At 66.8% G+C, this 46,956-nt stretch carries 48 protein-coding genes and 1 tRNA gene (1 of these 49 cut by a window edge); 27 read left to right on the top strand and 22 right to left on the bottom strand.

From position 1 onward, the window contains the following. Positions 1-441: 441 nt before the first annotated feature. Positions 442-1,296, bottom strand: coding sequence for a DNA-binding transcriptional regulator YeiE (gene yieE / locus C556_RS0111165; protein ID WP_018748341.1), 855 nt, complete (start codon positions 1,294-1,296; stop codon positions 442-444). 163 nt (positions 1,297-1,459) lie between these two features. On the opposite strand from yieE, the gene C556_RS0111160 reads away from it, so the two are divergent. Beyond that, positions 1,460-2,575 (top strand): YeiH family protein, encoded by a 1,116-nt coding sequence (locus C556_RS0111160; protein ID WP_018748340.1) that lies wholly within the window; start codon positions 1,460-1,462, stop codon positions 2,573-2,575. 256 nt (positions 2,576-2,831) lie between these two features. Further along, positions 2,832-4,409, top strand: coding sequence for a hypothetical protein (locus tag C556_RS0111155; RefSeq protein WP_018748339.1), 1,578 nt, complete (start codon positions 2,832-2,834; stop codon positions 4,407-4,409). Here C556_RS0111155 and C556_RS20145 read toward each other — a convergent pair. After that, positions 4,397-5,818 carry a sensor histidine kinase gene (locus C556_RS20145; RefSeq protein WP_018748338.1) on the bottom strand — a complete coding sequence of 474 codons (1,422 nt, stop codon included), beginning with the start codon at positions 5,816-5,818 and terminating at the stop codon, positions 4,397-4,399. The two genes, C556_RS0111155 and C556_RS20145, sit on opposite strands and share 13 nt — an antisense overlap. Beyond that, entirely contained in the window at positions 5,815-6,480 is a 666-nt protein-coding gene (locus C556_RS0111145; protein ID WP_018748337.1) for a response regulator, read from the bottom strand. The genes C556_RS20145 and C556_RS0111145 overlap by 4 nt, the downstream gene beginning before the upstream one ends. A gap of 298 nt (positions 6,481-6,778) precedes the next feature. On the opposite strand from C556_RS0111145, the gene C556_RS0111140 reads away from it, so the two are divergent. From C556_RS0111140 to C556_RS0111130, 3 genes are all read left to right on the top strand, one after another. Then, on the top strand, positions 6,779-7,876 hold the full coding sequence (locus tag C556_RS0111140) for an ABC transporter substrate-binding protein (RefSeq protein ID WP_018748336.1): 1,098 nt from the start codon (positions 6,779-6,781) through the stop codon (positions 7,874-7,876). Positions 7,877-7,956: 80 nt separating this feature from the next. Next, complete coding sequence (locus C556_RS0111135) at positions 7,957-9,693, top strand: ABC transporter permease (protein ID WP_018748335.1); 1,737 nt, start codon at positions 7,957-7,959, stop codon at positions 9,691-9,693. After that, complete coding sequence (locus tag C556_RS0111130; RefSeq protein ID WP_018748334.1) at positions 9,686-10,762, top strand: ABC transporter ATP-binding protein; 1,077 nt, start codon at positions 9,686-9,688, stop codon at positions 10,760-10,762. The genes C556_RS0111135 and C556_RS0111130 overlap by 8 nt, the downstream gene beginning before the upstream one ends. A gap of 71 nt (positions 10,763-10,833) precedes the next feature. Here C556_RS0111130 and C556_RS0111125 read toward each other — a convergent pair whose 3' ends face one another. Beyond that, a complete protein-coding gene (locus C556_RS0111125; RefSeq protein ID WP_018748333.1) occupies positions 10,834-11,868 on the bottom strand; it encodes an FUSC family protein in 1,035 nt (344 codons plus the stop codon). Between the two features lie 196 nt (positions 11,869-12,064). Here C556_RS0111125 and C556_RS0111115 point away from each other — a divergent pair, with 196 nt between their 5' ends. Together C556_RS0111115 and C556_RS0111110 are read left to right on the top strand one after the other, a co-directional pair. Next, positions 12,065-13,438, top strand: coding sequence for a hypothetical protein (locus tag C556_RS0111115; protein ID WP_157236093.1), 1,374 nt, complete (start codon positions 12,065-12,067; stop codon positions 13,436-13,438). Between the two features lie 270 nt (positions 13,439-13,708). Continuing rightward, a complete protein-coding gene (locus C556_RS0111110) occupies positions 13,709-16,000 on the top strand; it encodes a nitric-oxide reductase large subunit (RefSeq protein ID WP_018748330.1) in 2,292 nt (763 codons plus the stop codon). 134 nt (positions 16,001-16,134) lie between these two features. On the opposite strand, the gene C556_RS22960 is transcribed toward C556_RS0111110, so the two are convergent. After that, positions 16,135-16,530, bottom strand: coding sequence for a hypothetical protein (locus C556_RS22960; protein ID WP_157236091.1), 396 nt, complete (start codon positions 16,528-16,530; stop codon positions 16,135-16,137). Here C556_RS22960 and C556_RS0111100 point away from each other — a divergent pair. Further along, positions 16,498-18,252 carry a GGDEF domain-containing protein gene (locus tag C556_RS0111100; protein ID WP_157236089.1) on the top strand — a complete coding sequence of 585 codons (1,755 nt, stop codon included), beginning with the start codon at positions 16,498-16,500 and terminating at the stop codon, positions 18,250-18,252. The two genes, C556_RS22960 and C556_RS0111100, sit on opposite strands and share 33 nt — an antisense overlap. A gap of 21 nt (positions 18,253-18,273) precedes the next feature. On the opposite strand, the gene C556_RS21690 is transcribed toward C556_RS0111100, so the two are convergent. Further along, positions 18,274-18,693: a BLUF domain-containing protein gene (locus C556_RS21690; protein ID WP_018748327.1), complete on the bottom strand. Its 420-nt coding sequence runs from the start codon at positions 18,691-18,693 to the stop codon at positions 18,274-18,276. Between the two features lie 257 nt (positions 18,694-18,950). On the opposite strand from C556_RS21690, the gene C556_RS0111090 reads away from it, so the two are divergent. Continuing rightward, positions 18,951-19,226: a hypothetical protein gene (locus C556_RS0111090; RefSeq protein WP_018748326.1), complete on the top strand. Its 276-nt coding sequence runs from the start codon at positions 18,951-18,953 to the stop codon at positions 19,224-19,226. Further along, positions 19,223-20,062, top strand: a complete 840-nt coding sequence (locus tag C556_RS20135) for a spermine/spermidine synthase domain-containing protein (RefSeq protein ID WP_018748325.1) — start codon at positions 19,223-19,225, stop codon at positions 20,060-20,062. The genes C556_RS0111090 and C556_RS20135 overlap by 4 nt, the downstream gene beginning before the upstream one ends. Before the next feature lie 3 nt (positions 20,063-20,065). Here the strand turns inward: C556_RS20135 and C556_RS0111080 are convergent, their stop codons facing one another. Beyond that, complete coding sequence (locus C556_RS0111080; protein WP_245559236.1) at positions 20,066-20,329, bottom strand: ribbon-helix-helix protein; 264 nt, start codon at positions 20,327-20,329, stop codon at positions 20,066-20,068. A gap of 44 nt (positions 20,330-20,373) precedes the next feature. Between C556_RS0111080 and C556_RS0111075 the strand changes: the two genes are divergently transcribed. Beyond that, positions 20,374-20,715 carry a zinc ribbon domain-containing protein YjdM gene (locus C556_RS0111075; RefSeq protein WP_018748323.1) on the top strand — a complete coding sequence of 114 codons (342 nt, stop codon included), beginning with the start codon at positions 20,374-20,376 and terminating at the stop codon, positions 20,713-20,715. A 139-nt stretch (positions 20,716-20,854) separates the two neighbouring features. Here the strand turns inward: C556_RS0111075 and C556_RS0111070 are convergent. Then, positions 20,855-20,945: transfer RNA gene (locus C556_RS0111070), tRNA-Ser, on the bottom strand. 366 nt (positions 20,946-21,311) lie between these two features. Between C556_RS0111070 and rbsK the strand changes: the two genes are divergently transcribed. The 6 genes from rbsK to C556_RS0111040 all read left to right on the top strand — a co-directional run bounded on the left by rbsK (position 21,312) and on the right by C556_RS0111040 (position 27,245). Then, positions 21,312-22,202, top strand: a complete 891-nt coding sequence (rbsK, locus tag C556_RS0111065; protein WP_018748322.1) for a ribokinase — start codon at positions 21,312-21,314, stop codon at positions 22,200-22,202. Further along, complete coding sequence (gene rbsD / locus C556_RS0111060) at positions 22,199-22,597, top strand: D-ribose pyranase (RefSeq protein ID WP_018748321.1); 399 nt, start codon at positions 22,199-22,201, stop codon at positions 22,595-22,597. Before rbsK ends, rbsD begins: the two co-directional genes overlap by 4 nt. 96 nt (positions 22,598-22,693) lie before the next feature. Then, entirely contained in the window at positions 22,694-24,175 is a 1,482-nt protein-coding gene (locus C556_RS0111055; protein ID WP_018748320.1) for a sugar ABC transporter ATP-binding protein, read from the top strand. A gap of 17 nt (positions 24,176-24,192) precedes the next feature. Next, positions 24,193-25,131, top strand: a complete 939-nt coding sequence (locus tag C556_RS0111050) for an ABC transporter permease (protein WP_018748319.1) — start codon at positions 24,193-24,195, stop codon at positions 25,129-25,131. Positions 25,132-25,201: 70 nt separating this feature from the next. After that, positions 25,202-26,140 carry a ribose ABC transporter substrate-binding protein RbsB gene (gene rbsB, locus C556_RS0111045; RefSeq protein ID WP_018748318.1) on the top strand — a complete coding sequence of 313 codons (939 nt, stop codon included), beginning with the start codon at positions 25,202-25,204 and terminating at the stop codon, positions 26,138-26,140. A gap of 88 nt (positions 26,141-26,228) precedes the next feature. Beyond that, a complete protein-coding gene (locus C556_RS0111040; RefSeq protein ID WP_018748317.1) occupies positions 26,229-27,245 on the top strand; it encodes a substrate-binding domain-containing protein in 1,017 nt (338 codons plus the stop codon). Between the two features lie 9 nt (positions 27,246-27,254). Here C556_RS0111040 and C556_RS0111035 read toward each other — a convergent pair whose 3' ends face one another. Beyond that, complete coding sequence (locus C556_RS0111035) at positions 27,255-27,680, bottom strand: DUF3293 domain-containing protein (RefSeq protein WP_018748316.1); 426 nt, start codon at positions 27,678-27,680, stop codon at positions 27,255-27,257. Positions 27,681-27,718: 38 nt separating this feature from the next. Next, complete coding sequence (locus C556_RS0111030; RefSeq protein WP_018748315.1) at positions 27,719-28,501, bottom strand: inositol monophosphatase family protein; 783 nt, start codon at positions 28,499-28,501, stop codon at positions 27,719-27,721. A 259-nt stretch (positions 28,502-28,760) separates the two neighbouring features. Between C556_RS0111030 and C556_RS0111025 the strand changes: the two genes are divergently transcribed. Further along, on the top strand, positions 28,761-29,534 hold the full coding sequence (locus tag C556_RS0111025; protein ID WP_018748314.1) for an RNA methyltransferase: 774 nt from the start codon (positions 28,761-28,763) through the stop codon (positions 29,532-29,534). Here the strand turns inward: C556_RS0111025 and clsB are convergent. Together clsB and C556_RS0111015 are read right to left on the bottom strand one after the other, a co-directional pair. Next, positions 29,522-30,748: a cardiolipin synthase ClsB gene (gene clsB, locus C556_RS0111020; RefSeq protein ID WP_018748313.1), complete on the bottom strand. Its 1,227-nt coding sequence runs from the start codon at positions 30,746-30,748 to the stop codon at positions 29,522-29,524. The two genes, C556_RS0111025 and clsB, sit on opposite strands and share 13 nt — an antisense overlap. Beyond that, entirely contained in the window at positions 30,748-31,506 is a 759-nt protein-coding gene (locus C556_RS0111015; protein ID WP_026263007.1) for an endonuclease/exonuclease/phosphatase family protein, read from the bottom strand. The genes clsB and C556_RS0111015 overlap by 1 nt, the downstream gene beginning before the upstream one ends. Positions 31,507-31,798: 292 nt before the next feature. On the opposite strand from C556_RS0111015, the gene C556_RS0111010 reads away from it, so the two are divergent. Next, on the top strand, positions 31,799-32,278 hold the full coding sequence (locus C556_RS0111010; protein ID WP_018748311.1) for a DUF421 domain-containing protein: 480 nt from the start codon (positions 31,799-31,801) through the stop codon (positions 32,276-32,278). 186 nt (positions 32,279-32,464) lie between these two features. Here the strand turns inward: C556_RS0111010 and C556_RS0111005 are convergent, their stop codons facing one another. The 3 genes from C556_RS0111005 to C556_RS22955 all read right to left on the bottom strand — a co-directional run bounded on the left by C556_RS0111005 (position 32,465) and on the right by C556_RS22955 (position 35,704). Further along, positions 32,465-34,858, bottom strand: coding sequence for a catalase (locus C556_RS0111005; protein WP_018748310.1), 2,394 nt, complete (start codon positions 34,856-34,858; stop codon positions 32,465-32,467). A gap of 270 nt (positions 34,859-35,128) precedes the next feature. Next, entirely contained in the window at positions 35,129-35,320 is a 192-nt protein-coding gene (locus C556_RS0111000; RefSeq protein ID WP_018748309.1) for a KGG domain-containing protein, read from the bottom strand. A gap of 234 nt (positions 35,321-35,554) precedes the next feature. Continuing rightward, the gene (locus C556_RS22955; RefSeq protein ID WP_018748308.1) at positions 35,555-35,704 is read right to left on the bottom strand and encodes a hypothetical protein; all 150 of its coding nucleotides are present in this window, start codon (positions 35,702-35,704) and stop codon (positions 35,555-35,557) included. A gap of 185 nt (positions 35,705-35,889) precedes the next feature. On the opposite strand from C556_RS22955, the gene C556_RS20130 reads away from it, so the two are divergent. Then, positions 35,890-36,219: an STAS domain-containing protein gene (locus C556_RS20130; protein WP_083930549.1), complete on the top strand. Its 330-nt coding sequence runs from the start codon at positions 35,890-35,892 to the stop codon at positions 36,217-36,219. Positions 36,220-36,223: 4 nt separating this feature from the next. Here C556_RS20130 and C556_RS0110980 read toward each other — a convergent pair whose 3' ends face one another. Then, entirely contained in the window at positions 36,224-36,622 is a 399-nt protein-coding gene (locus C556_RS0110980) for a hypothetical protein (protein WP_018748306.1), read from the bottom strand. A 212-nt stretch (positions 36,623-36,834) separates the two neighbouring features. On the opposite strand from C556_RS0110980, the gene C556_RS0110975 reads away from it, so the two are divergent. Continuing rightward, the gene (locus C556_RS0110975; protein ID WP_018748305.1) at positions 36,835-37,149 is read left to right on the top strand and encodes a hypothetical protein; all 315 of its coding nucleotides are present in this window, start codon (positions 36,835-36,837) and stop codon (positions 37,147-37,149) included. Between the two features lie 41 nt (positions 37,150-37,190). Here C556_RS0110975 and C556_RS0110970 read toward each other — a convergent pair whose 3' ends face one another. The 3 genes from C556_RS0110970 to nudB all read right to left on the bottom strand — a co-directional run bounded on the left by C556_RS0110970 (position 37,191) and on the right by nudB (position 39,732). Further along, entirely contained in the window at positions 37,191-38,585 is a 1,395-nt protein-coding gene (locus C556_RS0110970) for an aldehyde dehydrogenase family protein (protein ID WP_018748304.1), read from the bottom strand. Positions 38,586-38,598: 13 nt separating this feature from the next. Continuing rightward, positions 38,599-38,844, bottom strand: a complete 246-nt coding sequence (locus tag C556_RS0110965) for a hypothetical protein (protein WP_018748303.1) — start codon at positions 38,842-38,844, stop codon at positions 38,599-38,601. Positions 38,845-39,288: 444 nt separating this feature from the next. Next, entirely contained in the window at positions 39,289-39,732 is a 444-nt protein-coding gene (nudB, locus tag C556_RS0110960) for a dihydroneopterin triphosphate diphosphatase (protein ID WP_026263006.1), read from the bottom strand. A 46-nt stretch (positions 39,733-39,778) separates the two neighbouring features. Here nudB and C556_RS0110955 point away from each other — a divergent pair, with 46 nt between their 5' ends. The 3 genes from C556_RS0110955 (at position 39,779) to C556_RS0110945 (ending at position 42,376) form a co-directional block, all read left to right on the top strand. After that, positions 39,779-41,002 (top strand): aminotransferase class V-fold PLP-dependent enzyme, encoded by a 1,224-nt coding sequence (locus C556_RS0110955; RefSeq protein WP_018748301.1) that lies wholly within the window; start codon positions 39,779-39,781, stop codon positions 41,000-41,002. Beyond that, on the top strand, positions 40,999-41,415 hold the full coding sequence (locus tag C556_RS0110950; protein WP_018748300.1) for a SufE family protein: 417 nt from the start codon (positions 40,999-41,001) through the stop codon (positions 41,413-41,415). The genes C556_RS0110955 and C556_RS0110950 overlap by 4 nt, the downstream gene beginning before the upstream one ends. Before the next feature lie 217 nt (positions 41,416-41,632). Next, a complete protein-coding gene (locus tag C556_RS0110945; protein WP_018748299.1) occupies positions 41,633-42,376 on the top strand; it encodes a basic amino acid ABC transporter substrate-binding protein in 744 nt (247 codons plus the stop codon). Positions 42,377-42,437: 61 nt separating this feature from the next. Here C556_RS0110945 and dnaB read toward each other — a convergent pair whose 3' ends face one another. Then, the gene (gene dnaB / locus C556_RS0110940; protein WP_018748298.1) at positions 42,438-43,907 is read right to left on the bottom strand and encodes a replicative DNA helicase; all 1,470 of its coding nucleotides are present in this window, start codon (positions 43,905-43,907) and stop codon (positions 42,438-42,440) included. 86 nt (positions 43,908-43,993) lie between these two features. Between dnaB and C556_RS0110935 the strand changes: the two genes are divergently transcribed. Beyond that, positions 43,994-44,422, top strand: coding sequence for a type II toxin-antitoxin system RatA family toxin (locus tag C556_RS0110935; protein ID WP_018748297.1), 429 nt, complete (start codon positions 43,994-43,996; stop codon positions 44,420-44,422). After that, complete coding sequence (locus C556_RS0110930; RefSeq protein WP_018748296.1) at positions 44,415-44,717, top strand: RnfH family protein; 303 nt, start codon at positions 44,415-44,417, stop codon at positions 44,715-44,717. The genes C556_RS0110935 and C556_RS0110930 overlap by 8 nt, the downstream gene beginning before the upstream one ends. Positions 44,718-44,725: 8 nt before the next feature. Here C556_RS0110930 and C556_RS0110925 read toward each other — a convergent pair whose 3' ends face one another. Then, entirely contained in the window at positions 44,726-45,079 is a 354-nt protein-coding gene (locus tag C556_RS0110925; protein ID WP_018748295.1) for a cupin domain-containing protein, read from the bottom strand. Between the two features lies 1 nt (position 45,080). After that, positions 45,081-46,766, bottom strand: coding sequence for an ABC1 kinase family protein (locus C556_RS0110920; RefSeq protein ID WP_018748294.1), 1,686 nt, complete (start codon positions 46,764-46,766; stop codon positions 45,081-45,083). Between the two features lie 167 nt (positions 46,767-46,933). Here C556_RS0110920 and C556_RS21685 point away from each other — a divergent pair, with 167 nt between their 5' ends. Further along, a protein-coding gene (locus C556_RS21685) for a C40 family peptidase (protein WP_085951157.1) crosses the window boundary here: on the top strand, positions 46,934-46,956 show its start. Its footprint extends 805 nt past the window's final position; only the first 23 of its 828 coding nucleotides appear in the window; it begins with the start codon at positions 46,934-46,936; its stop codon lies beyond the right edge, outside the window.

The raw sequence follows: 46,956 nt of genomic DNA, 5'->3' as shown, positions 1-46,956 counted from the left end.
ATCAGGGCTATTTCGAGCACGCTGTACCCGGTGGATTGACCCCTCTCGTGCGGGCCGTTGAGGCAGACATGACCTCGTAGATAATGCTTGGGCCTTCCACCGGGATCCCCATGCTGTGTTAGGTAAGGTCAGGGCCGGTTCGATGCCGGATCCTGTGTCAATTATGGTGAGCAGGGTTTCCCTTCAATGGGTGGAAGCATCGGATCGGCATGTGCCGGAAAAGCCGTTATATGGGCAATCGAGTTGCCTGAGGCGAAGTGTTGCCTGGCGAGGAAAAGCCACTTGCAGTTAGTACGTTGTCGAGGACGATCGATGCCGGTAACCCTCGCGAAGTGCCTGTACTACCCGGATGCCGGGCAGTGATGTGTCGTTGCTGTTCCTTGCGGTGGAACGGGCTCCACATTGTCATCGGACAAAATATTGGGTGCGGGTCAACCCACCTCAGCAATACGTCAAAAACCGCTCCAACGCCTTGGAAACCCGCTTGCTGCGGTGCTGGATCAGGTAAAGCGGGCGATGCAGCGGCGGATAGGCGATCTGCACCAGGGAGTCGTCGCGCAATTGCTCCTCGACCACCCGGCGCGACAGGCAGCTGATGCCCAGGCCGTAGCGCACCGCGTGCTTGATCGCCTCGGAATTCCCCAATTCCATCACCAAATTGAATTGCGGCAATTGCGACAGCAAGGCGTGCTCCAGCACTTCGCGGGTGCCCGAGCCGCTTTCGCGCAGAATCCACGGCGCCTGGGACAAGGTTTCCAGAGTGGCGGGCTGGCTGGCGGCCGGATGATCCGGGGCGCAGAAGATCACCAGTTCGTCGTCGCGCCAGGGCCGGGTCAATACCTCGGGCATGTAGCACGGCCCTTCGATGAAACCGAGATCCACCTTGAACTCGGCCACCAGCTGGATCACCTCGCGGCTGTTGCCGACATGCAGTTCCAGCGGCACGTCGGGAAAGTCGCGGCGGTAGCGCGCGATGGCGCGCGGCAGGATGTAGTTGCCGATGGTGCTGCTGGCCGCCAGGCGGAAGGCGCCGCCTTCGCTGGCGAACAACTGCTCGATCTCACTGGCGTCCTCCAGCAGCGCCTGCGCCTTGGGGTACAGCAGGCGCGCGTTTTCGTTCACCACCAACCGCTTGCCCAGGCGGTCGAACAGCTTGACGTCGAGCTGGTGCTCCAGCTCCGACAGCGCCGCGCTCACCGCGGATTGGGACAATGCCAAAGTTACCGAAGCCTGGGTGGTCGAACCGCTCTTCAACACTTCGACGAAGACGGCCAACTGGCGCAGCGTGATGTGCATGGTTTTCTCCGCGAAGGCGCGTCGTTGCTGGATCGCCGCCCGTTCATGGCCAGCCGATCCTATCACTTATTCTTGTTAGGCATAAACATATAATCAATTTTACTAATGAAGGGGTGGGGCGTAGCCTCAAGGCATCCGATTCACTGCTTTGGGCGTTACGCACATGGACTCCACCACCGTCATAGGATCGAAGGACCCCACCTTCCAACTCGGCTCGAAACTGCAGTCGTTCAACCACTACCTGCCCGGCCTGCTGCTGGTGGGTGCCATCACCGCGCTGTCGGTGTGGGCTGGCAACATTCCCTGGGTGGCCGACCTGGGGTTGGGCGCGCTGACGCTGGCCATCGCGGTCGGCATCGTGGCCGGCAACACGCTGTATCGGCCCGTCGCTCCGCAATGCGCGGCCGGCGTGCACTTCTCCAAGCAGACGCTGCTGCGGCTCGGCATCATCCTTTATGGCTTCCGCCTCACTTTTCAGCAGATCGCCGACGTCGGCACCGCCGGCATCGTGATCGATCTGCTGACGCTCAGTTCCACCTTCCTGATGGCCTTCTGGGTCGGCCGCAAGGTGTTCCGCCTGGACGACCAGACGGTGATGCTGATCGGTGCCGGCAGCAGCATCTGCGGCGCGGCGGCGGTGATGGCCACCGAACCGGTGGTCAAGGGCGACGCCAGCAAGGTCGCCGTGGCGGTCTCCACCGTGGTGATCTTCGGCACCATCGCCATCTTTCTCTACCCGTGGCTGTACCAGCTCAATCTGACGCACCAATGGCTGGCGACCACGCCGCAACGTTATGGCGTGTACATCGGCTCGACGGTGCAGGAAGTGGCGCAGGTGGTGGCGGCCGGGCGGGCGATCAGCGATGACGCCGGCAACGCGGCGGTGATCGCCAAGATGATCCGGGTGATGATGCTGGCACCGTTCCTGCTGCTGCTCGCCAACTATCTGGCGCGGCGCGGCAACAAGGCCGGGCGGAGCAACCAGGCCACCGCGAAGCAGGACAAGGCACCGATCACCATCCCCTGGTTCGCCATCATCTTCATCGCAGTCGCGGCCTTCAATTCGCTGCACCTGCTGCCGCAAGCCGTGGTCGGTCAGCTGATCACGCTCGACACGGTGCTGCTGTCGATGGCGATGGCGGCGCTGGGCCTGACCACCCACATCAGCGCCATCCGCCAGGCGGGGGTCAAGCCGATCCTGCTCGCCACCGTGCTGTTCGGCTGGATGCTGCTCGGCGGCGCGGCGATCAACCATCTGGTGAACGGCCTGCTGCTCTGAAGCCGGTCACCGACCAAGCCCGGCAAACACGACGCGGCCCTTCATCGGGCCGCGTCGTTCGTTTTCAGCATTGTTCCACCGCGTAGTTCACCGCCACCCCGACCATCCGCGGACCCCCTCATTTCTTTTGCAGCCAGACAGCAAACCGCCTTTTATCCAGTCATGTTTGTTCAGCATTGAACAAGGTTTATATCGGATACGCGGGTTGATCGACGCACCAGTGTCGACGCCCGCATTTCTTACCCGGAGAACCGACATGACCACTGGATGTCTTCGCCTGATCCGTTCGCTCGCGCTGGCGCTGCCCGCCATGCTGAGCAGCGTTGCCGCGCTGGCCGGCAACCCGCCGCCCAACCCCTACCTGGCCGCCGAGAAGTACGCGGTCACCCATTTCGATTCGGCGCAGACCGACGCCTTCCCCTACGCCGTGCCGCAAGGCACCAGCTACGTCAGCGCCCTGGCCGGGCCGCAGGTGCCGGCCGGCCCGATCAACCTGATGACGCTGGCCACCACCTCGCCGAACTACATGTGGGGCGTGGCCAGCACCGGCGTCAGCTACATCAACGTCGCCAACGACCAGTTCACCCCGGTGGCGCGACTGCTGCTGCCGGGCCTGAGCCAGACGGTGGTCAACAGCCTGCTCGGCCTGCTGACCGCGCCCATCACCACCCTCACCCAGGCACAGCAGATCGTGACCCAGCTCGGCCTGGGCGGTGGCGGCATCTCCAGCGCCTATAGCGTGGTGGACAACCAGAACGTGCTGTACGTGAACTACGGCACCAAGATCCACGCCTTCGCGCTCAACGTGCCGGCGCTGCCGGTGCTGGGCATCCATATCGAACGCACGCTCGACACCAGCACCTTCCTGCCCAGCGGCGAATCGGTCACCGGCCTGGTGATGACCTACGACGGCAAGCTGGTGGTACTCGGCACGCGCTCGGTGTCGATCGTCGATCGCTCGTTCACCGGCCCGGTGCATACCGCCAATTTCAACAGCGACGAGTACATCAGCAACTCCGCCGCCGTCGATTCGAACAACGGCATCTACGTGGTTTCGGACAAATTCATGCGCAAGGTGGTGTGGACCGGCAGCGCAGTTTCGACCAACCCGGCCGACGGCGCCTGGATCTCGCCCTACGACACCGGCGACACCTTCCCCACCCTCTTCGGCTCGGGCTCGGGCGCGACCCCCACGCTGATGGGTTTCGGCGACGACCCGGACAAGCTGGTGGTGATCACCGATGGCAAGCAACGGATGAAACTGGTGGCCTTCTGGCGCGACCAGATCCCGGCCGGCTTCACCAGCCGTGTCGCCGGGCAGATCCAGGTCAATTGCAACTTGCCGTCGGCCTACCAGATCCAGACCGACCAATCGGTGGCGGTGGATGGCTACGGTGCCTTCGTGGTCAACAACGTCTCGGCACTGGACGGCAGCACCGGCTCGGGCAACGCCTTCGTCGATGCGCTGGTGCGCGGCCCGTTGTTGCCGCCGCCGGCCGGGGTGGAACGCTTCCAGTGGGATACCACCACGCATAGCTGGAGTTCCGTCTGGGCGCGCTCGGATATCTCGTCCAACACCATGGTCCCCGGCATCAGCTCGGCCTCGGGCATCGTCTTCGCCAACGGCTACTACACCGACGGGCGCGGCTGGACCGTGGTCGGCATGGACTGGAACACCGGGCAGACGCTGCACCAGACGGTATTCGGCAACAACATCCTGGGCAACGGCTTCTACGCGCTGACCCAGTTCCTGCCCGATGGCGACCTGCTGTTCAACAGCGTGATCGGCCCGGTACGGGTGCAGGAGCCCGGCGGCGTGGTCTATCCGTTCTGATCCGTTGGCGGCCCGGCGGCCTCGCCCCGGGCCGCCTGCGCCGGCAGACGCAGCAGCACGGTCAGCCCACCGCCCGGCGTCGCCTGCAGGCCGGCTGCGCCAGCGTGGCGGTGGGCAATCTCGCGCACGATCGCCAACCCCAGGCCGCTGCCCTCGCCCTTGGCGCTGTCGCCCCGGTAGAAGCGCTTGAACAGCTTTTCCGATTCGCTCACCGCCACGCCGTGGCCGTGGTCGATCACCGCCAAAGTCACGTCCGTCTCGTCCTGCGACAGCACCAGCAGCACGTCGTCGCTGCCGCTGTACAGCAGCGCGTTGTCGATCAGGTTGCTCACCAGTTCCTGGAGCAGCTCGCGCCGTCCGAGCACCATCGCCCGCCGCGGCCCTTCGTAGCCCAGCGTCACCCCGGCCGCCAGCGCCGGCGCCGCCCATTCCAACGCCACCTCGCGCACCAGCGCGGCCAGGTCCAGCGGCTCCAGCGCCACCTCGTAACCGCTGTCCGTCTCCAGCCGCGCCAGCGACAGCAACTGCTGCACGCCACGGCTGGCGTGCCCCAGCGTTTCCTCCATCCCCAGCAGGCCGCGCCGGATATCGGAAGGGTCGCGCTCGCGCAGCGCGGTCTGGGTCTGCGCGCGCAGGATGGCCAGCGGCGTCTTCAACTGGTGCGCGGCATCGACGAAGAAACGTCGCCGCGCCGACAGCATGCGGCTCATCCGCGCCACGTACTGGTTGAGCGCATCGGTCAGCGGGCGCAGTTCGCTGGGCAGGCGTGTCACCGCCACCGGCGACAGATCGCCTTCGGCGCGCGCGGCCACCTGCTCCGACAACTGGCGCAGCGGCGCCAGGCCGCGATAGGTGGCGATCAGCACGATCAGCACCGCCAGCGCCACCAGCAATGCTTCCTGCTGCAAGGCGCCGATCAATATTTCCTTGGCCAGCTCGCGTCGCAGCTCGGGCGTTTCGCCCACCTGCACCCACACCACCCGCGTCACGCCGGTCGCCACGTCGTGCACCGGCTGGCGCAACGCGATCAGGCGCAGCGAGACGTCCTGGTAATCCGCCTCGTAGTACACCGGGCGATAGAAGCGCAGGTCGCGGCGCGGCGCCGGCGGCAGATCCTGGTAGCCGGTCAGGTAGCGGCCGTTGTCCTCGCTCACCTTGTAGTAGATGCGCCCCTCGGCGTTGGATTCGAAGATCTCCAGCGCCAGGTACGGAATATCGACCACCACCTCGCCGCCGTGGATGCGCAACCCCTCGGCGATGGCCTTGGCCGAGCTGAACAGGGTGCGGTCGAACGCCACGTTGGCCGCGCCCATCGCCCGGCGGTAGGTCATGAAGGCATCCAGCGCCAGCAGGCACATCAGCGGCGGGATCAGCCACAGCACCAGGTGCAGGCGCAGGCTGTGCTTCATGCGGCTTGCAGCAGGTAGCCCAGGCCGCGCAGGGTGACGATGGCCACGCCGCGCCCGTCCAGCTTCCTGCGCAGGCGGTGGATGTAGATCTCCACCGCGTCGGCGCTGGCCTGGTCGTCCAACCCGGCGATCTTCTCCCACAGCGCTTCCTTGCCCACCGCCTTGCCGCCGCGCAGCATCAGCACTTCCAGCACTTCGTGCTCGCGCGGGGTCAGGCCCAGCGCCGCGCCGTCGATGCTGAACACGCGGCTGACGCTGTCGTAGCGGAGCGGACCGCACGTCAGCACCGGGTTCTCCAGGCCATGGCTGCGACGGATCAGCGCGCGGGCGCGCGCCTCCAGTTCGGACAGATCGAACGGCTTGGGCAGGTAGTCGTCGGCGCCCAGATCCAGCCCGCGTACCCGATCCTCCACCGAGCCGTGGGCGGTGAGGATCAGCACCGGCATGCGCTGCCTGCGCGCCCGCAGCCGCTTGAGCACCTCCCAGCCGTCGAGCTTGGGCAGACCCAGGTCGAGGATGGTCAACGCGTAGTCCTGGGTGCGCAGCACGTTGTCGGCCTCGCTGCCGTTGCGCATGGTGTCCACGGCGAAGCCGGCCTGGGTCAGCGCGCGGGTCAGCGACTGGGCCAGCGGCAGGTTGTCCTCGACGAGCAAGATACGCATGGCTGGGCCCCGGTCGGTGCACAAAGAGGCATGCAGTGTATCCAAAGCCCGATCCAGGCCGAATCAGGGCTTTCCTTGTCTGCAAAACTGAAAGCGGTTGGAAAGTGCTACGGCGCTAGCATGCATTTGCCATGCATGCCGTCGACGCAAAACGGGCCCGCTTTCCGGCCCCGCAGCCAGTCAGGCGGCGCATCTTCCCGCAGAGGAGGAAAGTCGACCGGGATCGCACCCCGGCCGGCGCACAAGGGCTACGGTGGTTTTTTCCGTAGTCGCCATTCTGGAGTTACAGGAGTCCTCGATGAAAATCGCCCAGTACCTGGCCGCGCTCGCGACCCTGACCGCGGCGCTTTCGCCGCTCGCCGCCGCGAACCAGCCCGACTATTACCCCGCCAGCTACGCCAGCCTGGTGACCGCCGCCAGGAAGGAAGGCAAGGTCATTGTCTACGCCGCCACCGACACCGCCGCCGCCCGGCCGCTGGTGAAGGATTTCGAAGCGCTCTACCCCGGCATCAAGGTGGAGTACCACGACATGAGCACCACCGAGCTGTACAACCGCTTCATCAGCGAAAGCGCCGCCGGCAGCCTCAGCGCCGACGTGCTGTGGAGCTCGGCGATGGATCTGCAGATCAAGCTGGTCAACGACGGCTACACCGCCGCCTACGCCTCGCCGGAGCTGCCCAGGCTGCCGGCGTGGTCGTACTACCAGAACCAGGCCTACGGCACCACCTACGAGCCGGTGGTGTTCGTCTACAACAAGCGCCTGCTCTCGCCCAAGGAAGTACCGCAGACCCACGCCGATCTCGCCCGGTTGATCAAGGCCGATCCGGCGCGCTTCAAGGGCAGGATCACCACCTACGACATCGAGAAATCGGGCGTGGGCTTTACCTACCTGACCCAGGACGTGCGGGTGGGCGGCGCCGCCACCTGGGACATCGTGCGCACCATGGGCGCCAGCGGGCTGCGGCTGCAATCGTCCACCGGCACCATGCTGGAACGCATCTCCTCGGGCGAGAACCTGATCGGCTACAACATGATCGGCTCCTACGCCTACGCCAAGGCGCGCAAGGACCCGGCCATCGGCTACGTCTACCCCAAGGACTACACCCTGGTGATGAGCCGGCTGCAAGCCATCGCCAAGACCGCCAGCCACCCCAACGCGGCGCGGTTGTGGGTCGACTACCTGCTGTCCAGGCGCGGCCAGAGCCTGCTGGCGCAGCGCTCCGACATCTACTCGCTGCGCAGCGACGTCACCGGCGAACTCACCATCGCCGAGCTGACCCGCCAACTGGGCAACAGCCTCAAGCCGATCCAGGTCGGCCCCGGCCTGCTGGTCTACCTGGACCAGGCCAAGCGGCTGCAATTCCTCAAGCAATGGCGGCAGGCCATCGGCCGCTGACCGCGCGGCCCGCCGGGCCGTTCGCCTCCCGATCCTGATCGCTGCGCGCGCCACGGCGCCGCGCAAGCCGGAGATTTGCCATGACCACCCTCAATCCCACGGCGCCACAGCTGGCGCTGCCCGCCGCCATGCCCGCTCGCGGCGGCCGGCGACCGGACCTGCTGCGCTGGCTGGTGCTGGGCCTGACCGCGCTCGCCGTGCTCACCCCGCTGGCGCTGATCGTCTACCAGAGCGTGCTGGACGCGCCGTTCTTCATGCCCGACAAGGCGCTGTCGCTGGACGCCTACCGCTTCGTGTTCGACGACCTCGACTTCTGGTCGGCGCTGCGCAACTCGCTGGTGATCGCCAGCGGCATGCTGCTGATCTCGGTGCCGCTGGGCGCGGTGCTGGCGTTCGCCACCGCCCGCACCGACCTGCCCGGCCGGCGCTGGCTGGAACCGTGGCTGCTGACCCCGGTGTTCGTGTCGCCGATGGTGCTCGGCTTCGGCTACGTGGTCGCCGCCGGCCCGGTGGGCTTTTACTCCAACTGGTGGCAGGGCTGGTTCGGCGGCGTGCCGTGGAACCCGTATTCGCTGCCGGGCATCGCGGTGATCGCCGGGCTGACCCATGTGCCGCACGTGTACCTGTACTGTTCGTCCGCGCTGCGCAACCTGGGCTCGGATGTCGAGGAGGCGGCGCGGGTGGCCGGCGCCGGGCCGTTGCGCGTGGCCCGCGACGTCAGCCTGCCGATGGTGATGCCGTCGCTGCTGTTCGCCGCGGTGCTGGTGTTCTTCCTGGGCTTCGAGGTGTTCGGCCTGCCGCTGGTACTGGGCGACCCCGAGGGCCACCTGGTGCTGACCACCTACCTGTACAAGCTGACCAACAAGCTGGGCATCCCGTCGTACCACCTGATGGCGGTGGTGGCGGTGCTGATCATCCTGGTGACGGTGCCGCTGGTGCTGCTGCAACGGCGCCTGCTGCGCAACGCCAAGCGCTTCGTCGCGGTGAAGGGCAAGGCCAGCCGCCACCAGGTGTTGCCGCTGGGGCCGTGGCGCTGGGCGGCGTTCGGGCTGGTGATGCTGTGGCTGTTCGTCACCGTGTTCGTGCCGCTGTCCGGCATCGTGCTGCGCGCCTTCGTCAGCCAGTGGGGCGAAGGCGTGACGTGGTGGCAGGCGCTGACGCTGGACAACTTCAGCGGCCTGTTCGAGCAGGACAACCTGGTGCGCGCCATGGTCAACAGCTTTGCCGTCGGCGTCCTGGGCGGCGCGGCGGCGGTGTTCTGCTACACCGCGCTCGGCCTGGCCGGGCACCGGCGCCACGACTGGGGCGTCAAGCTGTCGGACTACCTGGTGCTGGTGCCGCGCGCGGTGCCGGGCCTGCTCGCCGGGCTGGCCTTCCTCTGGGTGTTCCTGTTCGTGCCCGGCCTGAAGGAATTCAAGAATTCGATGTTCTGCATCTGGCTGGCGTACACGGTGGTGTGGCTGGCCTACGGCATGCGGCTGATCCAGGGGGCGCTGTTGCAGGTGGGGCCGGAGCTGGAGGAGGCCGCGCGCAGCGTCGGCGCCAGCCGCGCCCGCACCAGCCGCGACGTGACGCTGCCGTTGATCCGCCACGGCCTGCTGGCCAGCTGGCTGCTGGTGTTCATGATCTTCGAGCGCGAGTACTCGACCGGGGTGTACCTGCTGTCGCCCGGCACCGAGGTGGTCGGCTCGCTGCTGGTGTCGCTGTGGGCCACCGGCGCCGTGGAGCAGGTGGCGGCGCTGTCGGTCGTCAATGTGTTGATGGTCGGCGCCGGGCTGGCGCTGGCGTTGCGTTTTGGAGTGAAACTGCATGACTAAGCTGATCGTGGAAGACCTGCACCTGGCCTATGACGGCGTGAAGGTGCTCGAAGGCGTGTCGTTCCAGTTGCGTGCCGGCGAAGTGGTGTCGCTGCTGGGCGCATCGGGCAGCGGCAAGACCACCCTGCTGCGCGCGGTGGCCGGGCTGGAGCAGCCCGACCGTGGCCGCATCCTGCTCGACGGCCACACGCTGTACGACGCCGCCGCCGGCGTGAACCGGCCGGTGGAATCGCGTTCGCTGGGGCTGGTGTTCCAGTCCTACGCGCTGTGGCCGCACCGCACCGTGGCCGAGAACGTCGGCTACGGCCTCAAGCTGCGCAGCGTGCCGCGCGCCGAACGCGAGCAACGGGTGGAGAAGGCGCTGGCGCAGCTGGGCCTGGCCCATCTGGCCAGGCGCTATCCGTACCAGCTTTCCGGCGGCCAGCAGCAGCGCGTCGCCATCGCCCGCGCGCTGGTCTACAACCCGCCGGTGATCCTGCTGGACGAACCGCTTTCCAACCTGGACGCCAAGCTGCGCGAGGAAGCGCGCGCCTGGCTGCGCGAGTTGATCATCCAGCTCAACCTGTCCGCGCTGTGCGTCACCCACGACCAGACCGAGGCGATGGCGATGTCGGACCGCATCCTGCTGCTGCGCAACGGCCGCATCGAGCAGGAAGGCACGCCGGCCGAGCTGTACGGCGCGCCGCGCACGCTGTACGCCGCCGAGTTCATGGGCAGCAACAACCGGCTGAGCGCCGAGGTGCTGAGCGTCGATGGCGAGCAGGTGCTGCTGGGCGGCAAGGATTGGCGCCTGCTCGGGCGCGCGCTCGACTGGCTGCGGGTGGGCGATCCGGCGCAGGCGGTGGTGCGGCTGGAACGGCTGCGGGTGACCGACGCCCCCGGGCCCAACCGCATCCAGGCGCAGCTGAGCACCGCGATGTACCTGGGCGATCGCTGGGAATACCTGTTCCACCAGCGCGACCTGCGTTTTCGCGCCTTCGGCCAGACACCGCTGACGGCCGGCCACGATTACTGGATCGAGTTCCCCCAGCAGGACTGCTGGGTGTTCCCGGAACCCGTCGCTGCCTGACCCTCCCGTGACGGGTTTTGAGCGGATCGGCTTCCCGCGGCCGATCCGCTTTTTTTTGACCCTGCGCCCCTTCACGCGGGCAACGCGCCCAGCGCCCGGATCGCCGCCACCCGCTCGCCCAACACCCGCTGATGGGTCATCAGCGCGCCTTGCAGCACCATGTGATAGGGATTGGCGCTGTCGGCCGGGGTATACGGCGCCTGGAGGTAATCGTGATCCGGCGGCTCGGCGCGACGGTGTTCGAAGTACGCGGCCAGTTGCTGGTGCACTTCGTCGATCCGCGCCAGGTGGACGAACACGTGCTCGCGGAAGGTGGGCTCCAGCGTCTCGAACAGCGCGCGGCAGTCGGCCAGCGTGCCCAGCAGGTGCGCGCCACTGCCGATCAACGCCACCCGGTGCTCGAACAGCGCCATCTCGGCGGCATAGCGCCGCAGGTGACGCCGGCCACGGGGACCGTAGTCGGCCTTGAAATTGGCCAGCTGATCGCGCAGCGCCAGCTGGGCGCGGGTCAGCGAATCGAGGCATTCGGCGGTCAGGCTGTCCAACGAGCGGGTGGCGGCCACGCTTTCGAACAGCGCGCCCAGTTGCCGGCTGGCGCGCCGCGCCAGCAGGTGGAACTTGTAACCCTGATCCGGCGGCAGCACGAACAGCTCGACCAGGAAGCCGATCAGCATGCCGAAGAACACCGCGAACATGCGCCCTTCCGCCGCCGCCAGATCGCGGCCGAAACCGGCCACCAGACAGATGGCGATGCCCATGCTGGTCAACCGGAAGGCATTGGGAAAGTGCTTCACCAGCACGAACATCGCCAGCGACACCAGCACGATGATGGCCAGCGGCTCGGGCACCAGCGGATACAGCACCAACCCGATCGGGATCGGCACCAGATTGGCCATCGAGCGTTGCAGGAAGTACTTCTTCGAGCTTTCCACCGACGGCCCCAGCCCCAGCGTCAGCCAGGCCGACGACGCCATGGTCTCGGCGATGCCGGGTGACGCGTTCCACAGCGCCGGCAGGCTATAGCCCACCAGCAGCGCGATCAGCAATTTGACGAAACGCCCTTCCTGCGAAATGGACAGCGCGGAAAGCCGGGTGCCTGGGTTCATGCGTCGCCTCCGATAACCGACATTGCGCACGGTGCCATAACGCAGCTGGCGCCGCACCTCTTCCGGTCATGTTCCATCGAACCAGGCAAGTCCGGCATCCGGATGCCAGGCCGGGCCGCGCCCGAGGAAACAACGCGGCCGTCATTCCCTATGTATTTGCCTATGATATTGGCATTCAAGTCGAGGCCGGTCCGCCATGAGCGACACCCCCAGTAGAAAGCGCCAGGACCGGAGCGACACGCCGGACCCCACGCTCGTCAAAAAGCACATGCCGCAATCGCATACGGCGCCATCGGGACCGGGCTTCTCGGCGATCCCGCTGCCCAGCGGCCCACAATCGGCGTTCCTGCCGTCGTCGCCGACCCACTTCACGCCACTGAGCGTGCCCAGCACGCCGTTCGGCCCGGGCGCCAGCACCGCCTTTCCCAGCCTTCCGAGCAGCGCGTCGCAGGCCACTTCCCCGGCGCTGTCCCTCCAGACCCCGACCACGCCGGTCGTCACACCGCCGACCCAGAGCACCACGCCGACGCTCCCCGCCAGCAGCTCGCCGCCCACGGTGAAGTTCCGGATGGACGACAGCGGCAAGGTGCACTACCACGCCAAGGATGACACCCAGGCCCGCACCGACCACGCCGCGCGCTACATGGAGATGAACGCCTCCGATTTCGCGCTGTTCAAGAACGCCGGCAAGCGCAACCCCAGCGATAAGGTGATGGACCCGGTCAGCGGCGACAAATACGTGTTCGATTCGCAGCAGAACAAGTTCTTCGGCTACGACAAGACCAAGGCCGGCAAGCGCGGCGCGGCGGTGGACGCGACGCTGAACCAGGAACTGCTGGGCAAGCAGCAGGACAAGCAATTGGTGGATCGCCGCCGCGAAGACCGGACCAAGTCGGGACAGGACACCCTCAAGCCGTTCGACGTCGGGCACTACAATCAGGCGCCGGACGGCAGCAAGTTCGACGTGCTCAGCGGCAAGAAGGAAGAAGCCGGCTTCGTCTCCAACCGCGACCACATCCCGTCCGGCGCGTCGCTCCAGTTGCGCGACGGCCAGCCCGCCTACAACCAGGGACTGACCATCGCCATCCCCAACGAGGTGATGCACCGCCCGTCCAGCGCCACCTACGGCGGGCGCCAGACCACCAAGGACACGCGGGACAGCGATGCGCCCACTGCCCGCAAGCGCCTGGACAGCGACCATTCCGGGCTGGCGTTCTACCGCGACACCACCACCATGCTGGCGCGCACCGCCGATACCGACTTCACCCAGCGATCGGGCGCCAAGCACGACTACCTCGACCTGACCAAGCCGGAGAACCGGGTGCGCCAGGTCGGCGCCTACCGCACGCTGTACCGGGGCAATACCCGGATGCACGCGGCCGACCGGGATCGCGGGGTGAACCCTGGCGAAACCGGCCACACCGTCAGCTATGCCGCGACCTCGGACGGGCGGCTCGGCAGCTTCAGCTACAGTCAGGCGCCATCCGGCAGCAGCGGCGCGCCCACCCAGGGCAGCCTGATGGCGGGGCACTTCCAGGAACAGTTGCGCAATACCAAGCTGGCCAAGTAGCTACACGGCCCGCCGCGCCGGCCACTCACTCACGGTCAAATCGACCGTAAAAGGGTCGAAACAACCCTGCCATGATTGGGTAATAATCACCCTTTATCGCCCAGAGCCCGCATCAACGCTCGATCCGACGGGTGGCACACCCCTTGCTGAAACGCCATTTCACAAGAGGAGACCCCATGAGCCCGCCCCGATCCCCCATCGCCCGCCCTCCCCGACGCCACGCCACGCCGCCGGCCTGCCCGACCGCCCCCACCGCCACGAGGTAATCCCATGGGCCCCTATCGCAAACACTGGTTCATCCTGATCGCCGTCGTGGCGATCATGTTCGGCCTGCTCGGCTATTTCGGCCGCGAGGTCTACCGCCACGCCCCGCCGATCCCGCAACAGGTGCAGATCCAGGGCGGCGGCGTGCTGTTCACCGCCGACGACATCCTCAACGGCCAGACCGCCTGGCAATCGGTCGGCGGCATGCAGCTGGGCTCGATCTGGGGCCACGGCGCCTACCAGGCGCCCGACTGGACGGCGGACTGGCTGCACCGCGAACTCGGCGCCTGGCTGGATCTGGCGGCGCAACAGGCGCACGGCAAGCCCTACGCCGCGCTCGACGTATCGCAACAGGCGGCGTTGCGCGCCGCGTTGCAGCAGGAATACCGCGGCAACGGCGTTGATTCCGCCACCAAGGTGCTGACCATCTCGCCGCGCCGCGCCGCGGCCATTGCCCGGACCGCCCGCTACTACGACCAGTTGTTCTCGGACGCGCCGTCGCTCCAGCGCAGCCGCGAGAGCTTCGCCATGAAGGAGAACACCCTGCCCAGCGCGGAACGCCGCGTGGCGCTGACGCGCTTCTTCTTCTGGACCGCCTGGGCCGCCGCCACCGACCGGCCGGGGCAACAGGTCAGCTACACCAACAACTGGCCGCACGAACCGCTGATCGGCAACCAGCCCAGCGCCGAGAACGTGGTGTGGTCCATCGTCAGCGTGGTGGTCCTGCTGGCCGGCATTGGCTTCCTGGTCTGGGGCTGGGCCTTCCTGCGGCGACACGACGACGCGGAGGAAGCCGCGCCGCGTACCGATCCGCTGGCCGCCGTGCCGCTCACCCCGTCGCAGCGCGCGCTCGGCAAGTACCTGTTGCTGGTGGTGGCGCTGTTCGTGTTCCAGGTGCTGCTGGGCGGCTTCACCGCGCACTACACGGTGGAAGGCCAGCAGTTCTATGGGATCGACGTGTCGCAGTGGTTCCCGTACTCGCTCACCCGCACCTGGCATATCCAGAGCGCGCTGTTCTGGATCGCCACCGGTTTTCTCGCCGCCGGGCTGTTCCTGGTGCCGCTGATCAATGGCGGGCGCGATCCCAAGTACCAGAAGCTGGGCGTCGATGTGCTGTTCTGGGCGCTGGTGCTGGTGGTGGTCGGCTCGTTCATCGGCAACTACCTCGCCATCCGCCAGGTGATGCCGGCCAACCTCAACTTCTGGCTGGGCCACCAGGGCTATGAATACGTCGACCTGGGCCGGCTGTGGCAGATCGCCAAGTTCATCGGCCTGCTGCTGTGGCTGGGCCTGATGCTCCGCGGCATCGTGCCGGCCCTGCGCCAGCCGGGCGGCGACAAGAACCTGCTGGCGCTGCTGACCGCGTCGGTGGTGGCGATCGGCCTGTTCTACGGCGCCGGCTTCTTCTACGGCGAGCGCACCAGCCTGTCGATCATGGAGTACTGGCGCTGGTGGATCGTCCACCTGTGGGTAGAGGGCTTCTTCGAGGTGTTCGCCACCACGGCGCTGGCCTTCATCTTCGCCACCATGGGCCTGGTGTCGCGGCCGATGGCCACCGCCGCCAGCCTGGCGTCGGCGTCGCTGTTCATGCTGGGTGGCATTCCCGGCACCTTCCACCACCTGTATTTCGCCGGCACCACCACGCCGGTGATGGCGGTGGGCGCCAGTTTCAGCGCGCTGGAAGTGGTGCCGCTGATCGTGCTCGGTCACGAGGCATGGGAGAACTGGCGCCTCAAGCACCGCGCGCCGTGGATGGCGCAACTGCGCTGGCCGCTGATGTGCTTCGTCGCGGTGGCGTTCTGGAACATGCTGGGCGCCGGCGTCTTCGGCTTCATGATCAATCCGCCGATCTCGCTCTACTACGTGCAGGGGCTGAACACCACGCCGGTGCACGCCCACGCCGCGCTGTTCGGGGTGTATGGCTTCCTGGCGCTGGGCTTTACCCTGCTGGTGCTGCGCTACGTGCGTCCCGGCTTCGCGCTCGACAACCGCTGGATGGCGGCCGCGTTCTGGTCGCTCAATGCCGGCCTGGTGCTGATGATCGCCACCAGCCTGTTGCCGATCGGCATCATCCAGTTCCTGGCCAGCGTGCGCGAAGGGCTGTGGTATGCCCGCAGCGAGGCATTCATGCAGCAACCGTTGCTGCAGACGCTGCGCTGGGTACGCACCGGCGGCGACCTGGTCTTCATCGGCGGCGCGGTGCTGTTCGCGCTCCAGGTGGTGCGGGCGCTGTGGAGCACGCCGTCGCCGGCGCTGCCCGCCAGCGAACCGCTGGTCGCCGCGCGCCAGCCCGCGTAAACCATGTGGCGCCGTCGCGGCGGCGCCAGCGCTCCCCCGGCCGCCAGGCGGGGGGTCGACCATTCCTATCCGGACAAGCCGGGCCACCATCAGCTCCGCGCCGAAATCCATGCTGGCGTCGCTGACCGGGCGCCTTATCGCCGCCCATGACGATTTAGTGCCCCGCCCGCCTTCGGGCTGATGACGTCGCGCTCCTCGACGTTTTTTCCTGGAAGCGTAACGAGCGCTCTGCCGGCGGCGCCGACGCATCGGAACAATCCGACTGCCATTTTGCCAATTGCGGCCTCCTCGCCCGCCGCCGCAAGACAAGCCAACCCCGTCGCAGGGCCCGACTTTGCTGGTGTTACCACGTTTCGGGCCTGGACCACGCCATGCCATCGACATGAAGGGCGGCGGCCATCGACGCCTTTCGGTCCTCGGCCCGTTTGCCGGGCATCAATTTTTTCCGTCCGCGGCCGCTCCAGTATCGACGGATCGTCGTCATGTGGATTGTCGCCGTGAAAAAGCTCACGCTCGACCAGAAGTTCCATTTCGGCTCGCTGGCCATTGTCCTGATCGCCGTGGCCCTGGCCGGCCAACTGATGTACCACAGCTATCAGGAGCTACAGACCAACCGGCGCAGCCTGGAGAATCTGACGCTCTACCACGCTGTCCTGAACACCGCCAACCTGCTCGCCGCCGAACGCGGCGATACCTTCCGCCTGCTCAGCGACCTGCGCGTCCACGACTACCCACAACGCCGTTCGCTGGCCGAGGCGCGCCAACGCAGCGACGCCGAGCTGGAGCGGGTATCGCTGCTGATCACGCGGCATCACCAGGATTTCATCGTGGCAGGCAGGGCCGTGGCACGCCTGCAACGGAATCTGGTGCAGGCGCGGGCAGTGGCCGACCAACTGGCAGCCGAACCCCTCGCCACGCGGGATGACGCGGAGATCCGCCACGTGATCGCCAGCATGTATCGCGTGGCCGAGGACCTGCGCCCGGCCATCACCGAGACCGGCGTGCATGCCAGCGAAACGGACCGGCGCATCTCCGATGCGGTGTTGATGTCGCAGACGATGGGCAACATGCGCGAATACGCCGGGAGGCTGGCCGCCCAGCTGATGGTGCCGCTGATCAAGCACCAGGCGATCGACGCATCCCGGCAACAACGCATCAATCATCTGCGCGATCACCTGAACGAACTGGCCGGACTGCTCAATCGCCAGGTTGGCAATTACTGGAACATGCCGGGCATGCAACAGGCGCGGCATTCGGTGGCGCAACGCTATTTCGGCGATGGCTACGGCCTGCTCGACAGCGTGTTGCGGCAAGGCAGCAGCGCCAGGCTGCCTTCCGTGATGGCCTTCACCGACCGCTATACGCAATCGATGCGGTCGATCGAACAGTTGCAGACGCAGATCATCCATTCGGCCACCAGGCAGGCGCTCCGGGGCAGCCAGCGCGCAAAACGCGAAGCAATCGCGGCCATGACGCTGTGCTGCGCCCTGATCGTGGCGCTGATCATCCTGCTGCACATCAGCCGGCGACGGATGCTGGTGCCGTTGCTCCAGGCCCGCAAGGCCATCATCGATCTGGCCGATGGCAACCTGCTGGCGGCGCGCCCACCGCGCGGCGGCCCCGAAGTGGAACAACTGTTCGACGCCATCGACGTGCTGCGCGCCAACCAGGAAAAGCGGCTTCAGACCGAAAGGCGCCTGGCGGAAATGACCCAGCAGTTGAAACACCAGGCCGAGACCGACACCCTGACCGGCGTTCACAACCGTCGCGCGCTGGAGACCATCGGCGAGCAGTTGCTCAATCACGCCGAATTCGGCGGCTGGCGCGTCGGGCTGGTGATGTTCGACATCGATCACTTCAAGAAGGTGAACGACGTACATGGCCACCCGATCGGCGATCTGGTGCTGAAGACCGTGGCACAGACCGTGGCGCGGGCATGCCGCAACGAGGACAACATCGGGCGCGTCGGCGGCGAGGAATTCATCGTGCTGGTGCCGCTGGCCGATGCCAGGGCGGTGCGGGCGGTGGCGGAAAAGCTGCGGCAGCGGATCGAGAACCTGCGCATTGCCCTGCCCTCCGGCGGCGAATTGCGCGTGACGGCCAGCTTCGGCATAGCGCTCAGCGGCCCGCATGCCGATTGGGACAAGCTGGTCACGCAAGCCGATACGGCGCTTTATGAAGCCAAGCACTCCGGGCGCAACCGCGTGGCCGGGCTGGAAAGAACCGAAACCATGGCAAGCCCGGCGATCTGACCGGGCCTGGCCGGCGCGATGCTACGCCGGCCGGTTCCAGTCGGCCGATTGGTCCACGTCGAGCCGCGGCAGCGCCTCCCAGATCTGCGCCACCACCTGGTCCATGCCGGCCATCCCCTCGGCCAGCCCGGGCAGAAAGGCGGCATCGGTGCTGTAACCCACGAACAAGCCTTCATCGGACAGTCGTCGCGGCCGAGTGCTGAGCCCTTCTCCCAATAACCGAAGGTTGCAGTGTCGCGGATCCCGCTCAATCACGCGCATCAGCTGCTGCACATCCCCTTTCGCCCCTTCCAGGTACTGGCAGAAATGCAGGCCATCGAACAGGAGCAGGCCGGTGATGTTCAGCCGCTGGTTCTTGGCCCTGGCCCGCTGGGCCAGCATGCCCATCTGATAGGGCTCGAACTCAGGGCTGACATCACTGAGATAAAGGTATCGATACATATCAACCCGGTTGGAAAGTGCACTCGCCAAAGCGTCTGGGGCCCGTCGGTTCCCGGCCGTTCGACACCCCATGGCCCGCAACCGCCGTGCGGTCGTGGGCGGCGTCCGCCATGGTATGCGCCGCAGGCAGGAACCCTTACGCCGCACTTGATCGAAAGTGATAACCGGACGTTATTTTGCTTTGTTCATGAACATACATCAACACACATTGCATTATAATGTTTCGCACATATTCCTCCGGCACGGCAACGTCACCGATGCAGATTCAACGTTACGGACTCCGGGTCATCGGCCTTCACGGCCAGGCGGATTGGCAATCGCGTCTGATCGAACAGATCACTGCGCATCAACTGATATGCCGCACCGAAGCGGTTTCGGCCGAGACAATCGAGCTGGAGCTCGAATGCACCCGCGCCGATCTCGAAGCAATCGGCTACGACATCCTGTACGGCGCCCTGGGCTTCACCCCGCGCTACGTCATCGTGCGCAACCCGGATCGCCAGACCTACTTCCTTCGTAAAGCTGCGGAATGACCCTGCCGATTCATCGCGCATTGCTCGACCAGGCCGGCCTGGCGCATCCGGGGCAGATGGCGCCCTGCGTGGTACAAGGCGCCGGCCATCGCACGCTGCAATTCGACCTGACGGCCATCCAGAGCAGGATGGCGCTCAAGGACCCGCTGCATCTGGTGCTGAGCTACACCCGCAGCATGCTGGCGTTCCGGCTCTTCGTGCCCGATCCCGGGCAGGTGGTGATGGTGGGGCTGGGCGGCGGATCGCTCGCCAAGTACTGTTATCACGCGCTGCCCGGCACGGCGACCACGGTCTGCGAGATCGACGCGCGCGTCATCGCGCTGCGGGACCAGTTTCACGTGCCGCCGGACGACGAGCGCTTCCAGGTGGTCTGCGCGGACGGTGCCGACTACCTGCGACGGCGGCATGCCGATGTCGACGTCCTGCTGGTCGACGGCTTCGACAGTCGCGGCATCCATCCATCGTTGTGCACCGAGGCCTTCTACCGGGGCTGCCTGGACTGCCTGACGCCGAACGGGGTGGCGGTATTCAATCTGCTGGGCACCGACGACAACGCGGGGATCTACATTCACCGCCTGTGCAAGGCGTTCGCGGATCAGGTGGTGGTGATCCGGGCGGAAGACAGCGCCAACTACATCGTGCTGGCCAGTCCTTCGGGACAACTGCGCCAGACCCCGGACGAAGTGGTACTGGCGCAGGGCGCGCTGCTGGAAACAGTGACCGGCTACCAGTTCGGCCAATACGCGCGCCGGCTGATCGTCAACCGGCAGCTGTATGCCCAGGCGGAACAGGTGGTCGAGGCCTTCGACGCGCAACGTCGCAGACGAGGCGCCTAGCGGCTATTTCACGCGGGGGTTGGCGCGCGACGCGGCATCGCCGTACTCGACGCCATGCTTGGCAAGGTAATCGCGGATCAGTTGGCGGACCACCTGGGAAGTATTGAGGTCCTGGGCAGCACACAGATCCTCGAAGGCCTTTTTCTTGGCCGGATCGATCAGCACCGTCAGGCGCGCGGTCTTGGCTTCCATCGTTCGCACACACTCTGAGTTGATGTGCGTTGAATTGTAATCCAATGCACATTGCGCACGCAGCATCCACCGCATGCCGCGCTTGCGTCCATTGTGCCTCAACTCCAAGGAGATCGTCCGTGAGTACCCTTCCCCCCTGTCCACAATGCCAATCCCCCTATACCTATCAGGATGGCGCCCTTTACCTGTGCCCCGAATGCGGCCACGAATGGGCGCCGGGGTCGGATGCGCCCGAAGCCGAAGCGCAGCGCCTCGTGCGCGACGCCTACGGCAATGTGCTCAACGACGGTGACAGCATCACGGTCATCAAGGATCTGAAGGTCAAGGGCTCGTCGCTGGTGGTCAAGGTCGGCACCAAGGTGAAGGGTATCCGCCTGGTCGAGGGCGATCACGACATCGACTGCCGCATCGAAGGCATCGGCGCCATGCAGCTCAAGTCGGAGTTCGTCAAGAAGGCGTGAGGCCCGGGGCGCCGCGCAGGTTCAGCCCATCATGAGGCGCGAGGTGGTACGCCGGAAGGAACGCAGAATGACATCCGGTGTCCGGCCAGCGGCGCAAAAGCAAAAAGCCCTGAATTGCTCAGGGCTTTTTTGTGTTCTCTGGCGGAGAGGGGGGGATTCGAACCCCCGATAGGCTATTAACCTATACACGCTTTCCAGGCGTGCGACTTAAACCACTCATCCACCTCTCCGCAGTGGAGGCCGAACTATACGCCAGGCGGTTCGCCTTGCCAAGAGCCATCCCCGGGCTTTTTTTGACGACCCACGTCAGCCAATTTTGGGGTCTTCCCCCATTCGTCCGCTCATCCATGACGCTGTCGTCATCGGCGCGGCGGTCCATGCGCATAACTACCTCACCGCATGCCGTGGCGGGGGATGTATCCCCCGCTACCGCCGCACCAAAACGGCTCATAAGGTAAACCACGTAGTGCCGTTCCAAAAACTACATTCCTCTGTTATAAAGAATTCCATCTGCTGATTACGATTTAGCAAGCCCGATAGGGCGCTACAGCACCAACTTGGTGCCAGTGCCGGGCAACGCGCCAAAGGAAGGCAAGATGACCAAGGTTCTGGTGGTAGGCAGCATCAATATGGATCTGGTGGTGGAAACCGCCACCTTTCCCCGGCTCGGCGAAACGTTGTTCGGACAAGGCTTCGCCACTCACCCCGGCGGCAAGGGGGCCAACCAGGCGGTCGCCGCGGCACGGCTGGGTGCCCAGGTGACGATGCTGGGACGGGTCGGCAAGGATGCGTTCGGGCAACAGCTGGTGGCGGGCCTGCAGGCCGAAGGCATCGACACCCGCTGGATCGGCAGCAGCGATGCGGCCACCGGCATCGCCGCGATCACCCTGTGCCAGGCCGACAACGCCATCATCGTGGTGCCGGGGGCCAACGCCCTGCTGACCCCGGCCGACCTGGACGCCGCCGAAGCCGCCTTCGCCGACGCCGAGGTGGTGCTGGCGCAGTTGGAAACCCCGCTGCCCACCGTCGAACACGCGGCGGCGCTGGCGGCGCGCCACGGCAAGCCCTTCGTGCTCAATCCCGCGCCCGCCACCCGCCTGTCCGATGCCCTGCTGGCGCAATGCACGCTGCTCACCCCCAACGAATTCGAACTCGCTAGCGCGCTCGGCCAGCCGGATGCCGATTGGCAGGCGCTGCTGGGCGCCCTGCCCGGCCACGTGGTGATGACCAAGGGATCGCAAGGCGCCTTCTATACCGAGGCCAACGGTGCGGTGCGGCGCCAGCCTGCCTTCCCGGTCAAGCCGGTGGATACCACCGGCGCCGGCGACACCTTCAACGGCGCGCTGGCGGCGTTCTGGCACCTGGGGCTGGCGGAGGCGATCCGCCACGCCTGCGCGGCCGGCGCGCTGTCGGTGACCAAGCCCGGCGCGCAGGGCGGCATGCCCACGCTGGCCGAGCTGCAAGCCTTCCTCGGAGCACAAGCATGAAGAAGACCGGACACCTGAACCGCGACATCAGCCGCGTGCTGGCAGGCATGGGCCACACCGACTGCATCGTCATTGCCGACTGCGGCCTGCCGATTCCGCCGGGGGTGGAATGCATCGACCTGTCGCTGAAGATGGGCGTGCCGCGCTTTCTGCACGTGCTGGAGACGGTGCTGGCCGACCTCAAGGTGGAACGCGCGGTGTTCGCCAACGAATGCCTGGACCACAACGCCGAGGTGGCCGAGCGCGCGTCGTCGCTGGCGCGCGAGAACGTGCAGGTGGAGTTCGTGCCGCACGAACAGTTCAAGGCGCTGACGCAGCAGGCCAAGGCGGTGATCCGTACCGGCGAGGCCACGCCCTACGCCAATGTGGTGCTGTATTCCGGCGTGATCTTCTAGGCGCGCCCACGCCCGCCGCGTGGCGCGGCGGCGGGCGCGACGCAATGCGCCGATCCGGACGCGCCGGGACGAGCGCGCCGGCAAGGAGTCGAAAACATGCAGATCAAGATGAGCGGCATCAGCAAGGCCTTCGGGCCGGTGAAGGTGCTGGAAGGCGTGGATTTCGCGCTGCAAGCGGGCGAGATCCACGCGCTGATGGGCGAGAACGGCGCCGGCAAATCCACGCTGATGAAAATCCTGTGCGGGGTCTACCAGGCCGACGCCGGCAGCATCGAGGTGGACGGCCACGCGGTGCAGATCCGCTCCACCACCGATTCCGAGCACCTGGGCATCGCCATCATCCACCAGGAACTGAACCTGATCCCGCAGTTGTCGGTGATGGAGAACATGTTCCTGGCCCGCGAGCCGCGCCGCTTCGGCGTGATCGACAGCGGCCGCATGCGCGAGGAGGCGCGCCGCTGGCTGGCGCTGGTGGGCGCGACGCAGATCGACCCGGACGGCGAGGCGGGCAAGTTGTCCATCGGCCAGCAGCAGATGGTGGAGATCGCCAAGGCGCTGTCGCTGAACGCGCAGGTGCTGATCATGGACGAGCCCACCGCCGCGCTCACCGAACGCGAGATCGAAAAGCTGTTCGGCATCATGACCGATCTCAAGGCCAAGGGCGTGGCCATCGTCTACGTGTCGCACCGCATGGAAGAGATTTTCCGCATCTGCGACAAGATTTCGGTGTTGCGCGACGGCCAGTTCGTCGGCGAGCGGGTGATCGCCGAGACCGGCTTCGACGAGATCGTGCGGCTGATGGTCGGCCGCGAGCTGGGCGATCGCTTTCCCAAGCGCGAGGTCGAGATCGGCGCGGTGCGGCTGGCGGTCAGCGATCTGGCCGACCAGGGCAACATCGCCGGCATTGGTTTCGAGGTGCGCGCCGGCGAAGTGCTGGGCATCGCCGGTCTGATGGGCGCGGGCCGCAGCGAAATCCTCAAGACACTGTTCGGCGTCAACCGCCGCACCCACGGCGAAGTCTCGCTGGACGGCCAACCGCTGACCGCGCGCACGCCATCGCAGGCCATCGCCGCCGGCGTCGGCTTCGTCACCGAGGATCGCAAGAGCCAGGGCCTGGTGCTCGGCATGTCGGTGCGCGAGAACGCCACGCTGGTCCACCTGGCCCAGTACGCCCACGGCGGCGTGGTCAACGGCCGCTCGGAAAGCGAGGCGGTGGCCCGGCTGGTGGACGAACTGCACATCCGCACCCGCGACGCGGAGCTGGACGTGAAATCGCTGTCGGGCGGCAACCAGCAGAAGGTGGTGTTCGCCAAGTGGCTGGCCAAGCCTCCCAAGGTGCTGCTGCTGGACGAGCCCACCCGCGGCGTGGACGTCGGCGGCAAGGCCGAGATCTACCACATCATCAACCGCCTGGCCGCCGCCGGGGTGGCCATCGTGATGGTGTCGTCCGAACTGCCCGAGGTGCTGGCGATGAGCGACCGCATCCTGGTGATGCACCAGGGCCGGCAGGCCGGCATCTTCGACGCCGCCAGCGCCACGCAGGAAACCATCATGACCGCCGCCACCGGCAACAACTGAACAAGAGAGCAACCGCCATGACTCCGCAACAAAAAGCCACGCTGCAAAAACTCGGCCCGTTCCTCGCGCTGCTGCTGGTCTGTGCCGGCCTCGCCTTCATGAGTCCGGATTTCCTGTCGGTCGGCAACCTGATGAACGTGCTGCGCCAGGTATCGATCAACGCGCTGATCGCCTTCGGCATGACGCTGGTGATCCTGCTCGGCGGCATCGATCTGTCGGTCGGCTCCATCCTGGCGCTGGCATCGGTGTTCACCGCGATGATGATGCGCGCGGGCTACGACCCCATCCTCGCCACGCTGGTCGGCGTGCTGTCCGGCGCCGTCATGGGCTGCGTCAACGGGCTGGTGGTGGCCAAGGGTAAGGTGGCGCCGTTCATTGCCACGCTGGGCATGATGACCGTGCTGCGCGGCCTGTCGCTGGTGTTCTCCAACGGCAGCCCGATCACCGGCTTCCAGAGCGACTTCTTCTCGATGCTGGGCGGCGGTTACCTCGCCGGCCTGGTGCCGATCCCGGTGGTCTGGACGCTGCTGATGTTCGCGCTGTTCTGGTTCGTACTGAAGAAGACCGTGTTCGGCCGCCATGTCTATGCCACCGGCGGCAATGCCGAGGCGGCGATGCTGTCCGGGGTGAAGACCAACCGGGTGCAGATCGGCGTGTACACCATCTCCGGCGCGATGGCCGCCATGGCCGGCATGGTGCTGACTTCCCGGCTGAACTCGGCGCAACCCACCGCCGGCATGGGCTACGAGCTGGACGCCATCGCCGCGGTGGTGCTGGGCGGCACCAGCCTAGCCGGCGGGCGCGGCTGGATTTTCGGCACGCTGGTCGGGGTGCTGCTGATCGGCGTGCTGAACAACGGCCTCAACCTGCTGGGCGTGTCGTCGTTCTATCAACAGGTCATCAAGGGCAGCGTGATCCTGCTGGCGGTCCTGCTCGACCGCAGCGGCAAGAAGTAACCGTATCGTTTCCGCAGTGAACAGGCCCTCCCCCGGGCATACAAACCAACCTCCATCGAGGAGTCGAACCATGAAACGTCTGATCCCCTCCCTGCTCGCCGGCCTGCTGGCCATCGGGCTCGTCGCCTGCTCCAAGCAGGGGCCGGATACCCAGCAGGCAGCCGGCGGCGCCTCCGCGCCCGCGGCGGCCACCGGCAACACGGTGGGCCTGTCGATCTCCACCCTGAACAACCCCTTCTTCGTCAGCCTGCGCGATGGGGCCGAGAAGGAAGCCAAGGCCGCCGGCATCTCGCTGATCAGCGTCGATGCGCAGGACGACCCGGCCAAACAGATCGCCAGCGTGGAAGACCTGATCCAGAAGAAGGTGCGAGTGATCCTGATCAACCCCACCGATTCGGACGCGGTCGCCAACGTGGTCAAGCAGGCCACCGCGGCGGGCATCGCCGTGATCTCGCTCGACCGCAGCGTGAACGGCGCCGAAGTCACCGCGCACATCGCCTCCGACAACAAGGCCGGCGGCAAGATGGCGGCCGACTTCCTGCTCGACCGCATCGGCGGCAAGGGCAACGTGGTGGAACTGGAAGGGCTGCCCGGCTCGTCCGCCGCGCGCGAACGCGGCGAGGGCTTCCACTCGGTGGTGGACGGCAAGGCCGACGTCAAGCTGGTGGCCAAGCAGCCCGCCGACTTCGACCGCGCCAAGGGCCTGTCGGTGATGGAGAACATCCTGCAAGGCAACAAGGACGTGCAGGGCGTGTTCGCGCACAACGACGAGATGGCGCTGGGTGCGCTCAAGGCCATCGAGGCCGCCGGCCTGAAGAACGTGGTCGTGGTGGGCTTCGACGCCACCGCCGACGCCGTGGCCGCCGTGAAGGCCGGACAGATGGCCGCCACCGTGCAGCAGAAGCCGGACCTGATCGGCAAGATGGGCGTGGAGGCCGCGCGCCTGGTGATCGACGGCAAGCCGGTGGAAAAGAACATCCCCGTGCCGCTGGAACTGGTGACCAAGTAAGCCCGGCAAGCGCCAGCAAGGACCGGCCGCGCGCCGGTCTTTGCTTTCGATTGCGCTACACTTGCGCCCTCTTCCGCGAGGCCATCCCGTGAGCCAGTTCGAACGCCTGACCATCGACGACATCGCCCGCCTTGCGAACGTGTCGCGCACCACCGCCAGCATGGTGCTCAACGGCCACGCCGAGCGCTATCGCATCGCGCGCAGTACGGTGGAACGCGTGCTGGCCGTAGCCGCCGCCCACCATTTCTCGCCGTCGCAATCGGCGCGCGCGCTGCGCAGCCGCAAGAGCGGCACGCTGGGGCTGGTGATTCCCGAACTGACCAACTTCGCCCACGCCAGCCTGGCACAGGCGTTGGAGACGCAAAGCCGCGCCGCCGGCTACCAGTTGCTGATCGTCACCAGCGACGACGATGCCCAATGCGAGGCCGACGGCATCGTGCAGTTGCTGGCGCGCCAGGTGGAGGGGTTGATCGTGGTGCCCGCCACCAACGAGCCGTCGCTGTACCTGCGCTGCGCCAAGCGCCTGCCGCTGGTGTTCGCCGACCGCCGCGTGGCCGATTGCGACATCCCGTGGGTGGTCACCGACGCCAGTGCCTCGGTGACCGAGCTGGTCGGCTCGCTGCTGGCGCACGGCGTGGAGGAAGTGGTGTATTTCGGCGGTCAGTCCGAACTGTCGCCCAGTCGCGACCGCCTCGCCGGCTACCGCGCCGCCCTCGCCGCCGCCGGCCGCACCGAAGGCGCCGACTGGGTGCACCAGCGCGATTACCGCCGCGCCTCCGGCCAGGCGTTGACCGCCGCGTGGCACGCCGCGCACGGCCGCGATCCGCAGGCGGTGTTCACCGGATCGATCACTCTGCTGGAAGGCGTGCTGGCCGAACTGATCGCCCAGGATCGCCTGGACGAGGCGCCGCGCCTGGTCACCTTCGACGATCACCCGCTGCTCGACTGCCTGCCACTGCCCATCGACGCGGTGGCGCAGGATACGGCGCAGATGGCGAAGCACAGCCTGGCGGCGATCCAGGCCCAACTGGCCGGCCAGACGCCGGAAAATGTCCTGGTGCCGGCACGGCTGCACCGGCGCGGCACCAACGCCCACCGCCGCTGATCTTCGCCCTCAGCGGCACCACGCCAGCTCGGCAACCCCACCCAGCCGACCCAACACCACCGCGTTCTGTTCGAAACAGCGCCCCAGCGCCAGTGCCTCGTCGCGCCCGATGCCCAGGATCAGCAGCGACGGCTCCGCGGCCCAATCGCCCGCCACCGGCTCACCAGCCCCCTCGAAACACCCCCAACCGGCCGCGCGCACCGCGTCGATCAGGTTCTGGTGCCGCGCCAGGTTCTCGTGCGCACACAATTGCGCCGCGGAATAAGGATTGCACGCCGAGACGAACGCCCACTCCGCCACGCCGCGCCGTTGCAGCTCGGCATCCAGGTCGGGATGCGGCGCATCCACCCGCAACGTCAGCGCCAGCGACGGCACCACGTAGCGAGTGGCGCGGTAGGCCGCGCCGAATTGCTGTTCGAGTTCGGATGGAGTCATGGGATGAAAAAAGCCGGCATCGTCGCCGGCTTTATTCCTTATTTCAGGTGTTGCTTGATCAGATGCAGCATCTGCCCGAACACGCGCGGGGTGCCGCACAGCACGTCGCCCGATTGCAGGTAGTGCTCCTCGCCGGCCAGGTCGGTCACCAGGCCGCCCGCCTCCTGCACCAGCAGGGTGCCGGCGGCGATGTCGCAGGTCTTGAGGTCGAATTCGAAGAAGCCGTCGAAGCGGCCGCAGGCGACATAAGCCAGGTCGAGTGCCGCGGCGCCGGGACGGCGCACGCCGGCCGCCTGCTGCGCCATGTCGCGGAAGATGGCGAGGTAGGTTTCCAGGTTGTCGAACTTGGTATAGGGGAAGCCGGTGCCGACCAGCGCGTCGGACAGGTCACGCACCTTGGAGACGCGGATGCGACGGTCGTTGAGGAAGGCGCCGACCCCGCGGGTGGCGGTGAACAGGTCGTTGCGGTTGGGGTCGTAGACCACTGCCTGGGTGATCACGCCGCGCTGTTCCAGCGCGATGGAGATCGCGTATTGCGGGAAGCCGTGCAGGAAGTTGGTGGTGCCGTCGAGCGGATCGATGATCCAGGTGTATTCCGATTCGCCGCGCACGCCCGATTCCTCGGCGTGGATGGCGTGCTTCGGATAGGCCTCCAGGATGGTCTCGATGATGGCGTTTTCGGCGGCGCGGTCCACCTCGGAGACGAAATCGTTGTGGCCCTTCTTTTCGGGCGTGATCAGGTCGAGGTTGTTGGAGGCGCGCTGGATGACGGAAGCGGCACGGCGGGCGGCGCGGACGGCCGTGTTGAGCATCGGATGCATGGTGGATTCCTGGTTGACAAAGAAACGGTCGGACGCGGCAACCGGGCAAGCCCCGGGCCTGGGCCGCCCCGGCTGGACCAGGGCATCGATGCGGATTGTGTCGTGGGCCAAAACGCCCGACCGGCTTCTAAAGAACGAAAATTTCCCGCATTCTACCGGGTTTCGCCGCACGCCAAAACACGTCGGTGTACCATCAGCGCCCGCCCGCCGCGACATCGCGCCCGGGCGGCGCCGTCCTTCGCATTTCACAGGTTTTCCCATGAGCAAGACCGACTGCCTTTCCGCCTTTCGCGTGGTGCTTTCCCACACCTCCCACCCCGGCAACATCGGCTCGACCGCGCGCGCGATGAAGACCATGGGCATCACCCGGCTGTACCTGGTGAACCCCAAGGAATTCCCGTCGCCGGTGGCGACTTCGCTGGCTTCCAGCGCCGACGACGTGCTCCAGAGCGCCATCGTGGTGGAATCGCTGGCGGAGGCATTGGCCGGCACCACGGTGCAGGTGGCGATGACGGCACGGCGGCGCGAGCTGGTGCAACCGCTCGGCACACCGCGCCAACTGGCGCCGGAACTGCTGGCGGAAGCCCGGGGCGGTGGTGAGGTGGCACTGGTGTTCGGCACCGAGATGAGCGGCCTGACCATCGAGGAAGTACGCCAGTGCAACCGGCTGGTGACGATTCCCACCAATCCCGACTACTCCAGCCTCAACCTGTCGCAGGCGGTGCAGGTATTGACCTACGAGCTGTTCAGCTGCCTGTCCGACGACGTGAGCCACCTGGAGGAACACCCCAAGTACGCCAGCCACGAGCACGTCGAGTTGTTCCTGGAACACCTGGAAAGCACGCTGCTCACCATCGGCTTCCTCAAGCCCTACGCGCCCAAGCGGCTGATGCCGCGGCTGCGGAGGCTGTTCCAGCGCACCCGGCTGGAGCAGGAGGAAGTGGACATTCTGCGCGGCATCCTGCGCGCCACGCTGGAATACGACCGCAACGCCGAGCAGAAGCCCAGCTCGCAGCGCGATCACTCCAGGTAACGGCGTCCGCCGTAGCCGGTGAGGCCCATGATCAGCCGCACCAGCCCGAAACAACTCCAGACCAGCGCGCGCAGCGTCATGCCGGCGTGCTTCACGTCGGCCACGTCCACCTGCCGCGCCGAGTGGGCGATCTGGCGCAGGATGTCGGCGCGCAATTCACCGGCGATGGTGGCGTCGCGCACGAATACGTTGGCCTCGCGCGCCAGCAGCAGGCTGAACGGATCGAGGTTGGACGAACCGACCGTCGCCCACTCACCGTCGATCACCGCCGCCTTGGCGTGCATGAAGCCGGCGTAGTACTCGTGGATCTGCATCCCGGCCACCAGAAAGCGCCGGTAGTAGGCGCGCGTGGCCCAGTGCAGCAGGAAGTGGTCGACCTGCCCCTGCATCAGCAGCACCACCCTCACCCCGCGCGCGGCGGCGGCGCGCAAGGCATGACGGAAGCGGTAGCCCGGCAGGAAGTAGGCGTTGGCGATGACGATCTCGTGGCGGGCATGGTGGATCGCCTGGAGATAGGCCTGCTCGATGCCATGCCGGTGGCGCAGGTTGTCGCGGATGGCGAAGCCCGCCACCACGTGGCCCACCGGCGTCGCATCCACCGGCACCCGGCTCTTGGCCGTCCATTCGTGCTTCAGCTGCACCCAGGCGGTATGGCGCCACAGTCGGTCGGCGGCGGTGTGCATCTGCGCCACCACCGGCCCTTCCACCCGGAAGGCGTAGTCGTAGCGCGGCGCCAGGCCGGGCAGACCGGGCTCCAGGTCGCTCAGGATATTGATGCCACCCACGTAGCCGACGCGGCCGTCGATCACCACCAGCTTGCGGTGCAGGCGTCGTAGCCGGCTGGTGTTGAACGAAAGCGGGCGGATGTCGGGTCGGAAGAACAGCAGCCAGGCGCCCGCCGCCTCCAGTCGCTCGCGCCAGACCGGCGGAAACTGGCGCGCGCCGAAGCCATCGGCCTGGATCCTGACCCGCACGCCGCGTTGCGCGGCGGCGACCAGCGCATCGACCACGCGCTGGCCGATGTCGTCGGCTTCGAACAGATAGGTTTCGAGGAAGATCTCCACCCGGGCGGTGTCGATCTCGGCCAGCAGCAGCGGAAAGTAGTCGGTGCCGTTGTACAGCAGGCGCACCCGGTGGCCGCCGGCGAAATGCATGGCGATGACCTTGGGCGGCCGCCAGTTGCGCAACTGGGTCAGGGCGCGCGCCTTGCGCATCAGTGGGGCATGCTACGGGCCAGCTCCGCGTAGAGCGGTGCGTGATCGGACAGGCCGGTCCAGGGGTGGCCGCCGAGCACGTCGGCGACTTCGATGTCGAAGCCGCGCACATACATGCGATCCAGCGTCAGCACCGGCAGTCTGGCCGGAAAGCTGCGCGCCGGCGCGCCATGCAGCATCTCGAACGCCTCGCTCAGGCCCAGTTCGTGGAGCATGAACGGCGTGGCTTCGCAGCGCCAGTCGTTGAAGTCGCCGCCGAGCACCACCGGCGCGTGCATCGGCACCTCGGTGTGGACGTATTCGGCCAGCAGCTTCAACTGCTGGCGGCGATCGCGCGCGCGCAGATTGAGGTGGACCGACAGCGCATGCAGCGGACGGGTCCAGCCCGGCACTTCCAGCACCGCGTGCAACAGGCCGCGCTGCTCGAACTTGTGCAGGGTCAGATCGTGGTTGTCCCAGCGACGCACCGGAAAGCGCGACAACAACGCATTGCCGTGGTGACCATAGCGGTAGTTGGCGTTGCGGCCGTACAGCGCGGTGAGTTCGGCGCCGGCCAGGTATTCGTGCTGCGGCTCCAGCGGCCAGTGGCTGAAGCGCTGCGCCTTGCGCTGGTGGGCGCCCTGCACTTCCTGCAACAGCACCAAGTCGGGTTGCAAGCCTTGCAAGGCCTGTCGCACTTCGTGCACCACCAGACGGCGGTTGAACAGCGACAGCCCCTTATGGATGTTGTACGACGCGACACGGAGAACGTTCTTCAATTCGATCGACCTGTAGACGGCGATTCGGCCGGTGGCCGGCACCTGGATCACATGGGTGCGGCGGGGCGCGGATCAAGCGTCGAAAACGATGTTGAATGAATAATGTGCCCAAGGCCCGGCGCCGAACAAGGTGAGTTTGTCGTGAAAGCGCCTCGGAACCCGCCTACGCGCGACCTTGCCGTGCCAGTGGACTCCCGCCCGCCGCCTTGGTTCCAGACTGCCGCGCAGGGCCATCCGGATGCGGCACGCATCTTGCTCCAAGCTCAGCGTCAGTCATCTCTGGGAGCGCATCATGGACTGGGACATCCTCTGGGGCCTCCACCAGCCGATCGGGGAAACGCTGCTGCGCGGCAGCTTCATCTACTGGATGCTGTTCCTGATCTTCCGCCTGATCCTGCGGCGTGATTCGGGATCGGTGAACATCTCGGACGTGCTGCTGGTGGTCATCCTCTCCGAGGCGATCCAGCAGCCGATGGCGGGCGAGATCGAATCGCTGCTCGAAGGGCTGCTGCTGGTCGGCACGCTGGTGTTCTGGAACGTGCTGCTCGACTGGTTCTGCTACCGCTTCCCAGCCCTGCAGCGCTACCTGGAGCCGCCGCCGCTGCTGTTGATCCGGGATGGGCGCGTGATCCGCGAGGGCCTGCGCCGCGAGATGATCACCCTGGCCGATCTGCACAGCAAATTGCGCGAACAGGGCATCGACGACATCGCCAAGGTGAAACGCGCCTACATGGAGCCCAACGGCAATGTCTCGGTGATCCCCAAGGAGTAATGGCGGCTGACACGGCCCTCCTGGCCGCGTCGCGCGGGGCGCCGGGTTGAACTTGCCGCAGGCCTTGCAATACCTGCGTTTCGCGCCCCGGGATCGCTACGCTGGGCCTTGTCAGCCGTTCCAGACCCGCTTCGATACGAAAAAGGCGGCGCCCCGGGGCGCCGCCTTCTTGCAGGCCGCGAAGCCTTACACCCGTGGCGGATCGGTCTCGCGCGCGTGGTCACGGGGCCGGCCGAGCGCGTCGATCAAGGCCGCGACGCCTTGGTCCATGGCGGCCACCTGCACCAGGGCCGGGTCCGCCGCGCCATCCGGCAGGGTGAGCGGAATGCCCGCCTTGTCGAGCAACGCACCCGCAGCGCCGACGACCAGAATCGGCTTGCAGTGCCGGTACTGGTCGCGCAGGAACTCCAGCACTGTGCCGGCATTGGCCAGGGTCTGCGCCGCATCAGCGCCATCGGGCACCGCCACCGCGTCGAACAGCACGGACGGCAAGGCGCTGACCGTGGCCTCCACCTCCAGCGCGCGCCCCTCGGCGGCCACCGGGCCCAGCCGCAGCCCCAGCAGCCGCGGCACCGCGCCGCCGGCCAGCAACGCGCCGTACAGCGACACCACCCCTGCGGCATCCGCGCCGTCGGCCACCAGGATCGCCACGCGCTTCGCCTTGATCGAACCATCGCCCGGATAGCTCGTCAGCGACAACGCGGGCGACGGCGCCGGCACCGGGAAATCCCGCTCGCTCGCCTTGGGCGCGGGCGGCGGCACGGCGATGCCCAGCCCATCGGCCACGGCCAGCGCCAGCTCGTCGGCCACGTTGACCAGCAGCGACACCACCCGCTGGCGGATCGCCGGCACCTGCACCCGCGTCAACTCGAAGCAGAAGCCATTGACGATGTGACGCTGCTCGGCGGGCGATTGGCTGCGCCAGAACAGCGTGGCCTGCGAGTAATGGTCGGCAAACTTCTCCGGCTTGCCGCGCACCTTGTCCTCGGCGATGGGCTGCGCAAAGCTGGTGAAGCCGCGCGCGCCAGCCTGGAAGGGACAACCGCCGCCCAGCGAATTGGGTTCGTAGGCGACCCGGCCACGCGCGATGGTCTGCCGGTGCATGCCGTCGCGCTGGTTGTTGTGCACCGGCGCGAGCGGCGCGTTGATCGGGATCTCGTGGAAGTTGGGGCCGCCCAGGCGCGAGATCTGGGTGTCGACGTAGGAATGGATGCGCCCTTGCAGCAGTGGATCGTTGCTGAAGTCGATGCCGGGGATGATGTGCGCGGTGCAGAACGCCACCTGCTCGGTCTCGGCGAAGAAGTTGTCGGGATTGCGGTCGAGCACCAGCTTGCCCACCGGCACCACCGGCACCAGTTCCTCCGGCACGATCTTGGTGGCGTCGAGCACGTCGAAATCGAAGCTTTCCGCCTGTTCCTCGCTGAACAATTGCAGGCCGAGCTCCCATTCCGGATAGGCGCCCGCCTCGATCGCCTCCCACAGGTCGCGGCGATGGAAGTCGGGATCGGCGCCGCCGATCTTCACCGCCTCGTCCCACGCCAGCGAATGCGTGCCCGCCACCGGCGTCCAGTGGAATTTGCAGAACACCGATTCGCCCTGGTCGTTGATCAGGCGGAAGGTGTGCACGCCGAAGCCCTGCATGGTGCGATAACTGCGCGGAATGGCGCGGTCCGACATCTGCCACAGCAGCATGTGCGTCGATTCGGGCATCAGCGACACGAAATCCCAATAGGTATCGTGCGCCGACGCGGCCTGCGGCATGCCGTGATGCGGCTCGGGTTTCACCGCGTGGACCAGATCGGGGAACTTCATCGCGTCCTGGATGAAGAACACCGGGATGTTGTTGCCGACCAGATCCCAGTTGCCTTCCTCGGTGTAGAACTTGACCGCGAAGCCGCGCACGTCGCGCGCGGTATCGAGCGAGCCGCGCTCGCCCGCCACGGTGGAAAAGCGCACGAACACCGGCGTGCGCTTGCCGGCTTTGGCGAACGGCGCGGCGCGGGTGAACTGGCTGAGCGGCTGGTAGTTCTCGAAGTAACCGTGCGCGGCCGAGCCGCGCGCGTGCACCACCCGCTCGGGAATGCGCTCGTGGTCGAAGTGGGTGATTTTCTCGCGCAGGATGAAGTCTTCCAGCGCGGTCGGCCCGCGCAGTCCGATCTTCAGCGAATTCTGGTTGTCGGCAATCGCCACGCCCTGATTGGTGGTCAGCACCTGCCCGCTGGCATCGGCGCGCACCCGGTCCAGGTTGCCGCCGACGTGGTTCTCGCCCAGGCCGGGCACGCCGCTGCCGGTCTTGTCGGAAGCATTGGCTTCACTCGCGGTGCTGGCCGTGGCCAGCGGCGACGCCGGTTCAGCCGTGGCGCCCGTCGCCGGGCAGCGGGCCCGCTCGCCGTATTCGCCGGCCTTGGCCGGGTTGGACGGCATCTGTGCCGCCAAGGCGGCCGACTGCACCACTTTTTGCAACAGCGCAGCCGGCGTGGTGCTGTTCCGGGCCCGATGGCCGGACAGCTCGGTGGACGGCCCTGCCACGGAGGAGAGCGCTGAGCCGGTTCCGATCTGATCCGCGCTTTGCTTGGTCATGGCTGAATTCTCCGAAGTTATGGGGGCTGCGCCCCTGGATTGAGGAAAGCCGGATAACCGTAGATGCGCGGCAAGGCAGCGGTTATCGGGCGCCCGCCGATTCGCTGTAGGACAGTGCGCCGCGATGCGGCCCTTGCATCCGCTGCGGCAAAAAGTGCGTGGATCGGCAACGCTGGAGCGGATGAACGACGAACCCGGCGCCTCGGCCACCGGCGGCGAGAGCCCGCAAAAAGGGCGCCCTCGGGCGCCCTTGCGGTTCAGCAGCGACGATCAGCGCCGGCCGCCATGGCTGGCCTGGCCACCCTTGCGCCCGGCTTCGCGCGCTTCCTCGGAGCTGAACTCGTGGGCCGTGCCCTTTTCGTGCGCCGCCTTGCCGCCCTGACTGGCGATGGAGCGTTGCTTGTCCTCGTCCATCGAGGCGAAACCGCGGTTGCTGCTGCCTTGCTTGTTTTGGTTACTCATGGCGAATCTCCTTGAGAATCAGATGGATGGATCGGCGTGAAACGACCGACTTGCGGTGCCAGCCGCCACGAACCCATCTTGGCGCAGGCCCTGGGGCACGGTTATCAGTGCATGGCAGCAATCGGCGTAGGGCTGCACTGTCGGACCTGACAGCGCCGGCCTTCACACCCCCGCCCGGCGCAGGCAGCAAAAAGCCCCGCACGCAGCGGGGCCGGAAGACGACGGACGCGACGCTCAATCCTTGACGTCCTGTTGCGGATCGTTGCCCGGAACCGGCCTGGCCAGCGCACTGGGCTGCCCGGCCTTGTCGCCGTCCGTAGGCCGGTTGTGACCGTCCACGCCTTTACGCTGGCGGTCGGCTGTTTGGCGTTGCACGGCGGACATGCGCCACCTCCTTTCAAAAAAGCAAGGCAAATCAGGCAAAAGCCGAGCCCCCAAACCGCGCGGGACCGCCATCGCGGTGTTGACCGAAGCTCGACAATTGCTTTCTGTCTGCTTGCAAAAAGTTTGTGGCCGTCAATAATGAAATCGCCATCAAGCCGGACATATCTGTCAGCTCGGAACCCGCAATGCCTACCCTCTGCCATCTTTCGTCACAAGGTCAGGTCTGCCTCGCGGTGCGGGGCGAATTCACCTATACGTGCGAAGCGCATTTCCACGAAGCGGCCTACCTCGCCTACGATGCGCCGGCCCATACGCCGGTGGTGCTGGATCTGGGCGAAGTGGTGTACATGGATACTGCGGCCATCGGGCAGTTGCTGATCCTGCGCGAACGCATCCATCCACGCCCCATCGTGCTGGCACGATGTAGCGACACCGCGCACGCGGTGCTCGATATCCTGCATCTGACCAACCTGTTCGTCACACCCGCGCGCCCGGCCCTGTCGCTGGAGCACTGAAGCGCTAGCGCCCGGCGCCCTCGCGCAACGGCCGGGGTTGCGCCTGATGCAGGCGAGGCGCCGGCATCCGATCGTCCAGCACATCCAACAGCAAGATCGCCTCCCGCGTCTGGTCGCGGCGAGCGCCAAGCGCCCGCTCGCGTCTCAGGCGCAGGTGTTGCAGCCAGAGCGCCGACAAGGCCAGCAGCGCCACCGCCGCATGCGCGATGCCGAAACGCCATTCCGCAACGAAGCACAGGCCGACCGCGCCGGCCAGCGCGGCCACAGTGGCAATGGCCGCCAACGCGTGACGCACTCGCGGCACCATGCGCGCGGTCAGGCGGCGATAACCGGCCCGCAGCGTGCGCCGTTGCCGCGCGTGTGCGGGAGACACCCGTTGCTGCGAAGACAATGAGTTGTCCATGGCTGCCTCCTCGTGGATCCCATCGACGATCAGTGTGCCGCAGCGCACCGCGCCCGACTGTCGGCCGGCGTCGCAAGCCGTTGTAGGAGCGGGGAAGAAACACTGGAGGGCCATCCGCCGCGAAGCGAGCGCCTTCTGTCGCTGGACAGATGCTCGCCGGCATCGCTACCTTATGCTCGATTGACCGTCGACCTCCGCAACGAGCGCCACTGATGTCCCTGCCCTATCCCATCGTGCTTACCCCCGTCGACGAGATCGGCGGCATCCCGTTCCAGGTCGAGCTGGAAGACGGCCGCATGATCGACTGTTTCATCAGCATCGATGCGCTCGCCAGCAACTTCACCGCCTGCGACACCAAGGAAGGCCGTATCCGCACCTTGCAGGCGCGCACGCTGTTCACCAGCCTGGTGCGCGACCGGGTGGCCGCGGGCGACGAAGAACCGATCTATCTCACCTACGCCATCGTCTACAGCTATCTGTCCCGCCCCCCGGTCAGCACGCCGCTGCCGCCGCCACCCGAGGTCTGACCCGGCATCGTTCCGACCGCACAGGCGCCGCGTCGCATCGATCAGCGCAGCAACCAATCCACCAGCCGCCGACCCAGCCGGCGATAAGGCGGCTTGAACAGGCCGAGCAGCCGCGCCGTCGCTTCGCTTTGCCACAGCACGGCGCGCGCGTGCGAAAAGCGGCGAAAGCCCGCCTCGCCGTGATAGGCGCCCATGCCACTGGCACCGACGCCACCGAACGGCAGATCGTGCTGCGCCAGATGGAACAGGCAATCGTTGACCGTCACCCCGCCCGAGCGCGTCCGCGCCAGCACCGCTTCCACCCTCGTCCGGTCGCGATCGAAGTAGTACAGCGCCAACGGATGCGGCGGTGCGGCCAGTTGCGTCAGCGCCTGATCCAGCTCGTCGTAGCCGCACAGCGGCAGGATGGGGCCGAAGATCTCCTCCTGCATCACCCGCATCCCGGTGGTGCAGCCCAGCAGCAGCACCGGCGGCAAGGCACGCCCCTCGCCCCACTCGCCCACCGGCCACAGCGCCCGCGCGCCGTGGGCCAGCGCGTCGTCCAGCAACTCGCGCTGGCGTGTCGCGGCGGCATTGTTGATCAGGTGGGTGTAGTCGGCCTGGTCGACTCCCTGGGGCCAGCGCCGGCGGATGGCCGTGACGGCGCACTCGGCGAACAGTGGCAGCAGCGCGGTCGGCACCCAGACATGGTCGGGCGCGACGCAGGTCTGCCCAGCGTTCCAGAACTTGGCGGTGCAGATGCGATCCGCCGCCTGATCCAGTGCAAACGATGCATGAACCAGTGCCGGCGACTTGCCGCCCAGCTCCAGCGTGACCGGCGTCAGGCGATCCGCCGCCGCGTGCAGCACCTGTCGCGCCACGCGCGACGAGCCGGTGAACAGCAGGTGATCGAACGGCAAGGCGCTGAAGGCGGCGGCGACCTCGGCGTCGCCCTGGACCACGGTCACCTGCTCGGGCGGAAAGGTGCGGGCGATCAGCGCGGCCAGCGCCGCCGCGGTGGCCGGCGCCAGTTCGGACGGCTTGAGCATGACGCGGTTGCCTGCGGCCAGCGCGTCCACCAGCGGCGACAGGGTCAACAGGATCGGGTAGTTCCAGGCGCCGATGATGCCGACCACGCCCAACGGCTGGTACAGCACCCGAGCCTTGCTGGGAAGAAACTGCCAGTTCGTCGCCGCCCGGCGCGGGCGCATCCAGCGGCGCAGGTGCCGGCGGGCGTGGCGGATCGCATCGAGCAGCGGCAACAGCTCCAGCAACCGCGTCTCCTCGGCGGGGCGGCAGCCGAAATCGTGCGCCACCGCCGCGACCAACAGTTCCTGGTCATCCCGCACCGCCTGCGCCAGCCGCGCCAGCGCTTCACGGCGCTGCTGGCCGGTGCTCGCGCCGTGCTCCAGGCAGGCAGCGCGCTGCGCGCGCCACAACGCTTCGAGTGTCGCCATCGCCGGGGCCCGGCTATTTCACGCCGAACCTGGCCATCAGCAGCTCGCCCACCGACACCCCCTGCTGCTGCGCCTGCCGGCGCAGCCATTTGACGAAGGCGTGATCGAGTTCCAGCGAGGTGGTGCCGGCGTTCTGGCGCGAGCGACGCTTGCGTTCGGCCGGCGTCATCGGTCGCGCGCCCAGCGATGGCCGGCCACGGCGGCGCGGCGTATCCAGGCCTGGCAATTCGGCGGTATGGCGATCGGCGGCATGCTTCATGACAACTCCTGGGTACAAGGTTCAGCAGATTATGCATAATTTTGTGACAGTCACCAAATAATTGACGACGATCATGTGCTCTTTTTGTGTGACAAGACACGCAATGGCCTCGACGTCACCTGTCACGAAATTCATTTACCAATATAAATCAGCATCTTGAGTTCGAAATTTGATCTCCCACATCAAGATCGATCCGCCCGGCAGCCGCCCAGCTTGTCGCGCCCCGATGCGATTTCGTGACACGCGCGAAATGGTGGATTTGGCGCACCCAACACTCCGCACCCGGAAACGACGGGCAAGAAAAAGCCCCGCCAAGGGGGCGGGGCAAATCAACAGGGGGTTGAGCCGGGGGTGTGGCTCAGCGCTCAAGATAAGGCCGGTCACATCGTGCATTGACGTGAAGAATGCCACGCCGCATCGCGGGGTTTCGTGGTCGACATCGCGTCAAGAACCGAACCGCGCGGGCAGTTGGCGTAACGCCTCGGCATTGGACGGCGAGAACACCGCCTCGGCCGCGGCCTGCCAGCTCAGCCACCGGTAACGCCGATGCTCGCGCGGCGCCAGCCGTACCGCAATGCCATCCGGCACTTCCAGGCTGAACACATGCTCGGTGTTGACCGTCACCCCCGGTGCGTAGCGATGACGCCAGCGCTCGTAGATGTCGTAGTCGGTGCTGCACTGCCAGTCGCGCAGGGCGTAATGCGCGGCATCGATGCCCGTTTCCTCCAGCACTTCGCGCCGGGCGGTCTCGGCCAGACTTTCTTCACCCTCGCGACTGCCGGTCACCGATTGCCAGGCGTCGGCGAAGTCGCAGCGCTCCAGCAGCAGCACCCGCAGGTCGCGGGTATGGATCAGCACGAGCACGGAAACGGGTTGCTTGTAGGTCATGGGGCGCATTATACAATTGCAGTCGATACCCCCGACGAGCCCGCCCGTGCCCGCTTCCCCCGCTTTCGACGTCGCCGCCCTGCGCGCGCAATTCCCGCTGCTGCGCACCCATCCCGGGCTGATCTACCTGGACAACGCCGCCACCACCCACAAGCCCGAGGTCGTGCTCGACGCCGAACGACGTTTCTACGAAACCAGCAACGCCAACGTCCATCGCAGCGCCCACCGGCTGGCGCATGCCGCCACCGAAGCCTTCGAAGGCGCGCGGCGCACCGTGGCCCGCTTTCTCAACGCGGCGCGCGCCGACGAGATCGTGTTCACCCGCGGCGCCACCGAGGCCATCAATCTGGTGGCGCACAGCTGGGGGCGCAGCCAGATGCGCCCGGGCGACGAGATCATCCTGACCACGCTGGAGCACCACGCCAATATCGTGCCGTGGCAGCTGCTGGCCGCCGAGCGCGGTCTGACGCTGCGCGTGGTCGGCCTGTTGCCCGACGGCAGCCTGGATTTAGCGCAATACCACGAACTACTCGGCCCGCGCACCCGGCTGCTGGCGGTGACCGCGCTGTCCAACGCCATCGGCACTCGCCCGCCGCTGGGCGAGCTGATCGCCGCCGCCCATGCCCACGGTGCGCGGGTCCTGGTGGACGCCGCCCAGGCCATCGCCCACGAGCCGCTGGACGTGCAGGCGCTGGAGGCCGATTTCCTGGTGTTCTCCGCCCACAAGGTATTCGGCCCGACCGGCATCGGCGCGCTGTGGGCACGCGCGGAGCTGCTGGCGGACATGCCGCCGTGGCAGGCCGGCGGCGAGATGATCGAGCGGGTGAGCTTTGCCGGCACCACCTACCAGGCGCCGCCCTACCGCTTCGAAGCCGGCACCCCGCCGCTAGCGCAGGCGGTGGGCCTGGCCGCCGCGCTGGACTGGCTGTCGGGGCAGGACCGCGCCGCGCTGGCCGCGCACGAGGCCGAACTGTGCCGCGCGCTGGAACGCGGGCTGGCGGAGCTTCCCGGCGTGCGCATCGTCGGCACCGCGCCGGGCAAGGGGCCGCTGGTTTCGCTGGCGTTCGACCACGCCCATCCGTTCGACGTGGCGCAGTTCCTCGATGCGCGCGACATCGCCACGCGGGTGGGCAGCCATTGCGCGCAACCGTTGATGGAGGCGCTGCACCTGTCCGGCACGCTGCGCCTGTCGCTGTGCGCGTACAACACCCGGGCCGAGATCGACGCCGTGCTGGCGGCATTGGCCGACACGCTGGAGCTGCTGCGGTGAGCGCGGATCGCGCGGCGGTGTCCGCGCAGCTCGCCCAGGCCGCCAGCTGGGAGGCCAAGAATCGCCTGCTGGTGCAGATCGCCCGCGACCTGCCGCCGCTGGATGCCGCCCACCGTACCGACGCACAGCGGGTGCAGGGCTGCGAAAGCGGTGTCTGGCTGCTGGCCGACTGGCGCGACGACAGGCTGGCATTGCAACTGGACAGCGATTCGCGGGTGGTGAAGGGGTTGCTGGTACTGGTGCGGGCGGCGTTCGACGGCCTGACCCCGGCCGAGGTGCTGGCGGTGGACTTCAACGGCTGGCTGGCGCAGCTCGGACTGGCACGCTTTCTCAGCTCGTCGCGCGCCAACGGCCTGAACGCCATCGTCGAGCGGCTACGCCAGGCGGCCCGGGAACACGCCGGAGCGCGTTAAGAGCGGCTGAAAAAAACCCAGCGCAGCGGTTCTGGCAAGAAACGTAAAACGTAGACAGTACAAGGCGTGCGGCAAGTGAAGCTCGACGCCCCGGCGCAACGTAGCCAGAAGGGTTTTGTTAGCCGTTCTAGGCGGCTATTGTTGTTTTCACGGATTGCACCCCGGCGCGGCCGCAGCCCATGCTGAAGTCAACGTCGCGCCATTCCAGGAGGCCGCCATGCGTATGTTCCCAAGATGCCTCGCCGCCCTGTGCTGCGCCCTGCTGCTGGGTGCGGCGCACGCCGAGCGGGTGTACGTGGTCGGCACCGAGGCCACCTTCGCACCGTTCGAGTCGATGAACGAGCAGCAGCAGATCGTCGGCTTCGACGCCGACCTGATCCAGGCCATCGCCGACAAGGCGGGCTTTCGCATCAAGCTGGTCAACACCCCGTGGGAGGCGCTGTTCACCGGCCTGCGCAACGGCGACCGCGACATCGTCGCCGCGGCGGTGACCATCACCTCGGAACGCAAGCGGACCATGGATTTCTCCGCGCCGTACTTCGAGGCCAGGCAGCTGATCATCACCGCGCAGGACAACAAGGTGGATACGCTGGCCCATCTCGCCGGGCGCAAGATCGGCGTGCAGGGCGGCACCAGCGGCGACGCGCTGGCACAGCAGCGTTTCGGCAAGACCAGCTCGAACATCCGCCGCTTCGACAGCATCGTCCAGGCGCTGGAAGCGCTGCGCGCCGCCCAGGTGGAAGCGGTGATCGCCGACAATGGCGTAGTCAGGAACTACCTGGTGGAGAACCCCGGCGCCAGGCTGCGCCTGGTGGACGACCCCGCCTTCGAGAAGGAGTACTACGGCATCGCGGTGAAGAAGGGCAACAAGGCGCTGCTGGAACGGATCAACCGTGGCCTGGCGGCGATCAAGGCCGACGGCACCTACCAGAAGATCCACCTCAAGTATTTCGGCAAGTAGCGGCGCACTCGGGATGAAAAAAACCCGGCCAAGGCCGGGTTTCTTCATGGGCGCTCCGGGTTCACTCCAGATCGCCGGACCAGCCCTCGGGGCGCATCAGCGCGTTCTCGAAGCGCGAGTACATCCCCTTGAACACCAGCGGCACCTTGCCCACGGGGCCGTTACGGTGCTTGCCGACGATGCACTCGGCCAGGCCCTTGTGCGGCGAATCCGGGTTGTAGTACTCGTCGCGGTACATGAACATGATCAAGTCCGCGTCCTGCTCGATGGCGCCCGATTCGCGCAAGTCCGACATCATCGGGCGCTTGTCGGTGCGCTGCTCCACCGAGCGCGACAACTGCGACAGCGCGATGATCGGCACCTGCAGTTCCTTGGCCAGCGCCTTGAGCGAGCGCGAGATCTCGCTGACCTCGGTGGCGCGGTTCTGCTCGCGCCCGCCGGCGCGGCCCGCCATCAGCTGGATGTAGTCGATCACGATCAGGCCGAGCTGCCCGCCCACCTGCCGCGCCAGGCGCCGGGCACGGGTGCGCAGGTCGAGCGCGGTCAGCGCGCCGGTCTCCTCGATGTAGATCGGCGCCTCGGACAGCTTGTTCACCGCGTGGGTGAGCTTCATCCAGTCCTCGTCCTCGAAGCGGCCGGTCTTGAGCTTATGCATGTCGATCTTGCCGATCGAGCCCACCATCCGGGTGCCGAGCTGCGAGGCGCCCATTTCCATCGAGAAGATCGCCACCGGCAGCTTCAACTCGCAGCCGACGTGCTCGGCGATGTTGACCGAGAACGCGGTCTTGCCCATCGACGGGCGGCCGGCGACGATGACCAGATCGCCCTTCTGCAGGCCGGACGTCATCTTGTCCAGGTCGATAAAGCCGGTGGCGATGCCGGTGACCTCGGACGGGTTGTCCTGCTGGTACAGGTGATCGATGCGCTCGACGATCTCCTTCAGGATCGGCGGCATGGCGATGAAGCCCTGCTTGCCCTTCTGCGACTGTTCGGCGATGCGGAACACGCTGGATTCGGCTTCGTCCAGCAGATCGGCCGCCTCGCGGCCGTTGGGGTTGTACGCCGAATCGGCGATCTCGGTGCCGACGCTGGCAAGCTGCCGCATCACCGATCGCTCGCGCACGATCTCGGCGTAGCGGCGGATGTTGGCGGCGGATGGCGTGTTGCTGGCGAGCGAGCCCAGGTAGGCCAGCCCGCCCACGTAGGTCAGTTCGTTGGCGTTGTCGAGCGACTCGGCCACGGTGATGACGTCGGCCGGGCGGTTGTGCTCGATCAGCTTGGTGATGTGCTGCCAGATGCGCGCATGGTCGTCGCGATAGAAATCGCTCTCGAACAGGATGTCGGCCACCTTGTCGAAGGCGGCGTTGTCCAGCAGCAGGCCGCCCAGCACCGATTGCTCGGCCTCCAGCGAATGCGGCGGCAGCTTGATCGCCGCGACCTCCGCGGCCGCGCCCGCCGTGTCGAACGCTGCCGCGTCGTAGTCGGCGCCCGGTTGCGGGGCGTATTCGGCGGCGGTAGGATGCTCGGTCATTTCGGTGGGCACAGGCTGGGCGTTCGGCCGAGCATTTTAACAGCGCCCACCCGCCCCCGGCGACCATCGAACGCTTTCCCTTTCGCATGCAGCGCATCCGCAAATCCGTCCTCGCCCCCTATTCCGCCAAGCAGATGTTCGACCTGGTCGATCGCGTGGAGGATTACCCGAAGTTCCTGCCGTGGTGTGGCGGCGTCGAGGTACACGAGCACAGCGACGAGATCCTCGACGTGACCATCCGCGTGGAGTTCCTGCGGGTGAAGACCTTCTTCCGCACCCGCGACGTCAAGACCGAGAACCGCATCGACATGGCTTTCGTCGATGGTCCGTTCAAGGCGCTGCACGGCCTGTGGGAATTCACGCCGCTGATGGAGGACGCCTGCAAGATCGAGTTCTCGCTCGACTACGAGTTCTCCAGCCGCACGCTGGAAGCGGTGATCGGGCCGGTGTTCGGCAAGATCGCCAGCACCTTCGTCGATGCCTTCATCGCCCGCGCGGAGCAACTGCATGGCTGAGATCGCGGTGGAAGTGGTTTACGCCCTGCCCGGCACCCAGCGGCTGGTGGCGTTGCGGTTGCCGGCCGGCAGCACCGCGCTCGACGCCATCCGTGCCAGCGGCCTGCTGGAGGCCTTCCCTGAAATCGATCCCGCCACCCAGGCCATCGGCATCTTCGCCCGCGCCTGCAAGCCCGACGCCGTGCTGCGCGATGGCGACCGGGTGGAGATCTACCGCCCGCTGATCGCCGACCCCAAGGAAGTGCGCCGCCAGCGCGTGGCGGCCGGCAAGTCGATGAAGAAGGGCGAAGCCTAGGGCGCCGTTCAGGCGCGTTCGCGCACCACGAAGTATTTGCGCACCGGCTCCACCACCTCGAAACGGCCGACGAAGCCGGCCGGAATCACTCCGGCCTCGCCCGGCCCGAACGCTTCGGCGTGCCCCGCGTCGTCCCACAGCCGCACGCGTCCCTCGATCACGCAGAAGAATTCGTCCTTGTCGTCGGCGAAGCGGATGTTCCAGCTGCCGACCTCACAGGCCCAGATGCCGCACGACAGGCCGTCGCGCGCGTAGTGCTCCCAGGTGGTGCGTTGCGGGTTGCCGTCGACCCGGCGATCCGGCCGCGGATGGTCGAACTGCGGCGCCACCTGCTGCCGCGACAACACGACGATGCCGGCCATGTCAGCGTTCCTCCTTGCCGGATACCCAGATCGAGAACGCCAGCCACAGCGTATTGAAGAAGGCGATGACGAAGCCGATCAGCCCCAGCGCCGGCAGGCCGAACAGCATCGGCCCGCTCTTCACCGTCATTACGATGCTGGAGCCGATGATCAGCGAGCCGGTGACGATGCCCAGCGTCAGCCGGTTGGCGCTCTTGGCGAGCTGGGTGCCGAAGCGGTCGAGCCGCTTCAGGTCGAGGTCCACTTTCATGTGGCCGCGCCGCGCCTGCTTGATCAGCTTGCCGAAGTCGCGCGGCAGGCCGGACAGGATGTCGAACGCCTCCAACAGCCCCTGTTTGCCGGAACGCAGCAGCGAACCGGGGTGATAGCGGGCGATGATCACCTCGCGCACGAACGGCGTCAGGTGGTGGACCATCTGGAAATCCGGATCGAGCTGGCGGCCCAGCCCTTCCAGCGTGATCAGCGCCTTGAACAGCAGGGTGAGGTCGGACGGCAATGTGATCTCGTGCGCGCGCATGATCACCGCCACGTCGTTGAGCAGGTGGCCGAACTGGATGTCCTTCAGCGACAGGTTCTCGTAGTTGAACATGAAGTCGGCGATGTCGGCGGCGAGCTGCTCCTCGTCCACCACCACGTCGCCGGTCCAGTCCATCAGCACGTTGAGGATGCTGCGCTCGTTGCGCTCGGCCAGCGCCGCCAGCAGGTCGACGATCTGGTCGCGGCGCGGATGCGGCAGGCGCCCGACCATGCCGAAATCCAGAAAGGCGATGCGGTTGTCCGGCAGGTACTTGACGTTGCCGGGGTGCGGGTCGGCGTGAAAGTAACCGTCGATCAGCACCATCTTCAGCACCGCATCGGCGCCGCGCGCCGCCAGCACCTTGCGGTCGTAGCCCTCCTCGGCCAGCCGCGCCATCTCGTTGCCGGCCAGCCCGCCGATCCAGCTCTGCACGTTGAGGCGCTCGCTGGTGTATTCCCAGTGGATCACCGGGATCACGATTTCCGGCTGGGCGGCGAAGTTCTGGGCGAAGCGCTCCAGGTTGCGCGCCTCGACCGACAGGTTCAGCTCGCGCCGCAGCGATTTGGCGAATTCGTCGACGATCTTCACCGGCTGGTAGCGGCGCGCGTCGGGAAACTCGAACTCTGCCAGGCTGGCGATGTGGCGCAGGATGCGCAGGTCGGCCTCGATCTTGGGGATGATGTCGGGCCGGCGCAGCTTGAACACCACCTCCTCGCCGCTGTTCAGCCGGGCGCGGTGCACCTGGGCGATCGACGCCGATCCGCACGGCTCGGGATCGATCTCGCTGAACAGGGTGTACGGGTCCACCCCCAGCACGTCGGTCAGCTCGGCGAGGAACAGCGGGAACGGCAGCGCCGGCACGTCGCTTTGCAGCTTTTCGAATTCGTAGATCCACTCGGCGGGGAACACGTCCACCCGCGTGGCCAGCACCTGTCCCAGCTTGATGAAGGTGGGGCCCAGTTCCTCCAGCGCCCGACGCACCCGCACCGGCGGATCGAGCGCTTCGATCTCGTGGTTGCCCGGCAGGTGCAGCAGGTCGGCGCCGCGCTCGATGCCCTTGGCCAGCCCCAGGCGATGGACCAGGTTGCCCAGGCCGTGATGCATCAGGACCGAGATGATCTCGCGCACCCGTGGCAGGTCGCGCATGACGGTGAAGGTTTCCTTGAGCATGGGCGGAATCGGCCGGGCGGCGAAGTGGGGACAGCCGCGATTCTAGGCCGAATCGGGGCCGCTACGGGAGCGCCGTGGCGGGAAACGCCGGCAGCGGCCCGGCCGGCGTCGCGGGGACGCCGCGCATCGCTTTACAGCGGCCGGCACCATCGATACATTTGCCCCTCATGATTACCAGCAGACGAACACG

The sequence above is a fragment of the Chitiniphilus shinanonensis DSM 23277 genome (assembly GCF_000374805.1).
GTDB classification, from domain to species: domain Bacteria; phylum Pseudomonadota; class Gammaproteobacteria; order Burkholderiales; family Chitinibacteraceae; genus Chitiniphilus; species Chitiniphilus shinanonensis.
The sequence above is the reverse complement of the archived record's forward strand: the minus strand, read 5'-3'. Positions and strand labels throughout refer to the sequence as shown.

What these genes read in the sequence shown, in the direction of transcription:
- C556_RS0111115 (WP_157236093.1), top strand. Translation starts at nt 12,065, where the DNA reads ATGAGCGACACCCCCAGTAGAAAGCGCCAGGACCGGAGCGACACGCCG.
- C556_RS0111025 (WP_018748314.1), top strand. Translation starts at nt 28,761, where the DNA reads ATGAGCAAGACCGACTGCCTTTCCGCCTTTCGCGTGGTGCTTTCCCAC.
- C556_RS0110970 (WP_018748304.1), bottom strand. Translation starts at nt 38,585, where the DNA reads ATGGCGACACTCGAAGCGTTGTGGCGCGCGCAGCGCGCTGCCTGCCTG.
- C556_RS0111030 (WP_018748315.1), bottom strand. Translation starts at nt 28,501, where the DNA reads ATGCATCCGATGCTCAACACGGCCGTCCGCGCCGCCCGCCGTGCCGCT.
- C556_RS0110965 (WP_018748303.1), bottom strand. Translation starts at nt 38,844, where the DNA reads ATGAAGCATGCCGCCGATCGCCATACCGCCGAATTGCCAGGCCTGGAT.
- rbsB (WP_018748318.1), top strand. Translation starts at nt 25,202, where the DNA reads ATGAAACGTCTGATCCCCTCCCTGCTCGCCGGCCTGCTGGCCATCGGG.
- C556_RS22955 (WP_018748308.1), bottom strand. Translation starts at nt 35,704, where the DNA reads ATGTCCGCCGTGCAACGCCAAACAGCCGACCGCCAGCGTAAAGGCGTG.
- dnaB (WP_018748298.1), bottom strand. Translation starts at nt 43,907, where the DNA reads ATGACCGAGCATCCTACCGCCGCCGAATACGCCCCGCAACCGGGCGCC.
- C556_RS0111155 (WP_018748339.1), top strand. Translation starts at nt 2,832, where the DNA reads ATGACCACTGGATGTCTTCGCCTGATCCGTTCGCTCGCGCTGGCGCTG.
- C556_RS0111050 (WP_018748319.1), top strand. Translation starts at nt 24,193, where the DNA reads ATGACTCCGCAACAAAAAGCCACGCTGCAAAAACTCGGCCCGTTCCTC.
- C556_RS22960 (WP_157236091.1), bottom strand. Translation starts at nt 16,530, where the DNA reads ATGGAACTTCTGGTCGAGCGTGAGCTTTTTCACGGCGACAATCCACAT.
- C556_RS0110925 (WP_018748295.1), bottom strand. Translation starts at nt 45,079, where the DNA reads ATGGCCGGCATCGTCGTGTTGTCGCGGCAGCAGGTGGCGCCGCAGTTC.
- C556_RS20135 (WP_018748325.1), top strand. Translation starts at nt 19,223, where the DNA reads ATGACCCTGCCGATTCATCGCGCATTGCTCGACCAGGCCGGCCTGGCG.
- nudB (WP_026263006.1), bottom strand. Translation starts at nt 39,732, where the DNA reads ATGACCTACAAGCAACCCGTTTCCGTGCTCGTGCTGATCCATACCCGC.
- C556_RS0111110 (WP_018748330.1), top strand. Translation starts at nt 13,709, where the DNA reads ATGGGCCCCTATCGCAAACACTGGTTCATCCTGATCGCCGTCGTGGCG.
- C556_RS20145 (WP_018748338.1), bottom strand. Translation starts at nt 5,818, where the DNA reads ATGAAGCACAGCCTGCGCCTGCACCTGGTGCTGTGGCTGATCCCGCCG.
- C556_RS0110930 (WP_018748296.1), top strand. Translation starts at nt 44,415, where the DNA reads ATGGCTGAGATCGCGGTGGAAGTGGTTTACGCCCTGCCCGGCACCCAG.
- C556_RS0111000 (WP_018748309.1), bottom strand. Translation starts at nt 35,320, where the DNA reads ATGAGTAACCAAAACAAGCAAGGCAGCAGCAACCGCGGTTTCGCCTCG.
- C556_RS0111080 (WP_245559236.1), bottom strand. Translation starts at nt 20,329, where the DNA reads ATGCGGTGGATGCTGCGTGCGCAATGTGCATTGGATTACAATTCAACG.
- clsB (WP_018748313.1), bottom strand. Translation starts at nt 30,748, where the DNA reads ATGCGCAAGGCGCGCGCCCTGACCCAGTTGCGCAACTGGCGGCCGCCC.
- C556_RS0110980 (WP_018748306.1), bottom strand. Translation starts at nt 36,622, where the DNA reads ATGGACAACTCATTGTCTTCGCAGCAACGGGTGTCTCCCGCACACGCG.
- C556_RS0111055 (WP_018748320.1), top strand. Translation starts at nt 22,694, where the DNA reads ATGCAGATCAAGATGAGCGGCATCAGCAAGGCCTTCGGGCCGGTGAAG.
- C556_RS0111140 (WP_018748336.1), top strand. Translation starts at nt 6,779, where the DNA reads ATGAAAATCGCCCAGTACCTGGCCGCGCTCGCGACCCTGACCGCGGCG.
- C556_RS21690 (WP_018748327.1), bottom strand. Translation starts at nt 18,693, where the DNA reads ATGTATCGATACCTTTATCTCAGTGATGTCAGCCCTGAGTTCGAGCCC.
- rbsK (WP_018748322.1), top strand. Translation starts at nt 21,312, where the DNA reads ATGACCAAGGTTCTGGTGGTAGGCAGCATCAATATGGATCTGGTGGTG.
- C556_RS0111010 (WP_018748311.1), top strand. Translation starts at nt 31,799, where the DNA reads ATGGACTGGGACATCCTCTGGGGCCTCCACCAGCCGATCGGGGAAACG.
- yieE (WP_018748341.1), bottom strand. Translation starts at nt 1,296, where the DNA reads ATGCACATCACGCTGCGCCAGTTGGCCGTCTTCGTCGAAGTGTTGAAG.
- C556_RS0111130 (WP_018748334.1), top strand. Translation starts at nt 9,686, where the DNA reads ATGACTAAGCTGATCGTGGAAGACCTGCACCTGGCCTATGACGGCGTG.
- C556_RS20130 (WP_083930549.1), top strand. Translation starts at nt 35,890, where the DNA reads ATGCCTACCCTCTGCCATCTTTCGTCACAAGGTCAGGTCTGCCTCGCG.
- C556_RS0110975 (WP_018748305.1), top strand. Translation starts at nt 36,835, where the DNA reads ATGTCCCTGCCCTATCCCATCGTGCTTACCCCCGTCGACGAGATCGGC.
- C556_RS0111125 (WP_018748333.1), bottom strand. Translation starts at nt 11,868, where the DNA reads ATGAACCCAGGCACCCGGCTTTCCGCGCTGTCCATTTCGCAGGAAGGG.
- C556_RS0111005 (WP_018748310.1), bottom strand. Translation starts at nt 34,858, where the DNA reads ATGACCAAGCAAAGCGCGGATCAGATCGGAACCGGCTCAGCGCTCTCC.
- C556_RS0110945 (WP_018748299.1), top strand. Translation starts at nt 41,633, where the DNA reads ATGCGTATGTTCCCAAGATGCCTCGCCGCCCTGTGCTGCGCCCTGCTG.
- C556_RS0111035 (WP_018748316.1), bottom strand. Translation starts at nt 27,680, where the DNA reads ATGACTCCATCCGAACTCGAACAGCAATTCGGCGCGGCCTACCGCGCC.
- C556_RS0110920 (WP_018748294.1), bottom strand. Translation starts at nt 46,766, where the DNA reads ATGCTCAAGGAAACCTTCACCGTCATGCGCGACCTGCCACGGGTGCGC.
- C556_RS0111160 (WP_018748340.1), top strand. Translation starts at nt 1,460, where the DNA reads ATGGACTCCACCACCGTCATAGGATCGAAGGACCCCACCTTCCAACTC.
- C556_RS0111145 (WP_018748337.1), bottom strand. Translation starts at nt 6,480, where the DNA reads ATGCGTATCTTGCTCGTCGAGGACAACCTGCCGCTGGCCCAGTCGCTG.
- C556_RS0111135 (WP_018748335.1), top strand. Translation starts at nt 7,957, where the DNA reads ATGACCACCCTCAATCCCACGGCGCCACAGCTGGCGCTGCCCGCCGCC.
- C556_RS0110935 (WP_018748297.1), top strand. Translation starts at nt 43,994, where the DNA reads ATGCAGCGCATCCGCAAATCCGTCCTCGCCCCCTATTCCGCCAAGCAG.
- rbsD (WP_018748321.1), top strand. Translation starts at nt 22,199, where the DNA reads ATGAAGAAGACCGGACACCTGAACCGCGACATCAGCCGCGTGCTGGCA.
- C556_RS0111090 (WP_018748326.1), top strand. Translation starts at nt 18,951, where the DNA reads ATGCAGATTCAACGTTACGGACTCCGGGTCATCGGCCTTCACGGCCAG.